This is a genomic window from Glycomyces sp. L485, assembly GCF_022548875.1.
Taxonomy (GTDB): domain Bacteria; phylum Actinomycetota; class Actinomycetes; order Mycobacteriales; family Micromonosporaceae; genus Glycomyces.
Genome location: NZ_JAKZEW010000011.1, coordinates 57,672 through 100,705, shown reverse-complemented (window position 1 = coordinate 100,705; position 43,034 = coordinate 57,672). Strand labels below are relative to the sequence as shown.

The 43,034-nt window shown below is 69.5% G+C and carries 32 protein-coding genes and 1 pseudogene; 16 read left to right on the top strand and 17 right to left on the bottom strand.

Annotated elements, in window-relative coordinates; translation table 11 throughout:
- On the bottom strand, positions 1–737 hold a 737-nt coding region (locus L0U85_RS08400), incomplete at its 3' end, for a cellulose binding domain-containing protein (RefSeq protein ID WP_241377306.1).
- 507 nt (positions 738–1,244) lie between these two features.
- Positions 1,245–1,682 carry a hypothetical protein gene (locus tag L0U85_RS08395; RefSeq protein WP_241377305.1) on the bottom strand — a complete coding sequence of 146 codons (438 nt, stop codon included), beginning with the start codon at positions 1,680–1,682 and terminating at the stop codon, positions 1,245–1,247.
- Between the two features lie 100 nt (positions 1,683–1,782).
- Here L0U85_RS08395 and L0U85_RS08390 point away from each other — a divergent pair, with 100 nt between their 5' ends.
- From L0U85_RS08390 to L0U85_RS08380, 3 genes are read left to right on the top strand one after another with little or no spacing between them, the layout of a single operon-like run.
- A complete protein-coding gene (locus tag L0U85_RS08390; RefSeq protein WP_241377304.1) occupies positions 1,783–3,441 on the top strand; it encodes an ABC transporter ATP-binding protein in 1,659 nt (552 codons plus the stop codon).
- A complete protein-coding gene (locus tag L0U85_RS08385; protein WP_241377303.1) occupies positions 3,438–5,183 on the top strand; it encodes an ABC transporter ATP-binding protein in 1,746 nt (581 codons plus the stop codon). Before L0U85_RS08390 ends, L0U85_RS08385 begins: the two co-directional genes overlap by 4 nt.
- A 16-nt stretch (positions 5,184–5,199) precedes the next feature.
- On the top strand, positions 5,200–5,838 hold the full coding sequence (locus L0U85_RS08380) for a hypothetical protein (protein WP_241377302.1): 639 nt from the start codon (positions 5,200–5,202) through the stop codon (positions 5,836–5,838).
- Between the two features lie 61 nt (positions 5,839–5,899).
- Here L0U85_RS08380 and L0U85_RS08375 read toward each other — a convergent pair whose 3' ends face one another.
- Positions 5,900–7,111 carry a serpin family protein gene (locus L0U85_RS08375; protein ID WP_241377301.1) on the bottom strand — a complete coding sequence of 404 codons (1,212 nt, stop codon included), beginning with the start codon at positions 7,109–7,111 and terminating at the stop codon, positions 5,900–5,902.
- A gap of 169 nt (positions 7,112–7,280) precedes the next feature.
- On the opposite strand from L0U85_RS08375, the gene L0U85_RS08370 reads away from it, so the two are divergent.
- The 7 genes from L0U85_RS08370 to L0U85_RS08340 all read left to right on the top strand — a co-directional run bounded on the left by L0U85_RS08370 (position 7,281) and on the right by L0U85_RS08340 (position 14,252).
- Complete coding sequence (locus tag L0U85_RS08370) at positions 7,281–9,197, top strand: GTP-binding protein (protein WP_241377300.1); 1,917 nt, start codon at positions 7,281–7,283, stop codon at positions 9,195–9,197.
- A gap of 52 nt (positions 9,198–9,249) precedes the next feature.
- Positions 9,250–9,915: a TetR/AcrR family transcriptional regulator gene (locus L0U85_RS08365; RefSeq protein ID WP_241377299.1), complete on the top strand. Its 666-nt coding sequence runs from the start codon at positions 9,250–9,252 to the stop codon at positions 9,913–9,915.
- 83 nt (positions 9,916–9,998) lie between these two features.
- Positions 9,999–11,180, top strand: a complete 1,182-nt coding sequence (locus L0U85_RS08360; RefSeq protein ID WP_347177392.1) for an FAD-dependent oxidoreductase — start codon at positions 9,999–10,001, stop codon at positions 11,178–11,180.
- Complete coding sequence (locus L0U85_RS08355) at positions 11,177–11,434, top strand: (2Fe-2S)-binding protein (protein WP_241377297.1); 258 nt, start codon at positions 11,177–11,179, stop codon at positions 11,432–11,434. Before L0U85_RS08360 ends, L0U85_RS08355 begins: the two co-directional genes overlap by 4 nt.
- Positions 11,431–12,771 (top strand): FAD/NAD(P)-binding oxidoreductase, encoded by a 1,341-nt coding sequence (locus L0U85_RS08350; RefSeq protein ID WP_241377296.1) that lies wholly within the window; start codon positions 11,431–11,433, stop codon positions 12,769–12,771. The genes L0U85_RS08355 and L0U85_RS08350 overlap by 4 nt, the downstream gene beginning before the upstream one ends.
- 72 nt (positions 12,772–12,843) lie before the next feature.
- Positions 12,844–13,293: a universal stress protein gene (locus L0U85_RS08345; protein WP_347177388.1), complete on the top strand. Its 450-nt coding sequence runs from the start codon at positions 12,844–12,846 to the stop codon at positions 13,291–13,293.
- A 200-nt stretch (positions 13,294–13,493) separates the two neighbouring features.
- Positions 13,494–14,252, top strand: a complete 759-nt coding sequence (locus tag L0U85_RS08340) for a glucose 1-dehydrogenase (RefSeq protein WP_241377294.1) — start codon at positions 13,494–13,496, stop codon at positions 14,250–14,252.
- A 21-nt stretch (positions 14,253–14,273) separates the two neighbouring features.
- On the opposite strand, the gene L0U85_RS08335 is transcribed toward L0U85_RS08340, so the two are convergent.
- Entirely contained in the window at positions 14,274–14,717 is a 444-nt protein-coding gene (locus tag L0U85_RS08335; RefSeq protein WP_241377293.1) for a universal stress protein, read from the bottom strand.
- Between the two features lie 275 nt (positions 14,718–14,992).
- Positions 14,993–15,400: a universal stress protein gene (locus L0U85_RS08330; RefSeq protein WP_241377292.1), complete on the bottom strand. Its 408-nt coding sequence runs from the start codon at positions 15,398–15,400 to the stop codon at positions 14,993–14,995.
- Positions 15,401–15,653: 253 nt separating this feature from the next.
- Here L0U85_RS08330 and L0U85_RS08325 point away from each other — a divergent pair, with 253 nt between their 5' ends.
- Together L0U85_RS08325 and L0U85_RS08320 are read left to right on the top strand one after the other, a co-directional pair.
- Entirely contained in the window at positions 15,654–16,172 is a 519-nt protein-coding gene (locus tag L0U85_RS08325) for a winged helix-turn-helix domain-containing protein (RefSeq protein ID WP_241377291.1), read from the top strand.
- 698 nt (positions 16,173–16,870) lie between these two features.
- On the top strand, positions 16,871–18,247 hold the full coding sequence (locus tag L0U85_RS08320) for a ricin-type beta-trefoil lectin domain protein (RefSeq protein ID WP_241377290.1): 1,377 nt from the start codon (positions 16,871–16,873) through the stop codon (positions 18,245–18,247).
- 256 nt (positions 18,248–18,503) lie between these two features.
- On the opposite strand, the gene L0U85_RS08315 is transcribed toward L0U85_RS08320, so the two are convergent.
- From L0U85_RS08315 to L0U85_RS08270, 10 genes are all read right to left on the bottom strand, one after another.
- Positions 18,504–19,964, bottom strand: a complete 1,461-nt coding sequence (locus L0U85_RS08315; RefSeq protein WP_241377289.1) for an RICIN domain-containing protein — start codon at positions 19,962–19,964, stop codon at positions 18,504–18,506.
- 496 nt (positions 19,965–20,460) lie between these two features.
- On the bottom strand, positions 20,461–22,086 hold the full coding sequence (locus L0U85_RS08310) for a glycerol-3-phosphate dehydrogenase/oxidase (protein ID WP_241377288.1): 1,626 nt from the start codon (positions 22,084–22,086) through the stop codon (positions 20,461–20,463).
- 13 nt (positions 22,087–22,099) lie between these two features.
- Positions 22,100–23,632 (bottom strand): glycerol kinase GlpK, encoded by a 1,533-nt coding sequence (glpK, locus tag L0U85_RS08305; RefSeq protein WP_347177391.1) that lies wholly within the window; start codon positions 23,630–23,632, stop codon positions 22,100–22,102.
- Positions 23,633–23,688: 56 nt separating this feature from the next.
- Positions 23,689–24,474, bottom strand: a complete 786-nt coding sequence (locus tag L0U85_RS08300) for an MIP/aquaporin family protein (RefSeq protein ID WP_241377286.1) — start codon at positions 24,472–24,474, stop codon at positions 23,689–23,691.
- 248 nt (positions 24,475–24,722) lie between these two features.
- The gene (locus L0U85_RS08295; RefSeq protein ID WP_241377285.1) at positions 24,723–25,487 is read right to left on the bottom strand and encodes an IclR family transcriptional regulator; all 765 of its coding nucleotides are present in this window, start codon (positions 25,485–25,487) and stop codon (positions 24,723–24,725) included.
- Between the two features lie 241 nt (positions 25,488–25,728).
- Positions 25,729–26,967, bottom strand: a complete 1,239-nt coding sequence (locus L0U85_RS08290) for a cellulose-binding domain-containing protein (RefSeq protein WP_241377284.1) — start codon at positions 26,965–26,967, stop codon at positions 25,729–25,731.
- Positions 26,968–27,106: 139 nt separating this feature from the next.
- Positions 27,107–27,841 carry a nitroreductase/quinone reductase family protein gene (locus tag L0U85_RS08285; RefSeq protein WP_241377283.1) on the bottom strand — a complete coding sequence of 245 codons (735 nt, stop codon included), beginning with the start codon at positions 27,839–27,841 and terminating at the stop codon, positions 27,107–27,109.
- A 513-nt stretch (positions 27,842–28,354) separates the two neighbouring features.
- Positions 28,355–31,519: an error-prone DNA polymerase gene (locus tag L0U85_RS08280; protein WP_241377282.1), complete on the bottom strand. Its 3,165-nt coding sequence runs from the start codon at positions 31,517–31,519 to the stop codon at positions 28,355–28,357.
- A complete protein-coding gene (locus L0U85_RS08275) occupies positions 31,512–32,849 on the bottom strand; it encodes a hypothetical protein (RefSeq protein ID WP_241377281.1) in 1,338 nt (445 codons plus the stop codon). The genes L0U85_RS08280 and L0U85_RS08275 overlap by 8 nt, the downstream gene beginning before the upstream one ends.
- Positions 32,846–33,550 carry a hypothetical protein gene (locus tag L0U85_RS08270; protein WP_241377280.1) on the bottom strand — a complete coding sequence of 235 codons (705 nt, stop codon included), beginning with the start codon at positions 33,548–33,550 and terminating at the stop codon, positions 32,846–32,848. The genes L0U85_RS08275 and L0U85_RS08270 overlap by 4 nt, the downstream gene beginning before the upstream one ends.
- 400 nt (positions 33,551–33,950) lie before the next feature.
- Between L0U85_RS08270 and L0U85_RS21230 the strand changes: the two are divergent.
- The 3 genes and pseudogenes from L0U85_RS21230 to L0U85_RS08255 all read left to right on the top strand — a co-directional run.
- Positions 33,951–34,159, top strand: a pseudogene (locus L0U85_RS21230) (hypothetical protein); the annotation flags it as partial.
- Positions 34,160–34,224: 65 nt separating this feature from the next.
- Entirely contained in the window at positions 34,225–36,201 is a 1,977-nt protein-coding gene (locus tag L0U85_RS08260; RefSeq protein WP_241377278.1) for a prolyl oligopeptidase family serine peptidase, read from the top strand.
- Positions 36,198–37,130, top strand: coding sequence for an LD-carboxypeptidase (locus L0U85_RS08255; RefSeq protein ID WP_241377277.1), 933 nt, complete (start codon positions 36,198–36,200; stop codon positions 37,128–37,130). Before L0U85_RS08260 ends, L0U85_RS08255 begins: the two co-directional genes overlap by 4 nt.
- A gap of 148 nt (positions 37,131–37,278) precedes the next feature.
- On the opposite strand, the gene L0U85_RS08250 is transcribed toward L0U85_RS08255, so the two are convergent.
- Together L0U85_RS08250 and L0U85_RS08245 are read right to left on the bottom strand one after the other, a co-directional pair.
- The gene (locus tag L0U85_RS08250) at positions 37,279–38,283 is read right to left on the bottom strand and encodes an SDR family oxidoreductase (RefSeq protein ID WP_241377276.1); all 1,005 of its coding nucleotides are present in this window, start codon (positions 38,281–38,283) and stop codon (positions 37,279–37,281) included.
- 164 nt (positions 38,284–38,447) lie between these two features.
- Entirely contained in the window at positions 38,448–40,505 is a 2,058-nt protein-coding gene (locus tag L0U85_RS08245) for a cellulase family glycosylhydrolase (RefSeq protein WP_241377275.1), read from the bottom strand.
- A 487-nt stretch (positions 40,506–40,992) separates the two neighbouring features.
- Between L0U85_RS08245 and L0U85_RS21225 the strand changes: the two genes are divergently transcribed.
- A complete protein-coding gene (locus L0U85_RS21225; RefSeq protein ID WP_241377274.1) occupies positions 40,993–42,546 on the top strand; it encodes a glycoside hydrolase 43 family protein in 1,554 nt (517 codons plus the stop codon).
- Positions 42,547–43,034: the final 488 nt, after the last annotated feature.

Below are 43,034 nucleotides of genomic sequence, written 5' to 3'. Positions count from 1 at the left end.
TCCGTGCCCATCCACGTCAGCCAGGAGCCGCCGGAGGGCCGAGCCGCGATCGCCATCGGCAGCCGGTCGGTGTCCCCTTCCTGCCCGTAGCCGATCACACCCGCTCCGAGTTCGACTTCAGTGACCTCCACTTCCGGCGAGGCCCCGACAGGTCGATCGCAGCCGCCGTCTTCGGCCTTCGGAGCGGGTGATGACTCGTCCTCGGTCGGCTCCTCCGTGGGGGATTCCGTCGTGGATTCCGCGGTCGACTCTTCGGAGGGTTCCTCGGCGGGTTCCTCGATCGGTGCGCCGCCGGGGGCGCAGGACTCGCCGTTGACCGTGACGTCGGTGATGTCCGCGGTGGGACCTTGGCCGATGAACCCGAAGAGCCGGGTGGTCTCGCCCGCGTTGACGACGCCGTTCCAGCCGCCGTTCGAGGCGGTGAAGTGCCTCCCGTCCAGCGACTGGTCGGTGACATTCCAGGCGCTGGTGCCGGAGACAGCGCTGGTGAAGTCCCATTCGATGGTCCAGCCATCGATCGGCTCCCCGGCGGTGACGCTCACGTCGGCGTGGAAGCCGGAGCCCCAGTCGCTGACGACGCGGTAGTCGACCTCGCATCCGGGGTCGGCGCTGGCGTTGTTCGCGACGACGGCCGTCACCGCTCCGACGCCGAGCACGGCGGCGGCTCCCGCGGCGATCGCGATCGTTCGCCGTTTCTTCCTCAGCGGGCTTCGAGCCGCCTCTGCGGGTTCGTGCATGCTTGCTCTGCTCCTTCTGACGGCCGGGCCCGAGGACTCCGGCATCGAGGCATGCAAAGTGGAGGGTTGTCGGTGATTCCGACGCCAGTTGGAAGATCGACGCCGATGCCGGGTATCAGCGGCGAACACTCCACATTGCAAATGTTGTCGGCTGAAGGCTACTCAGCCGCGAGACCACGGTCAAGTCCAGAACTGAATTGATCAATGTCAATTCAGTTGGCAGTAAAGCGTCAGTACCGCAGGGTGAGTGGCGCGCTCTGTGCGTTCTGTGAGGATGCCGTCCCAGCCATAGTCCTCAATAGACAATTCTCTTGCTGTTCGTCCGGCAACCGGAGTGCCGGACGTCGAAATTCGAAAAGAACAGGGGCGCGGACCGTAGGCCAATCCAAGCTCGGCGTGAAGTTACCCGTGCATACAGGGATGAGGCCCATCGGCACTTTAGTCGGCATTCGAATGCGCTGCGTTCATACCGCCACGCGCGGGGTACCACCGAGCCCGACTCTCCCGTCAGCGGGGCGAGCGGAGTGCGCGTTCGATGTTGGAGGCCATGACCGACAGGACCCGGATGGTCTCCGCGTACTGCTCGGCGCTCAATCCGTCAAGGATCGTCTCGCGGGCCTCCTCGATACGCGCCGCGACCTTCTGATAGGCATCGTAGCCGTCGTTGCTCAGCCCGATCAGGATTGCCGAGCGCCGGATCCAGCCGCGGGGACTCAGGCCGTCCTCGCCGTGGAGGATCGTTTCGAGGTCAGGGCCGTCCTCATCCCAGAACGGGGAGAGCGCCTGTCCGAGTTCCTCGGCCGAGCGGGCACCGCCGTACAGCACGTTGAGGACCTGCCAGTGGCGCCGGTTGAGGGCGAGATCTTCAAGCGATGCCTGGAACTGGAGTTCCAGCAGGTTGTCGAGGTGCTTGAGCCAATACCCGATCGGCTTGGGGGTATCCATAGGTCCTCACGTTAATCGAGGCTCGGCGCCGGTCGGCGCCGGGTGACTTGAGCATTCAATTGAGTTGTGGGAGACCGGCCGGCAGGTAAGATCGGGACCCATGCCGACCGCTCCCCCGGGGACACCGCTGCGCCTCATCACAGGCCCGATCCGAAGCCAGATTTTCCGAATCGCTTTGGGCGCGTTGTTCTTCGTAGGAGCGGCGGCCGCCTCGATAGCCCAGCCCTGGCTGATCGGCAAGCTCGTCGACGACGCCATCGTGCCCCGCCAGGCCGGCTCCTTCGCGCTGTGGATCGGCGTCATGCTGGTCCTCGCCGCCGTCCACCCAGCACTGTGGATCAGCGGGTACCGGCAGTTCTACCTCGCCGACGCCACGGCGCGCACGGGATTCGTCGTCACCATGGCCGAGCACCTGAACGACGCCGGGCCAGGCGTGCGAGGGAAGGTCTCGACCGGCGAGATGATCAACCTGACGACCGACGACGCCTTCCACGCCGGACGGACCTGCGGGTCGATCGGCCACATCACCAACCACTTGAGCATGTTCGGCATCGGCGCTGTTCTGGTGTGGACGGTCAGTCCGCTTCTCGGGGCGGTCGTCGTAGGCGGAGGGATCGTCACCGGCTTCATCGCCGGCCCCATGCTCGGCCGCCTCCAACAGCGCCAGCTCGACTACCGGGTCGGCCTAGGCGGCCTCACCATGCGGGCGGCCGACATCGTCGGCGGACTGCGGGTACTTCGCGGCATCGGCGGCGACGTCCTGTTCGCCGAACGCTACCGCGAGCAGTCCGCCGAGCTGCGTCGAATCGGATACCGGGTCGCCGGCTCCAACTCGTGGATCTACGGCTTGCGCCAAGCCCTGCCGGTCACGTTCCTCGCGGGCGTCACGTGGGTCGGCGCGCTCCAGGCGCTCGCGGGCGACATCAGCGTGGGCGGCCTCGCGACGGCCTTCGCCGTCTCCACCATGTTCGTCGTCGTCTCCGGCAACCTCATCAACTCCTCCATCATGCTCGTGCAGACGTGGGTGGCCGCCAAGCGCATCGTCGCGTTCCTGGCCACCCGCGACGACATCGACACCGGAGGCGACCGGCGAGGCGCCACCGGCGAGCTCCACGACCCGGACAGCGGCCTGGCAGTCGAGCCCGGCAGACTCACCGTGCTCGTCAGTGCCGAGTCCGCGCCCGCGCAGGCCGCATGCGAACGCCTCGCGCGCTACCGGGACTCCGACGCCCGCTGGGGCGAGTTCGAGCTGTCCGGGCTGGAACTCGACGAAGTCCGGCGCCGCGTCATGCTCCTCAGCGACGAGGACTACCTGTTCAGCGGGACGCTCGCCCGAACATTGCGCGTCGACGGCGACGAGGCGCTCGCGGCGATCGAGACCGCCTGCGCGGGCGACGTCTACTCAAGTCTCGGCTCCAGCCTGGACGGCGAAGTCGCCGAAGGCGGTCGCAATCTCTCCGGCGGCCAGCGCCAGCGGCTGCGCCTGGCCCGCGCCGTCGCGGCCCGGCCCGAGACCCTGCTCGCCGTCGAGCCGACCTCCGCCGTGGACGCCCACACCGAATCGCTCATCGCCGCCCGCGTCGCCGTGGCCCGCGAGGGTAGGACGACGCTCGTCGCCACCACCTCGCCGCTGTGGCTCGCCCATGCCGAGCGGGTGGCGTGGATGGTCGACGGCAAGGTGCACGCGTCGGGCGCTCACGCCGAGCTCGCCGCCGACGCCGACTACCGCCGCCTCACCTCCCATCAGGAGTTCGCATGACCGTCACCGAATCGCCCGCTCGCCTGCCGGTCGCCTCGCGTGCCGAAGTGCGGCGCGCGATCGTGGGCATCGTCGCCGCCGACAGGCGCCGGGCGCTGCTCGCCGCCGTCCTGTATGTCGTGGCGGCCGGGGCCGGCGCGGCGCTGCCGATCCTTCTCGGCGAGGTCATCGACGGGATCGGGACCGGTTGGTCGGCGACGCAGGTGAATCTGGTGTGCGCGGCGCTGGTCGGCTGCGTCGCCGTGCAATTCGCGTTCGTGCGCCTCGGCCGCGCCGCCGGGTACCGCTTCGGCGAGCGGGCGGCCGCGCGCCTGCGCGAGACCGTGGTCGGGAAGGTGCTGTCGCTGCCGCTCCACCGGATCGAGCAGGCCGGGACCGGCGACCTGGGAACCCGCACCGCCAGCGACGTCAACGCCGTGGCGCAGCTGCTGCGCGAGACCGGGCCCCACGTCGTCACCGCGCTGATCGAGCTGACCGTCCTGTACGCGGCCGCGTTCGTCGTCAACCCCGTGTTGGGTCTTTGCGCGCTGCTGACGGCGCCGTTGCTGGTGCTCAACGCCCGCAGGTACCTGCGGGGCGCACGCGACACCTTCTTGGAGCAGCGTTCGGCGCAGAGCGAGGCGGCCGAGGCGCTCGCGGCCTCTGCCGCCGGGGCGAGGACCGTGGCCTCCCTGCGGCTGCAGGACGAGCGGCTCGCTGCCGGGCGGGAACGGGCGGAGCACCTGTACGACCGGCTGCTGCGGGTGCTGCGCCTTCAGATGGGCTTCTTCCCGTTCCTCCAGGGCACCAACCGGCTTCAGGTGTGCGTGGTCGCGCTCGCGGCCGGCCTTTGGTACTTCGGAGGCGGCATCACCATCGGCACCGTCGTCGCGAGCATCATGATCACCTTGCGCTTCTCGAACCCGACCAACATGGTCATGACGCAGATCAACGAGTTCCAGCAGGGAGGGGCGGCGCTGGCCCGCATCGAGGGCATCATCCTCATCGATGGCGAGGAGCGCACCGCCCTGCCCGAGGGGGCCGACATCGTCTTGGACGAGGTGACCTTCGGCTACGGGGACGGGCCCGACGTGCTCCACGGGCTCAGCCTGCACCCGCGCGTCGGCGAGCGACTCGTGGTGGTCGGGCCTTCAGGGGCCGGAAAGTCGACGATCGCGCGGCTGCTGGCGGGGATCGACCGGCCGCGTTCCGGCTCGGCGCTGCTCGGCGGGGTCCCGGTGTGCGACATCCCGGTCGAGGAGCTGCGCAAGAGGATCGTCCTGGTGACCCAAGAGCACTACGTGTTCACAGCGTCGGTTCGTGACAACCTGGTCCTCGCCGCGCCCGACGCCGACGACCGGCTGCTATTGGACGCGCTGCGGCAGGTCGACGCGGACTGGGTCGCCTCGCTCCCGGAAGGGCTCGACACGATGCTCGGCGATGGGCACTTCGCGTTGAGCGTCGCCGAGATCCAGCAGCTGGCGCTCGCGCGGGTGGTGCTGGCCGACCCGGACATCGTCATCCTCGACGAGGCCACGGCCGGGATCGACCCGGGCAGTGCCGGGAACGTCGAGGCCGCTCTGGCGGCGGCGCTCACCGGCCGGACCGTCATCGCGGTCGCCCACCAGCTCCAGGCCGCGCGGGCCGCCGACCGGATCGCGGTCGTCGAGGCCGGGCGCATCGCCGAGCTCGGCGCCCATGACGAGCTGCTCGCCTCGGGCGGCGTCTATGCGGAGCTGTGGCGGACGTGGAGGGGCGCATGACCGATATCGTTCAAGCATGAACCCTGCTCCGGTCTCCGCCTCCGATGTCGAGCTTGCCGTCGACCTGTCCGTGTATCTGCTTCGGAAGACCGAGCTCGACGCCTGGGACTACCGGGCCGGGTCGCTCAAGTGGACCTGCTGGGAGACCGTGGAGCACATCGCGGACGATCTGTTCTTCTATGCCGCGCAGATGGGTCCGAGGCATCCGCCGATCAACGGCCCGGTGCCGTTCGTGTGCGAGGCTCGGCGCGGCGGCGGGCCCGCGAATTCGATCTACGCCGACCGGAGGGCGGGCCCCGAAGGGCTCCTGCAAGTGCTGGAGACGGCAGCGGCGCTGCTGAGCTCCATGGTGCGCACGGCGTCTCCCGAGGTGCGGGCGTATCACGTACACGGCATCGCCGACCCGGAGGGTTTCGCGGCGATGGGGGTCGCCGAGATCCTCGTCCACACGCACGACCTGGCCGAGGGCCTCGGGTTCGAATGGGATCCGCCGGCCGACCTGTGCACTCGGGTGCTCGCTCGGCTGTTCCCCGACGCGCCCGCGGACACCGAGCCGTGGCCGACCCTGTTGTGGGCCACCGGGAGGGCCTCGCTTCCCGGCCGGGCGCGATTGAAGCGGTGGCGGTGGCAGGCCGCGCCCGAGGACGAGCGTTGAGACCTCGACCGGCCGGGTCTGCGGCGCTATTCATGTCAAGGAAACCCACGTCGCGCCGCTGTCAGAGCGCTGGTTCGGGCTCCTCGACCCATCCGGCGACGAGGATCAGGCCCGAAGGCCGGTGGCGGGCGGCGTAGGCGAACGGCCGGTCGAAGACGATCGATGCCCGCTTGTGGAGGTGGCGCATCTTCGGGACGTAGGCCGCCGCACGCGTCATCGCCACGGCGGTGACCGCCGCGGCCTCGAAGCCGGTGGCGCTGAACGTGGCCACGCACCGCTGCCTGGCCTGGCTGATATAGGTCGGCTGGACGGCGAGCCGGTCGAACTCGGCCCGGTCCCCGTCGGAGGCCCGCTCCAGGCCGAGCGCCTCCGCGTCCTCGGTCAGGTCGAGGTCGGCCGAGAGCGAGAACCGCACCGTCTGCACCGCGATCTCCGGGGCGGTCTGCGGGTCTGCGGACTGGTATTCGGTCACCTTCACGCCGGGGGCCTCCTCCCCCACTGCCAAGTCGGCGGCCGACCGGCCCCAGCGGGCGTCGCCCGCGGCGTCGATGAGCGCCGACATGACCCGCTGCGGCGAAGCGTCCTCGGGGCCTACGGCCAGGAGGACGTCGATGTCGTCGCTGCCGGGGACCGTGAGGACCGACGCTTCGTCTCCGACGCGGAGCACGTCGTCGTAGATGGTGCCCGACAGGGTGCGGCAGCGCCCGAGTCTCGACCACGGCCCGCTGCTCAGTTCGATCGCTGCGTCGCGGAACGGGGTGAGCCAGGTGGTGCGCACCATGAGCGCGCTGGCGAGGACCAGGTCGATCGGCCGGGTGAGGTCGAGCGGCATCCGCTCGATGAGGCCATCGGTCCCTTCCGAGGCCCACAGATCCAATGTGGCCTTGTCCGCGTCGATCTCGCCGGTGAGCGCTCCGACGGCCTCCTGTGGAAGCTTCTCGGTCCAATCGGGATCGAGCGTGATCGAGGCACCGGCCCACACGCCCACCGCCAGCCGGATCGCCGGGGCGGGGCGCGCCGCCGCGAGCAGCGAGCCGGCGATCGAGTCTGCGCGTTCGGCTCCGATCCCGGCCGATTCGAGCAGTTCCGCCCTCGTCGCACCGCTCGCGCCCGACGCCAGCGCGGCGAGCAGCGGCCAGACGCCGAGTCCCGATGCGGCGGCCGGCGGTGTCGGCCGCGAGCCGAACCACCGCCGTGTCAGTTCGTTCGCCGCCGCCACCTCGGAGGGCGACAGTGCCTGTTCGATGCCGGTCCGCGGCTCTCCGGTTCCCATGCCTCGGAGCCTATCGTCGCGACGCCGATCCGGAAAACCGCTTGCGCCGATCGGTCGCGCCCGCATAGCCTCGGGCCGAAAGTCAACTCGGAATCAGAGGAGATCGCGATGCGCCAAGCTGCGGAGTTCTTCACGCCAGGCCTGCAGACCGCTCTTCCGAGGACTTTCATTGAACTATCTCAACCTGGGGATACTCGCGCATGTCGACGCGGGTAAGACCAGTCTTACCGAACGGCTCCTGTTCAACGCCGGCGTCATCGAAAGCGTCGGGAGCGTCGACAAGGGCAGCACCCAGACCGACTCCATGGATCTGGAGCGGCGCCGCGGGATCACGATCCAGTCGGCGGTGGTCGCGTTCGCCCTCGACGGCCTCACGGTCAACCTCATCGACACTCCGGGGCACACCGACTTCATCGCCGAGGTCGAGCGCGCCCTGCACGTCCTGGACGGCGCGGTCCTGGTGATCTCGGCGGTCGAGGGCGTGCAGGCGCAGACGCGGGTGCTGATGCGGACACTGAGGCGGCTCGGTGTGCCGACGATCCTGTTCGTCAACAAGATCGACCGGCTCGGTGCACGGCAGGACGAGTTGCTGCACGACATCGCCGGGAAGCTCACGCCGAGGATCCTGCCGATGGGCGCGGTGCGAGGCATCGGCACCGCCGGAGCCGAGGTCGAGGCGAACTCGTTCAAGCAGCCCGAGTTCTTCGAGCGCGCCGCCGAAGTGCTCACGGCGGTCGGCGACGAGTTCCTCGCGGCCTATGTGGACGAGTCGGATCCATTGGGCGCGCTCGACTGCGAGGCCGAGCTGGCCGCGCAGACGCGGCGAGGCGAGGCGCATCCGGTCTACTTCGGATCGGCGGTGACCGGCGCGGGCTTGGAGGCGCTGACCGAGGGGCTCCGGCGGTATCTGCCGGCTCCCGTGCCGGACTCGTCCGGGCGACCCCGGGGCACGGTGTTCAAGGTCGAGCACGGCGCGGGCGGTCAGAAGCTCGCCTACGTGCGGCTGCGCGGCGGCACGCTCAGGCCGCGCGAGCGGCTGACGGCGTTCCGCCGGGGCTCCGAGGGCGGCATCGAGGCTCGCGAGGGCAAAGTGACCGGCGTCAGCGTGTTCGGCGGTGGTGCTGGGGCAGGGCCCTCGTCCGCGCCGCCAGGCAGTATCGCGAAGGTCGCCGGGCTGACCGACATCCGCATCGGCGACGCGATCGGCTCGCCCGACGAGCTGCCGTCCGGCGGCCTGTTCACGCCGCCGACGCTGGAGACGGTCGTCCGGCCGGTCGACCCGGCCGAGCGGATCCGGCTGCACAAGGCCTTGGCGAGCCTGGCCGAGCGGGACCCCCTGGTCGACCCGCACCGCGACGAGCTGGCCCGCCACATCGCGGTGCGGCTGTACGGGGAGGTCCAGAAGGAGGTCGTGGCGTCGCTGCTGGACGAGGAGTTCGGGATCGCCGTCGAGTTCGAGCGGACCCGCGCGATCCACATCGAACGCGTCGACCGGGCCGTCGAGGCGCTGCATGAGATCGGCCGGTGGCAGCAGACTCCGCACATCGCGACGGTGGGGCTGCGGCTCGAACCGGGCGAGCCGGGGTCGGGCGTGCGCTATCGGCTGGAGGTCGAGCGCGGTTCACTGACGAGGGCGCTGCACAACGCCGTCGAGGAGACGGTCTTCGAGGTGCTGCTGCGCGGTCCCCACGGTTGGGCCGTGGCCGACTGCGGGGTGGCGCTCACCGCCACCGGGTACATCGGCAGGGTGAGCACCGCCAGGGACTTCCGGGAGGTGACGCGGTCCCTGCTCGACCGGATGATCGCCGAGGGCGGGACGACGGTGTTCGAGCCGGTACACCGGTTCGACCTGGAGTTCCCGAGCGGATCGTCGAGCGCCGTGCTGCAGCTGCTGCGGGACGCCGCGGCCGCGATCACCGGCCAGTTCTCGGCGGGCGGGACCGGCCACCTGTCCGGGACCATGGCGACCGAGGCGGTCCTCGGCTTCGAGTCCCGGTTGCCGTCCGTTACCGGGGGCCAGGCGGTGTTCGTCGCCGAGCACGACCACTACCGTCCGGTGAGGGGTCGGCCGCCGCGTCGCGGCTGACCGCCCGAGCCGCGCACACTGTGCGCTACGGTGGTGGGACCGGGAGGTCAGCATGGTGGCAGCGGATTCGTCGATCCCTTCGGTGTGGGCGCGCCAGGAGCAGCGCCGGGAGCAGCCGGCGCTGAGCCGGGAGCGCATCGTGGCCGAGGCGGTGCGGCTGCTCGACGAGCAGGGCCTGGAATCGCTGAGTATGCGGATGCTCGGTCGGCGCCTTGACGCGGGCGCCACCTCGATGTATCGGCACATCGCGAGCAAGGACGAGCTGATCGAGCTGGTCGTCGACGAGGTGTACGCCGAGGTCGAGGTCCCCGGTCCGGCCGGGCCCGGCCAATGGCGGACCGGAGTCGCCGCGGCCGCGCGCAGCCTGCGCGAGATGGCACTGCGCCACCCGTGGGTGACGGGGATGCTCGGCCAGGCCGGACCGGCCTACCTGGGGCCCAATCTGTCGCGCACCTCCGAGGGGTTGCTCGACATCCTGAAGTCGGGCGGCTTCGACCGTGCTGAATGCGATCGGGCCATGAGCGCTGTGGTGGCCTATGTGGTCGGCACAGTCATGAGCGAGGCGGCCCGGCTGTCCCTGGTGGCCAGGAGCCGCAAGGCCGAGCGGGAGACGCAGGAGCACGACGATCCGGCCGGGTACCGAGAGGAGACCTTCCAGTACGGACTCGACCGGCTCCTCGACGGGCTCGCGTCCCGGTTGGCCGACGAGATTTCATAGCGCGCATATGCGCCCATCGCGTCTTTGCAGTCCCGCATCGGGGTAACCTCGCAGCATTCACTCCTTGAACGGAGGTGGGTGGGATCGAGTCGGCCGACGTCGTGGTGATCGGTGCCGGGATCATCGGCGCCGCCTGCGCCGAGGCGCTCAGCGCCGCCGGCGTGCGGGTCCTCGTCCTCGATCGCGCCGCTCCCGCCGGGGCGACCACCGCCTCCGGCGAGGGCAACGTCCTCCTCTCCGACAAGCAGCCCGGTCCCGAACTGGAGCTCGCCAAAGCATCCCGCCGCCGCTGGCCGCAGCTGCTCGACGAGGTGCGCGAACTCATCGGACCCGACCTGGCCGAGGTCGAATGGGATCCCAAGGGCGGCCTCGTCGTCGCCACCGGCGCCGACGAGATGGGGCCGCTCGCGGCTCTCACCGCCGCCCAGCGCGCCGCCGGAGTGGAGGTCGAGGATCTCGACGCCGGTCAGGCCCGCGAGATGGAACCGCATCTGACCGATCAACTCGCCGCCGTCGCGCACTACCCCGACGACGCGCAGGTTCAGCCCGTGCTGGCCACCGCAGCCCTGCTCGCGGCCGTGCGCGCCCGCGGAGGCGAGGTCCACGGCGGAGTCCGAGCCGACGGTCTCGTCACCGGCCGGTCGGGCGAGGTCGTCGGCGTGCGCACCGGCTCGGACGCGATCCCATGCGGCGCGGTCGTGAACGCCTGCGGCCCCTGGGCGGGGCACTTCAGCGAGACGATCGGCGCGCCGATCGACGTCCTCCCGAGGCGCGGCGTGGTCCTGGTGACCGCGCCGATGCCGCCGTTCGTGCGCCGCAAGGTCTACGCGGCCGACTACGTCGACGCCGTCGCCAGCGCGGAGGCCGACCTCCAAAGCTCCGCCGTGGTCGAGTCGACCAGGTCGGGCACGGTGCTCATCGGGTCGAGCCGCCAGCGCGTCGCCTTCGACGACGATCTCGACGTCGAGGTCCTGCGCGGCCTCGCGCGCGGCGCGATCCGCCTGTTCCCGGGGCTGGCCGCGGTGCCGGTGATGCGCGCCTACGGCGGATTCCGGCCGTACACGCCCGACCGTCTGCCGGTGATCGGAGCGGACGCGCGGGTGCCGGGGCTGTGGCACGCCACCGGGCACGAGGGCGCCGGGGTCGGGCTGGCCGCGGCGACAGGGCTGCTGCTCGCCGACCTGTACACCGGGAGGGAGCCGGTCGTCGACCCCGGACCGTTCCGGGTCGACCGTCCGGAAGTGGCGTTGGAGGCGGGATCATGAGAGTGCGGGTGGACGGCGAGGAGTTCGTCGCGGAGCCGGGCGAGACCGTGGCGGCGGTCCTGCGGGGTTCTGGCCGTGACGCGTGGCGCACCACCAGGATCGAGGGCCGCCCTCGCGGCCTGTTCTGCGGGATCGGGGTCTGCTTCGACTGCCTCGTGGTGGTCAACGGCGTCCGAGACGTGCGGGCCTGCCTCCGGCTGGTCGCCGATGGCGACGACATCCGGTCGCAGGGCTGGGAGGAGGTGCCGTCATGAGGCGTGTGGTCGTGGTGGGTGCGGGTCCGGCCGGGAGGGCCGCGGCCGCGGCTACGGCCGCTCACGGCGTGGAGGTCGTGCTCGTCGACTCGGCCCCGAAGCTCGGCGGCCAGTACGACCGGCAGGACACCCGCGAGAGCGGCGACCGGTTCGCATTGCCTTCGGGGGTCGAATACCTCCCCGATTCGGTGGTGTGGGCGGTCGAGCCGGCCCCGGGCGGGCACCGCGTGCACGTGCGGACCGGACCGGCAGACAGTCCTGAAAGGGCCGGGAGGGCTCTCGAGACGCGGGCGCTGGTGCTCGCCACGGGCGCGTACGACCGGTCACTGCCGTTCCCCGGCTGGGACCTGCCGGGCGTGTACACCGCCGGTGCAGCTCAGGCGCTTGCGAAGAGCCAGGGCATTGCGGTGGGTGACCGGGTGATCGTGGCCGGGACCGGCCCGTTCCTGCTGCCGGTGGCCACAGTGCTGTGCTCGGTCGGGGCGCGGGTGGTGGCGATCCTGGAGGCGAACGACCCGGTGACCGGGTGGATGAAGCGCCCCGGAGGGGCCGTTGCCGGGTGGGGCAAGTTCGGTGAGCTGGCGCGGTACTCGGTGCTGCTCGGGCACCATCACGTGCCGATGGTCCGGCGCAGCGCCGTCATCGCCGCGAACGGCACCGACCGCCTCGAAGCGGTGATCGCCTCGCGCCTCGACCACGACTGGAACCCGGTGGCGCACACCGAGCGGCGCTTCGAGGTCGACGCTGTCGCGATCGGTTTCGGATTCACTCCGCAGCTCGAACTGGCGGTGGCGGCCCGCTGCGACATCGAAGGCGGCTTCGTGGCCGTCAACGCCGCGCAGGCGACTTCGGTGCCCGGCGTGTTCGCCGCCGGGGAGATCACCGGGATAGGCGGCGCCGAACTGGCCACGCACGAGGGAACGATCGCGGGCACCGCCGCCGCGAAGCTGCTCGGGGCGCGGGTCAGAGTGCCGTTTCGGGCGATGCGGCACGTCAGGTCCGGGCGCCGATTCGCCGCCGCTCTGCAGTCCGCTTATCCGGTCCGACCGGGATGGAAGGGCTGGCTTCGCGACGACACGCTGGTGTGCCGGTGCGAGGAGGTGCCCTACGGCGAGTTGCGCCGCGCAGTGGGCGGGCTCGACATCGGCGGGGTCCGTTCGCTCAAGCTGGCGACACGGGCCGGGCTCGGGCTGTGCCAGGGCCGTGTCTGCGGCCGCAACGTCGCCGAACTGGCGGGTCTGGCCGACGCCGCAGACGGCTTCTCCCGCCGTCCCGTGGCCGCGCCGGTGCGGCTCGGCGAGCTCGCCGAGGACACACCCGTGGAGTCGGAGCGATAGCGATGCTCAGCCGCGGTGACGATCCCAATGAGACTGTTCGGGATTCCGCGCGGCAGCCAGCGTGGAAGGGACATGGACATGCCCTACGAGAATCATGGACGGGGCCGCATCGTAGTCGGTGTCGACGGCTCCACATCGTCCGTTCGAGCACTCCGGTGGGCCTTGAGGCAGGCCGAATTGACCGGGGCGGTGGTAGAGGCGGTCTACGTCTGGGACTTGACGACCAGTTTCGGGATGTCGATGACGGTATCTCCTACGGAGAACCTCGCTCTCGCGGCTGAGGAGGTGCTCGCCCAAGCCATCGTCCGCGCGGCCGATGGCGGGCCCATCGTCCCGATGGAGCACAGAGTGGAACAGGGCAAACCTGCCGCTGTGCTGATCGAAGAGGCGAAACGGGCCGATCTGCTGGTCCTCGGGGGCCGAGGACTCGGAGGCTTCGCCGGGGCGTTGTTGGGTTCGGTCAGCCAGCACTGCGTCCAACATGCAGCCTGCCCTGTGGTGGTGGTCCGTACCGACGTCTGAGCACCTCGATCCGACCGCGAGCCACGAGCAGGAACCTGAGGGACGAAGGCGAGGCGTCGGCAGTGCATCAAGAGACTGCTTTGCTCGGCGGCCATCGCGAGAACCAAGGCCGACCTTTCACCTCGATTCGACGATTATGCGGTTGCGGAGCCGCGGCGAGTGCCAGCCTGAGAATCAAGCGCTCAACTGAAAGGCGGCACATGGACGACAACAGGCTTGAAGGCAGGGTCGCGCTGGTGACCGGCGCGGCCAGCGGCATAGGCAGAGCCGTCGGGGCGCGCCTGGCCGCGGAAGGCGCGGCGGTCGTGCTGACGGATGTACAGGACGGTCCCGGCGAAGCGGCCGCCGATGAGCTGCGGAGTCAAGGAGCCCGTGTGGCGTTCCAGCACCTCGACGTGACCGACGAAACCGCATGGCAGGCCGCGGTCGATCGCGCCACGGGCGAATTCGGGCGCCTCGACATCCTGGTGAACAACGCCGGCATTGGCGACCTCCTCACGATCGAGGACACGACCAGGGAGGATTACGAGCGCACGATCGCGGTCGACCAGACCGGCGTCTTCCTGGGGATGAAGTTCGCCGCCCCGGCCCTCAAGGGCTCGGGGCACGGGTCGGTGGTCAACATCAGCTCGATCTTCGGCGCCTCGGGCGGGTTCGGGACCTCGCCGGCGTATCACTCCGCCAAAGGCGCGGTGCGGATTCTGACAAAGAACGCGGCGCTCCACTGGGCGCAGAAGGGTGTTCGGGTCAACTCGGTGCATCCCGGTTTCATCGACACGCCGATGCTGGAGGCTGCGAAAGGAACCGAGTTCGAGTCGGGAATGGTCGCGCTCACTCCCATGGGGCGCCTCGGTCGCCCCGAAGAGGTCGCGGCCTGCGTCGCCTTTCTGTCCAGCGACGACGCGTCGTTCATGACCGGTTCGGAGTTGTACGTCGACGGCGGATTCCTGGCCCGATAGGCCCGCTCGGCAGTCCGAACGCTATTCCCCGGCCTTGACCACCACGACGGGGCAACGGGAATGGTGGACGCAGTGCTGGGCGACCGATCCGAGCAGGGCGCCCACGAAGCCTCCGTGGCCGCGACTGCCCAGCACCAGCAGGTCCGCACCCTCGGCCTGGTCGATGAGGACCTTGGCGGGGTGCCCTTCGGTGATGCTGAACGTCACCTCCGGCAGCCCTCGGCCGGCCTCGACCTCTTCGACGATCCCGGCGAGCTTCTCATGGGCCTCGTCGGCGAGCTCCCTGCCGGGGTACAGCGGCACCTTCGTCCCCCAGTTGGTCGGCGACGACCAGGCGTGGAGCGCGTGCACCTTCGCGCCTGTGAGCTCGGCCTGGTCCAGGGCCCACCGCAAGGCCCGGACCGACGACGGTGAGCCGTCGACGCCCACCAGAATGCGCTCTCGGCGGCTATCTTCGCGTGGCATACAGGCGCTCCTTCGCGGCGTGTTCGGTCTCAGTCGTATCGTGCATGGTCCGGGTGGACGAAAGGTCTCGAAACCGCGATCTCGGTCCGAGCAGGGCTTGGGAGGCGATCTTCCCGCCGGAGTCACCGACGACGCTTCGTCCCGAGCCGACGGCAGACCACGGCACGCCCTTCGGAGCCGATCTGGTGCCCCGGCTCCGCCCGCGTCCTGTCGAGTACCTCCAATCCGCACGGACTCAGGAGATCGGGATGCCTCGGAGGCAATGCGGCGACCGATCACTCACCACGGAACACCACAACAGGGCACGCGGCGTGGGTTACGCAGTGGAGGCTGACCGAGCCGAGCAAGGTGCCCACCAGACCACCGTGTCCGCGACTGCCGACCACAAGCAGATCAGCACCGTCGGAATGCTCGACCAGTACTTTCGGGGGGTAGCCCATCTCCGAGACCCGTTCCACCGTGATGTCCGTTCGATTGCCGAGTACCCGGTCGACCGATTCGTTCAGCGCACGTTCCGCCCCGGCCTCGAAGTCCTCACCTGGAAGGGCCGCGATCGACGCCCCGTACGAGGTGGGTAGCTGCCAAGCGTGGACCGCCTCGATCTTCGCCACGGTCCTACCGGCGTATCGCAACGCCCATCGCAACGCGTTCTTCGACGAGTCCGAGCCGTCGATGCCGACCACGACACGTTCTTGCTTCTCCATAGTCGGACCTCACCTTCCATTCTCGTTGGGCTGCTCCCAGTCTCCCGTGATTCGATCAGTGAAGGCGTCGAACGCGAAATCTCCGCCGGTCTCGGAAGGCCGCGCGTTGCGAAGCGGGTACTTCAGGACGAACGCCGGTCACTCCCTGCGTCGGGGCGGGGATGAAGCCCTATGATTGAGCATTTCCAATCAATTGAGTAATATCAATCACTCAAATCGCTACCATGAGGTCGTGGCAGAGAAGAGCGACGACCGGCGGCCGGCCACCGATGCTGAGGCGAAGGCGCTGGCCTCGGCCGTGAGGCTGCGGATCCTGCGACTGTGCCTCGACGAGCCGCTCACGAACAAGGAGATCGCCGAGCGGCTCGGGGCGAACCCGGCCACGGTGCTCCATCACGTGCGCAAGCTGGTGGCGACGGGATTTCTGGAGGCCCAGGAGGAGCGCCTCGGAGCGCGGGGGTCCCGAGAGATCCCCTACCTCGCCACCCGAAAGTCCTGGAAGCTGCGGATGGGCGACGAGCACAGGTCGGGGGTGGCGAGCGCGAAGCTGGAGGTCCTCCTGGACGAGGTCGGGCAGGTTCGCGACCCCGGAGCGGTGGTCAGCGCCCGGCTGGGCCTGCGCCTCAACGACGAGCAGCTGCGGGAACTCGACCGGCGATTCAAGGAGTTCCTCAACGACCTGGAACGGCAGGAGCCGGGCCCGGGAGCGAAGCCGTACTCGCTTTTCCTCGCCATCCACCCGGACAGCTGACGTGAATGAGCGAGGGTTCAACTCGCACCGGTGCCGCTGTGGATCCGGCCCTCGGAACCGAGTAGCCGGTTGCGTACCGTCCGGCGAGGTCGGGGCCGACGCTCGGTGCCGGGTGGCCGCGCGGCGTCGTCCCCGCCCGACGGAATCGGACAGTTGTGTCTCGCGGCTTCGCCTCGGAGCTCTGTGAGGGCGATCGCTGGTTGGCGCTGCCGGTGTAGGTCCATTGGGAGATGCGGGCGCTGATTCGCAGTCGAGTATCACTAGAGTTATAAATTTATATTAATGTCCATTTATAACGTTCGATTCCTCGCCGCAACCCCTTGCCTCAGGTCGCGCCCACGAATACGCTTTGAGCCAAATCAATACACTTACAACCTTCGATTCTATGGGTGGCGCTGTGACTGTGATTCATACGAAATGCGAAGGCCCTCGCACCACTGCCCGCGGAGACATGCCGGCGCGCCCCGCCGACGGGCATCGGCCCGCCCGCACCGCGCTGCGTGTCCGATCGCGAGCCCTTCGCGGCTCCATGCGGAAGCGCTCTACCTGGCTGTAGCGCCACTGTGCGACGAGATCGATCCGATTCGGCCGCACACAGCAAGTTCAATGCAAAAGTCCACACACGTCACGGCGGCGAAGATTTCGCTCCCATGGCGGACACCCACGTACCGTCCTCGGAAACAGAGAGGCATGACTCCATGAGACATCAGTCCATAGGGCGCACGGGGTCGGCGGACGCCGATCTCGGCCGGTCCGCTCCCGGCATGCGGCGCCGGCTGGCGCGATTGGGCGCAGCCGTGCTCGCACCCGTCGTCGCGGCGGTAGCGGCGATGATCGCGATCCAACCGGCCTCGGCCCAGGAGAACCCGTACGAGAAGGGTCCGGACCCGACGGTCGACAGCGTTGCGGCCCAACGGGGCACGTTCGAGACCGCGCAGGTGGTCGTGCCGTCCGGAAACGGCTTCAACGGCGGGGTGATCTACTACCCGACCGACACGAGCCAGGGCGCCTTCGCCGCCGTCGCGGCCGTGCCCGGCTACACCGCCAGCTGGGCCGACGAGGGGGCCTGGATGGGGCCCTGGCTCGCCTCGTTCGGGTTCGTGGTGATCGGCATCGACACCAACAGCCCCGACGACTGGGACGACGCCCGCGGCCGGCAGCTGCTGGCGGCCCTGGACTACCTGACGCAGCAGAGCCAGGTGCGCGACCGGGTCGACCCGGACCGCCTCGGCGTGATCGGCCACTCCATGGGCGGTGGCGGGGCCATCTGGGCCGCCGAGCACCGGCCCTCGCTCAAAGCCGCCGTGCCCTATGCGCCGGCCTCGTTCTCCCAGGACTTGTCGAACGTGACCGTCCCGACCATGATCATCGGCGCGATGAACGACGGCACCATCACCCCCTCGGACCTGGACCAGCTGTACGCCTCCAAGCCCGCCGACACCGAGGGCGCCTACCTTCAGCTCTCCGACGGCGGCCACGGTTTCCCGACTTGGGGCAACTCGCAGGTCACGCGGCGCACGATCCCCTGGCTGAAGACCTGGCTGGACAACGACACCCGGTACACGCAGTTCTTGTGCGACTCGCTCGCCGACTGGTCCGGCGTCGCGAGCTACACCGCCACCTGCCCGTTCGAGCCCGGCGGCCCGGGCGACCCGAGCGACCCGCCGACGGATCCGACCGATCCGCCGTCCGGCGACGAAGTCGCGATCGTGGGAGCGGCCTCCGGCCGGTGCCTCGACGTGCCGACGCAGGCCAACGGCACCCAGCCGCAGCTGTGGGACTGCTCGGGCGGGGCGAACCAGTCGTGGACCCACACCGACGCCAGTGAGTTGCGAATCCACGGTGACAAATGCCTCGACGCCGAGGGGTACGGCTCCACTGACGGCACCAACGTCATCATCTGGGACTGCCACGGCGGGGACAACCAGCGCTGGAACGTCAACGCCGACGGCACGATCACCAGCGCCATGTCAGGCATATGCCTCGACGCCGACTCCCGCGGCACCGCCAACGGCACTCCGATCATCCTCTGGTCCTGCAACGGCGGATCCAACCAACGCTGGAACCTCGAATAGGGCCCGTTGCTCCGACACAATCGTCAGGTCCGGCCGAGACGTCGCCTCTTCCGACGCCTCGGCCGGTCACTCGGTGGCGTTGAAGAGGGCCGTCATCAGGAAACGCCTCGCCGAAGCCGTCATCGTGGTGCCGTCAAGGGCTGGAACAGCCGGCGAGGCCGAGAAGGGATACCCGAGGGGCCGGACCTTGCGGCCCGGCCCCTCAATCGAAGTCGGCGATCCCCCGGCGGAAGTCACGCCGACGGGCGTTGTCAGATCAGGCGCCGAGCCAGGACTGCGGTCCGGCGTACTCGCCCAGGAGCGAGGGCACCTCGGATGCCGGGTGCAGCGTGTAGTCGTAGAAGTCGCTCGGGTCGAAGGCCGACCCGTTGGTCTCCTGACGCCCGGAGCACGAGACGCAGATGCTTCCGCTCTCGCGCAGCTGAGCAGCCGAGGACTCCACGTAGTAAGGGTTTCTCACGTTCTCGAAGTACGAGTTCTCCAAGACCATGCGGGTAGCGCCGCGCGAGTAGTTCCCGTAGCCGCTGACATCCTGCAGATGGTTGTTGTACAGGTGGGCGTAGGCGACGTTGTCGGTGCTCGGGTTGCGAGAGTTCGTGTCGCGGATCCAATTGTGGTGGATGGTCATCCGCGTGATGACGTTGTCGGTCCAGCCGATGCCGAAGGCCTTGTTGCCCTCCTCGATGACATTCCACGAGACGGTCAGATTCGTGGTGTCCTTGCGGGAGTCGATGAGGCCGTCGTTCATGCGCGTGATCCGGTTGTGGTCGATCCACACGTTGCTAGCGCCGTCCATTTGGATGCCGTCGTAGTCGAACTCCTTGTCGTCCGGATCGTCTTCGGTCATCTGCGTGTCGCGGATGGTCAGGTTGCGGATGATGACGTTGCCGGTTCCCTCCCGCAGAATGAACCCGCCGCCGACGATCTCGCCGCCGGTCCCCACGCCGATGACGGTCTTGTCCGAGGAGACGGTCATTTCGGTCCCCTTGGGGCTGACGTTGATCGCGCCGTCGACCCGGATCACGTACGGCTCGGAGTCGGAGAGGTACCGTTCCAGATCGGCCTGGTTGGAGACGGTGACCGTCTGGCCGCCTTGGCCTCCGGTGGTCCCGGCGGCGAAGCCCTCGAGGCCGTCGACGCCGTCCGGCAACCCGTCGCCGCCATCGACGGGTACGAGCCGCCACTGTTGGTTGACGCCGCCGTTGGGGGTGTACTGGGAGATGCGGGCGCCGTGGTCGGTGGACTTGCCCCACAGGTCGAGGGCTTTGCCGGAGAATCGGTTGACGAACGTGTAGAAGTCCCCGCTCTGTTCCACCTCCCATTGCTGGTTGGTGCCGTTGCGGTCGTCGTACTGGGCGATGATGGCCCCGTTGTCAGGATTCCACCCCCACACGTCCAGGACCTGATCGGAGTGGCGCGCCTGGATCCGGTAATAGCCGCCGCCGGCGTCGATGAACCGGAACTGCTGGTGTTCACCGCCGGTGAGGCCCCATTGGGTGAGTTCGGTGCCGCGCTCGGTCGATCCGCCGGGGATGTCCCAGACCAGGCCGGAGTAGCGTGATTCGACGAAGTACCAGGTATCGGTCTGGACCGCGGCGTTGGCGCCGGGGATGGCGAAGAGGGCGACCGTGGCGGCCAGCGCCGCGCCAATCGCGGCGGCCAGGGCCGCGAACAGCTTGCGGCGCGGGCTGCGCCGGAGGTTTGTCGGTGATGTCATATGTGCTCCACGTCGGGCTGCGCGGGACACGACGCGTCGTATGAGGACGGCCGTGCCCGCTGAATGCGGAGTCCGCGAGATGCCGGGGAAGACCGTGATGGCCTGTTCACAGACTCCTATATATGTATAGGTATCGATCAGTCGCGAATTCTACTAGACGGGGTCCTTCGAGGCCTGATCCCCCGGCGCGATGCCCTCGCGAAGGAGCACGGAGTACGCATTCCCTGCCTTCCGCCTGGCCGAGTGAACCGAAGCCGCCTGCTCAGCAATGAGAAGTAGGCCCTGGGGCACCGGAGCCCTTGTTCTGTGCGCCTAGCCGTTCCCTACCAGAACCCCTCGCCCCGGACCCAAGGCGCCGAGGGCGCCTGGCGCCTGGCGCCTGGCGCCTGGAACAGGAAAAACTCGCGCACCGCCGAAAGGGCCCCGATGAACCGTCGAGTCATGTGGACCGCCCGACAATGGCCGGGCTGCGAGCACCTGGACCTCCACGTCGTCCTCATCTGCCGTCGAGCAGTCTCTGGACCCTGGCTCGGACGTCGGGCGTGTCAAGGCCGCGGATGGTGAGCGTGGTGCGGCGGCGCAGGACGTCGTCGGCGGTCTCGGCCCACTCGTGGTCGCGAGCGTAAGCGACCTGCGCCCAGATCTCGGGGGCGTCCGGGTGGATCCGCTCGGCCAGCTCGGGGTGCTCCCCCGCCAGCCGCGCGATGTCGAACGAGAGCGAGCCGTAGTGCGTCGCCAGGTGCTTCGCGGTGTCCTCTCCGAGGTGTGGGTCGGGCCCGCCGCCGTCGCCGAGCAGCCGGTGCTCGACGGCGTGCGGGTTCGCGACGCCCGGCAGCGGCAGCCTCTTCGGCAGCTCGGACAGCGGTTCCATGCGGCGGGCCAGCGAGTGGCCGGGCACTGCTGCGAGCTTGCTCATCACGGTCCGTCCGATGTGGCGGAAGGTGGTCCATTTGCCGCCGGCCACCGACAGCATCCCGCCCTTGCCCTCGGTCACGACGGTCTCGCGTTTGGCCTTCGATGTGGCGCCGGGACCGCCGGGCAGGACCCGGAGCCCGGCGAACGAGTAGGCGATCAGCTCGCGCTTCAGCTGCTCGCCTCGCACAGACAGGCTCGCCTCGTCGAGGATCTGCGCGGTGTCGGCCTCGGTCACCGCGACGTCGCCCGGGTCGCCGGTGTACTCCTCGTCGGTGGTGCCGAGCAGCAGCATGTCCTCCCACGGCAGGGCGAAAGTGATGCGGTACTTGTCGATCGGCGTCGCCAGCGCGGCGCGCCAGTGCGCGGTGCGCTTGAGGACCAGGTGCGCGCCCTTCGAGAGGCGGATCGACGGGGTGGCGCCGGGTTCCTCCATGCGCCGCAGGTGGTCGACCCACGGACCGGTCGCGTTGAGCACCACGCGCGCGTCGACGCCGAACTCGGTGCCGTCGACGCGGTCGCGCAGGTCGGCGCCGGACACGCGGCCTTCGGTGAACCGCAGGCCGGTGACCTCGGCGTGGTTGAGGACGGTCGCCCCGGACTGGGCGGCTGCGCGGACGGTCATGAGGGCCATGCGGGCGTCGTTCATCTGGCTGTCGCCGTAGACGGCGACGGCTTTGAGTCCCTCGGTGCGCAGTTCGGGCACGTCGGCTTGAGCTTTGGTGGGGCCGAGCAGGTGCCCGACGCCGTCGCCGAAGCCTGACAGCGCCGAGTAGGCGAAGACGCCGGCGCCGAGCTTGACGGCCCCGTGCGGGCCTCCCTTGTAGACGGGAAGGTAGAAGGTGAGCGGATTGGCAAGGTGCGGTGCGACCGCACGGGTGACCGCGCGGCGCTCGAAGTGGTTCTCGGCCACGAGTTTGACCGCGCCGGTCTGGAGGTAGCGCAGGCCGCCGTGGAGGAGCTTGGAGGAGGCCGAGGAGGTGGCGCCGGCGAAGTCGCCGGCGTCGACCAGGGCCACCCGCAGCCCCGACTGTGCGGCGTGCCAGGCGGTGGAGATGCCCAGGATGCCGCCGCCGATCACGAGCAGGTCGTAGGTCGCATTCGACAACTGCTCGCGGATTTCGGCACGACTCGGGTTCAGGTAGGTGAACGCGGGTGAGCCGTCGGTCGGGTGCGTCCCGAGACCGGGGACGCGCTGCAGGGTGGTCATGGTCGTGGCTCCTCTATTCTTCGATCCAGCCCATGGTCCGCTCGACGGCCTTGAGCCAGTGGTGGTATTCGCTCTCGCGCAGCTCCGGGTCCATGGCCGGCGTCCACTCGGCGGCGCGCCTCCAGTTGGCGCGCAGGTCCTCGGTGCTGTCCCAGAAGCCGACGGCGAGGCCGGCGGCGTAGGCGGCGCCGAGGCAGGTGGTCTCGGCGACCATCGGGCGCACGACCGGGGCGTCGAGGACGTCGGCGAGGAACTGCATGAGGAGGTTGTTCGAGGTCATGCCTCCGTCGACCTTGAGCGCGGAGAGCTCGACGCCGGAGTCCTTGGTCATCGCGTCGGTGATCTCCCGGGTCTGCCAGGCGGTGGCCTCCAGGACGGCGCGGGCGATGTGCGCCTTGGTGACGTACCGAGTCAGGCCGGCGATGACGCCGCGCGCGTCGCTTCGCCAGTAGGGGGCGAACAGGCCGGAGAACGCCGGCACGAAGTAGGCGCCGCCGTTGTCCTCCACGCTGGAGGCCAGCGTCTCGATCTCGGCGGCGGTGCTGATGAGCCCCATCTGGTCGCGCATCCACTGCACGAGCGAGCCGGTGACGGCGATCGAGCCTTCGAGCGCGTAGATCGGCTCGTCCTCGCCGATGCGGTAGCCGACGGTGGTGACCAGGCCCGATTCGGAGTGGATCGGCTCGGCGCCGGTGTTCATGAGCATGAACGTGCCGGTGCCGTACGTGGACTTGGCCTCGCCGACCCCGAAGCAGGTCTGTCCGAACAGGGCGGCCTGCTGGTCGCCGAGGGCCGACGCGACCGGGACGCCGCCGAGCAGGCCGCCGAGGGCTCCGCCCTTGACCTCGCCGTAGACCTCGGAGGAGGAGCGGATCTCGGGGAGCACCTGCATCGGCACGCCGATCGCGGCGGCGATCTCCTCGTTCCACTTCAGGTCGGAAAGGTTCATCATCAGGGTGCGGGAGGCGTTGGTGACGTCGGTGACGTGGACGCCGTCCCCGACACCGCCGGTGAGGTTCCAGATGACCCAGGAGTCCATGGTGCCGAACAGGAGCTCGCCGGCCTCGGCCCGCTCGCGCAGGCCCTCGACGTTGTCGAGCAGCCAGGCGATCTTGGGCCCGGCGAAGTAGGCGGCCAGCGGCAGGCCGGTCTCGCGGCGGAACCGGTCCTGGCCGACGTCGCCGCCGAGTTCCTTGCACAGGGTGTCGGTTCGGGTGTCCTGCCAGACGATGGCGTTGTGGACCGGCTCGCCGGTGCGTTTGTCCCACAGCATGGTGGTCTCGCGCTGGTTGGTGATGCCGATGGAGAGGATGTCTTCTTTGGAGACCTTGGCCTTGACCATCGCCCCGGCCACGACCTCCTGGACGTTGGCCCAGATCTCCGCGGCGTCGTGCTCGACCCAGCCGGGCTTGGGGAAGATCTGCGCGTGCTCCTTCTGGTCGACGGCGACGATGCGTCCGTCGCGGTCGAAGATGATGCAGCGGCTAGAGGTGGTGCCCTGGTCGATGGCCGCGATGAACGGGCCTGCGGTGTGTGCGTCGGTCATGTTGCGCTCCTGAACGTCGTTGTCGAGGCGGTCGGTTTCGATCTTGGTCTCATGGCTCATCCGAAAGCAACGTTATAGAGGCCGCCGGCGATGGCGGCGCCGATGAGCGGACCGACGATGGGGACCCAGGCGTAGCCCCAGTCCGAGCCGCCCTTGCCTTTGAGCGGCAGGAGTGCGTGGACGATGCGGGGGCCGAGGTCGCGGGCGGGGTTGATGGCGTATCCGGTGGGGCCGCCGAGGGAGAGCCCGATGCCGACGACGACGAGGGCGGTGATGAGGACGCCGAGAGTGCCCAGCCCGTTGCCGTTGTCGTTGAGGCCCTGGGTGAGGATGGCGATGACCAGGACGAACGTCGCGATGATCTCGGTGGCCAGGTTCTGCAGCGACGCCCGGATCTCGGGGCCGGTGGAGAAGATGCCGAGGACCGGGCCCGCCTTCTGGGCCGCTGCCTCAGCGGTGGCCTGCGCGCCGGGACCGGAGTGGAGTTCGAGTTCGGCCATGTGCGCCTGGAACTGGCCGTAGTAGACGAGGTAGACGAGGAAGGCGCCGAGCATCGCGCCGATGAGTTCGGAGGCGAGGTAGACCGGGACATCGGACCAGGGGACACCGCCTTCGACGGCGAGGCCGACGGTCACCGCGGGGTTGAGGTGGGCGCCGGAGACGCCTGCGGCGATGTAGGCGCCGGTGAGGACGCCAAGGCCCCACCCGAAGGTGATGGCGACCCACCCGGCGTTCTGCGCCTTGGATTTCTTGAGGGTGACGGCGGCGCAGACGCCGCCGCCGAGCAAGATCAGCACGGCGGTGCCGAGGACCTCGCCGATGATGATGTCGGAAGTGGACACCCGTGACTCCTTTGTCAGTGGTCGAGGTGAGGTTCGGGGGGATACGTCCCGGGCCCTCGCCCTCTGTGGAAGGGCTTTTGTCGGCCCACAGGCCAGTCGAACGCTCTAATCCGATTAGCGTTCGGCAATGTCGACCAACGTACGAGAGTAGCTACTGCGACGTCAAGCAGAATGTGACTAACAGCACATGACAAATCGGACTGCATTGAACTCGCCTGCAACACAAGCATGTTCAGCAACAAGGGAAACTAGAAGGGGCCCGATCCCAGGTCCCTGGAGACCGACCGAGCGCAGTCCCGCACGGCCGCGACGAGCTCGGCTCGCAGCTCGCCGTCGCGGCACACCCGCTCAACCGCGCCGGTGATGCCGACCGCGCCGACGGCCAGCCGGTGTCGGTCGAAGACGGGCGCCGACACCGCGGCCACGCCTTCCCACGTCTCCTCGACGTCTGTCGCGTAGCCGCGCTCGCGGGTCCGGTCGATCGCGACCTCGACGTCGTCGAGCTCGGTCGCCGTCCTGGCGGTGAACGGCTCGCGCTTGGCCTCGACGAGCTCGCTGTGCGCCACCGGGTCGTAGGCCGCGAGGACCTTGCCCAGCGCGGTCGAGTGCAGCGGCTGCATGGCCCCGACCTCCAGGACCTGGCGGCTGTCGTCGGGCCGGAAGACATGGTGGACGATGAGGACGCCCTGCTGGTGGAGCACGCCGAGGTAGACCGCCTCGCCGCTGGAGCGGGCCAGGTCGTCGGTCCAGACCAGGGCGCGGGCCCGCAGCTCGTGGACGTCGAGGTAGGTGGTGCCCAGGCGCAGCAGTTCGGCGCCGAGCTGGTAGCGGCCCGAGGCGGCGTCCTGTTCGACGAAGCCCTCGTGCTGGAGGGTGCGCAGGATGCCGTGGGCGGTGGCCTTTGCGAGGCCGAGCGCGGAGGCGATGTCGGAGAGGCCGAGCCGTCGCTCGCCCCCGGCGAGCAGCCGCAGCATCGCGGCCGCGCGCTCCAGCGACTGGATGTGCTTCGGCATCGCAGCCCCTCCGTTTCAAGAATCATCCGCGTTCGACAATGCTAAACACTATCGGCTGTTACCGACCAGGGTTCCACGGGACTGAGTCCGTCCGGGCCGACGGCAGCGGATCGCCGCCCGGGCAGGCGGCACCGCTACAGGAGATCATCCGCCGCCACCCGGTCCCGCACGGCCCCTCCACTCTGGTGGCGAGCGACAGGGCCCCGACCGAAGTCGAGGCCCTGGAGACGGGTGCGGCGGATCAGAGTTCGTAGCGGCTCTTCAGATGGCGCCACCAGTCGCGGAGCATCCAGTAGTCGAACTCGGTGATCGTGCTCGACGAGCCGGCGTTCATGATGAAGCAGCACTGGCCGGTCGGCGTCCAGTCGTAGAAGTCATCGAGCCCGAAGGTGTGCCCCAGCTCGTGCAGGTAGATGGTGACCTGGGCGGAGTGCAGCGAGTCCACGAAGTACTCCTGGCCCATGCGCTGGCCCCAGTCACCGCCGGCGCCGCCGCCCATGCCCTCGGTCAGCCACAGGCTCTGGTCGTAGTGGTGGTCGTAGCCGCCAGGGCAGTTCGGGTAGTTCCCGTCCTGGTGGAAGAAGCGGCCGCAGTCCTCAGCGCATTGCGGAGCGTCCTCGCGGATGTCGCCGATGTATACGTCGAGCGAGTCGTCGCTCCACTGGAGGAGGTTCCGGTCGTAGGCGGCCCAGCCCACGACGTCGACCTCGATCCGGTCGAACGGCCAATCGTTCCAGCCGGCCATCTGGTCGAACCACAGGTCGTACTGCTCTTGGAGCTTGGCCTCGATATCGTCGCGCAGAGAGGCCGAGGCAGTGTTCCGCGAGTCCCACCGCACGCAGTAGTTGATCGTGCCGCCTGTGGCCATGACCTGGTCCCAGCCGAAGTTGCGGAAGTCCGACGGGTAGGTGTCCTCGACGTGGGCCCAGACCTCGTCCAGCGGCTGTTCGAGGTGCGAGGGCGGGTTCCACTCGTTCTGGCCGCCGCCCCCTTCATCGGGATCGGTGGGCTCCTCGGAGGGGACGTCGGTCGGCGGGTCGGTCGGGACGGGTTCGGTCTCGCCTGTGCATTCGGCGCCGTTGAGCGCGAACGAGCCCGGAGCGGTGTTACCGGAGGACTCGTCGAAGGTGCCGGTGAAGCCGAAGCTGGTCGCTCCGTTGCTCGCGAGCCGGCCGTTGTAGCCGGCGTCGACGGCGCTGACGCGCACCCCGGACTGCTCTGCGGTGGCGTTCCAGGCGTTCGTGACGCGCTGACCGCCCGGGAAGTCCCACTCGAGCTCCCAGCCATCGAGCGGATCGCCGAGGTTGGTGATGGCGACGTCGGCGTTGAAGCCGCCGGACCACTCGGCCGTCACCTGGTAGTCGACTTCGCATCCGGCCTCGTCGGCCGATGCGGCGGTCATGCCGACCGCGACCCCGCCGACGGCGATGGCCGCCGCCGACGCGGCCGCGATCAGGCCGCGACGCCTCGTTCGTCTCATGGGGAGTGCCGGTCCCATTGTCCGTCCTCTCGAAAGTGAGCGGCCACATTAATATTGGCCACTATCGATAATTGGGATCAGGGTAAACCGCTCGAACCTCAGACACAATACCCAGAACGTGACGGGACAGACACGCGAGTCACGGCTGCGGCGGCCCCGTCGGCGGGAATGGGATCTCGGCCAGAATCGGTATGAGCGACTCCTCCTCGTATTCGAGGTGCACGGTGAGTTCGGCGCTCAACCTGTCGAGTTCGGAGGCGAAGACGGCGGGATCGGCCGAGCCGATGTCGGCGAGGAGCACGGCCAGCTCGCCCTGGATGCGGGCCACCACGCGGTGCTCCTCGCGGAGCCGGTCGACGGTCTCGCCCAGATGCGGGTGCTGCGATTCGAGCGCGGGGAACATATGGTCCTCGCTGGTGTGGTGGAACTCCAAGAACTGGCAGAACGCCAGGCAGTGCTGCCGCAGTTGCAGGCCGAGTCCGGGCTTCGGGGCCGCGCCGATCCCGTCATGCGCGGCGGCGAGGTGGGCGTCGGCCTCCGCTCGCACGTGCCGCAGCTGCGAGCGCAGCCAGGCGTGGATCTCCATGAGCTTGTCGGCGAAGTTCTCGACCTCGGCCGGAACCTCCCCCGCTTCGGGTTCGGATCGGTCGAGGGCCACCGTGGTGCCGTCGGGGACGGCGACGGCGCTGAAGGCGTCGTCGCCGATCACGACGCTCACCATCGGGCGAGCGAGGATGTCGTGGTACCAGTCCGGTTCGGCCGCAGCGTCGATGACGGTTCGACCGCCCGCGGTGATGAAGGCGAGAGCGACGGTGCGCTCCTCACCGGTGTCGGGATCGGTGGTGGTCAGTTGCAGGATGTCGGAAGTTTGCATGTGGTGCTGTGGTTCTCCGTGACGTAAGGGAATCCGCCGGTTCGGCGGCGTTCGACAGGTGCGCGCCGGGCGCGCGAGCGGCCGTCCCGGACGAGCGAATCGTCCGTTGAGGAGGGCGGGTGTGGAGCCGTCGCCGGGCAGCGCGGAGCGGTGCCGAGAACGGGAGACGGTGCGCGAACGCGCTTACGTCAAGCGGAGAGTGTGGAGTGGAACCTCATGACACGACCCTTCGATGAATGGTGCTCGCCCGGCTGCCGACCTGTCTCGAGTCTCTTGGTCGGCGCCACGTGGCACGGTGTTCATTGAAGCATCCGAAGCCGAACGCCCGCAACCGCGGTCCCGGATCGGCCGCTCAGAATACGAGCACGAGCGGCGCTGAGATAGATCTCGGGCTGGCTCGCCGCCGCGCTCATCGCGGTATCACGATGCCCGACAGGGACGTGGCCGGCCCGAAGAACTCCGCGCCCGTGAGTTTCGAAGTCCACGACGAACGCCTCGGTGTCGGGGCCGCACTCAGCGGAAGTCGCGGGAGCCGACCGTCGGGGTCTCCAGGTCAAGGGTGGTGAGCTTGTCTGCGATGAGGTTCGGCATGGTGGCCCCTTGTGCGTCGGCGGCGTGCTCGACCGTGCCCCTGACGCGCATGGCCTTCGCACCGGCGGCGACCGACCGCCAACGGGCCCAGAGCCCTTGCGAGCAGATCACGTTGCCGATCCCGGTCTCGTCCTCCAGACTCAGGAAGGTCACCCCTCGCGCGGTCGGGGGCCGCTGGCGGTGGGTCACGACCCCGGCGATCTCGACGCGGGTGCCGTTCTCGATGCCTGGGAGCCGGTCGACGGGGACGACGCCTTCGGCGGTGAGGACCTCGCGCACCAGCTCGATCGGGTGGGTCTCGGTGGACAGGCCCAACCCCGCGTAGTCGGCGCGGGCCAGCTCGGTCCTACTCATGCCCGGCAGGACCGGCGCCTCGGCGGCCGGACCGGTGCCGGGGATCATGTCGGGGTGCTCGCGCACCATCCCGGCCCTCCACAGCGCCCTGCGGCGGTCCGGTTCGAGGCCGTCGAGGACGCCGGCCAGCGCGAGCGTCTCCAACTGGCCCTTGCCGAGCCTGGCCCGCCGGGCCAGGTCGGGCAGGTCGCGGTAGGGCCCGTCCTCGCGCGCGGCGACGATGCGTTCGACGGCGTCGCCGCCGAGGCCCTTGACGTTGTCGAAGCCAAGCCGGATCGTCGCGGTCCCGCGGACCGGGAACGGTGGCGCCGGGTCGGGCTCGATCAGGGACGCCACCGGCGCGCTGGCGTTGACTTCGGGCGCCAGGACGGTGATGCCGTGGCGTTTCGCGTCGGCGATGAGGCTGGCCGGCGAGTAGAAGCCCATCGGCTGGCTGGCCAGCAGAGCGGCGTAGAACGCGGCCGGGTAGTGGCATTTGAGCCAGGCCGAGGAGTACACCAGGTGGGCGAAGCTGGCGGCGTGGGACTCGGGGAATCCGAAATCGGCGAAGCTCTTGAGCTGCTCATAGATCTTGTCGGCGTCGTCGCCGGTGACCTCCCTCTCCGCCATGCCCTTGTAGAGGCGTTCGCGCAGCCGCTCCATGCGCTCGGCCGACCGCTTGGCGCCCATGGCACGGCGCAGCTGGTCGGCCTCGCCGCCGTCGAATCCGGCGGCGTCGATGGCGATGCGCATCAACTGCTCCTGGAACAGCGGCACGCCGTAGGTGTGCCCCAGCGCGCGGTGGAGGATCTCGGGGACCTCGTGCTTCCAGGGCTCGCCGTGGCGGCGACGCAGGTAGGGGTGGACGGCGCCGCCTTGGATCGGGCCGGGCCGGATGAGGGCGACCTCGGCGACCAGGTCCTTGAACTCCCTGGGGTGCAGCCGGGGCAGGGTCGACATCTGGGCGCGCGACTCGACTTGGAACACGCCGACGGTGTCGGCGCGGCACAGCATGTCGTAGACCTCCTTGTCGTCGGGCGGCAGTTCCGCGATGTCGACTTCGGTGCCGTGGACGTCGGCGACGAGGTCGACCATCCGGTGGAGGGCTTCGAGCATGCCGAGGCCGAGCAGGTCGAACTTCACCAGGCCGGCGTCGGCGCAGGCCTCCTTGTCCCATTGGACGACGGTGCGGTCGGCCATGCGCGCCGGTTCGACGGGGACGATCTCCGAGACCGGCTGGTCGGTGAGCACCATTCCGCCGGGGTGGATGCCCAGGTGCTGGGGCAGGTCGGCGAGTTCTCCGGCGAGGTCCTGGACCTCGGCGGGGATGTCCTCGGTCTCGTCGGGGTCGAGCCCGCGCCAGTGGTGCAGCCGCTTCGACCAGGCGGTGGCCTGGTCGTGGCCGTGTCCGAGGGCTTTCGCGGCGTCGCGCACCGCGCTGCGGGGCCGGTAGGTGACGACGTTGGCCACCAGCGCGGCCCTCTGGCGGGTGTACTTCTCGTAGACGTACTGGATGACCTCTTCGCGGCGGCCGGATTCGATGTCGATGTCGATGTCGGGCGGCCCGTCGCGCTCGGCTGAGAGGAACCGCTCGAACAGCAGGCCGAAGTCGACCGGATCCACATTGGTGATGCCGAGGGCGTAGCAGACGGCGCTGTTGGCGGCCGATCCCCTGCCTTGGCAGAGGATGTCGTGGTCTCTGCAGAAGTGGACGATGTCGGCGACGATGAGGAAGTACCCGGCGAAGCCCAGGTCGCGGATGACGCGCAGCTCCTTCTCCAGTTGCCGCCAGGCGCCGGGCACCCGCTCCGCGCCCCTGGGGCCGTAGCGGACCTGTGCGCCTTCGATGATCTGCTTCGCCAGGTACGAGAAGTCGTCGTAGCCGCGGGGGTTGGGGAAGCGGGGCAGGCGCGGGTCGAGCAGTTTGAGGTCGAAGGCGATCTCCTCGGCGATCAGGCCGGCGTTCTCGACCGCCTCGGGGTGGTCCTCGAAGCGCAGCCTCATCTCTTCGAAGCCGCGCAGGTGCGCGGATGCGGCGGCGGGCAGCCAGGAGTCGATCTGGTCGAGCGGGCGCCCCGAGCGGGTGGCGGCCAGCGCGGCGGCGACCTTGGCTCGCCGCGGGGACGCGTAGTGGACGTTGTTGGTGGCGACGATCGGGACGCGGCAGCGCCCGGCGACCGCGGCGAGGGCGTCGATCCTTTCGGTGTCGCCGGGCAGGTCGTGGCAGGTGAGTTCGACGGCGACGTTGTCGCGGCCGAACCATTCGGTCATTTCACGCAGTCTCCGTTCGGCGGCTTCGACGCCGCCGGTGTCGAGTGCGGTGTTGAGGGCGCCTTTGCGGCAGCCGGTGAGGACCATCCAATGCCCTCCGGCGTGGTCGGCGAGCTTCTTGATCTCGTAGCGGGGCAGGTCCTTCTCGTTCGTCTCGAGTTTCGCCTCGGTGATGGCCCGCGACAGCCGCCGGTATCCGACCGGGTTGCGGGCCAGCACCACCAGGTGCTCTCCGGCGGGGTCGGGTTGGCCGCGCCGGGGTTTGGCCATGCCGAGGTTCAGTTCGGCGCCGAAGACGGTCGGGAGGGCGAATTCGGCTGCGGCGGTGGCGAGTTCGGAGACGCCGTAGAGGCCGTCGTGGTCGGTGACGGCCAGGCCGGTCAGGCCGAGTCGGGCGGCTTCGGCGGCCAGGGCGGCCGGGGAGTCGGCGCCGTCGGCGAAGGAGTAGTGGGAGTGGCAGTGCAGCTCGGCGTACTCAGTCATACCAGCCGGCCACCTTCCATCGCCGGTCTTCGAGGTAGAGGAGGGCGGCGCGGCCGTCGGCGAGTTCGACCTGGAGTCTGGCGTAGCGGCGGGCGGCGTCGTCGTTCCACCAGCGTTCGGTCACGGGCCAGGGCCCGGCCCAGGCGATGACGGGGATTCGCTCGCCGCCCAGCGAGACCAGGGCCGGGGTGTGGGACATGGTGCCTCGCGCGGCGACCGAGACGGGCGTGCCGTCGACGGCGAGCACTTCGGCGTCTTCGCCGGTGCCTGTGACGGCGGGCGGCGGGTCGGGCAGGGTGCCGGGCCAGGGGCCGGTTCGGCGAGCCGCGGCCTCGCCGCCCCAGGTGTCGAGGTCGCAGCGTTCGGGCAGGTCGCGTCCGTCGGTCTCGACGGCGATGCGGACGTTGTCGGGTCCGAGCAGGCCTCCGGCGTGGCGGAGCGCGGCTTCGGCGCGGACGGTGGCGGCGTCCTTGAAGTCCCACAGGCCGCGGCCGGCTTCGAGGAGGCCGAGGAGGCCGCCGGGGGTGAGTTCGATGGCGGCGATGGCGTCGGTGCCGCCCCCTGTGAGCCAGCCTTCGAGCTGCCAGCGGACGCGGCGGGCGAGTTCGGTTGAGGGGGCGGCGGGGTCGAGCTGCCAGGTGCGCTCGCGGGCGAGGCCGCGGACGGTGTGGGCGGTGACGGTGACGCGGGTGCAGGTGAGGTTGCGTCCGCCGAGGGTCTCCAGGAGCCGTTCGGCGAGGGGGCGGGCGGCGAAGGCGGCCTGCTCGACGGTCTCGTAGGGGTCGTCGGCGTCGACGCGGACGGTCAGTTCGGGTTCGGCCTGTCGGATGGCGAGCGGGCGGGTGAGTTCCCCGGAGGCGAGCGCCTGAGCTTGGCGTGCCCGGGCTCCGAAGCGTTCGGCCACGGCCGCGCCGGGGAGGTCGCAGAAGGCACCGAGGGTGCCGATGCCCAGGTGGCGCAGGGTCTCACAGGTTTCGGTGTCGACCAGGCCGGTCGTCTGGAGGCCGGCGATGTCGAAGGGGGCGAGGAAGGCGGCGTCGCCGCCGGGCGGGACGATGCGGCCCGTGCGGGCGGCGAGGAGGGCGGCGAAGAGTCCGTCGGCGACACCGGTGAGGCAGTCGTGGTCGACCAGGCCGGCGACGGTGTCGATGAGCCGTTCGCAGAAGTCGGCCTCGTCGCCGATGCGCCTTCGCAGCGGCATGGCGACGCAGCCGGGTTCGAGGACCTCGATGTGGGGCGTGACGAGGTCGAGGGCGTCCAGGACGGGCTCGAAGGCGGCGGCGTCCTCGGCCTCCCAGTCCGGCAGCCATGCCACGGCGGTGCGCGTCATGGCCGGCCTCCGCGCAGGTCGATGACGTTGTCGGGCGTCTGGCCGCCGTAGGGCCAGATGCGGGCGCGGTGGTCGCCGCCGGTGCGCCAGCGGGCGGCCACGTCGAGTTCGCAGGCGTCGAGGCGGCCTGCGCCGTAGCGGCGTCCGGCGTTCTCCCGCAGGCCCTTCCAGCGGGCGCGGGCGACTTCGAGGCGGGCGTCGGCTCCTGGGACGGGCCGGGTCTCCCACCAGACGAGCGAGGTGCCGCCTTTGCGGGCGCGGGCGGTCAGGCGCCGGGTCTGCTGCATACCGAATGCCTCGCTGGGGACGACGAGGACGGCGACGCCGCCGACGAGGGCGCCCGCGGCGTCGGCGATGCGCGGCCCGTCGGCCTCGATGAGGGCGAGTCGTTCGAGGTCGACGCCGGCGGCGCGGGCGGCCAGGGGGTAGCGGTGGGGCAGTCCGACGACGGCGCACCAGACCCCGGCCTGGGTGGGTCCGGCGAGGAGGCGCCACAGCAGCGAGGTGGCCCCCACCCGCGAAGCCATGAGCGTGGTCACGGTGGCGAGGCCGCCGTAGGGCAGGAGCGCGGAAATGTCGGGGGTGACGGGAAGGATGTGGCGCGAGGCCTTCAAGGGCACGCGGACAGCGGGCTTGAGCTCGCCGGCGAGCCGCAGTCCGAGCTCTGCGGCCAGCTCGGCCGGGACACCGTTCACCACCACTACCCCCGTAATATGTCGAACGCGTGTATGGGTTCAACATACCGAACTGGGGCGACAGTACAAGATCAAACAAGTGTTTGATATATCTCGCAGAGTCTCCCCCGCGATTCACAGGCGGTGATGTTCGCGCTCAATCCGGGATGCACCGGCACTGACGCCGATGAAAGCGACTATGAGGTTGAATGTGACGATAATCCGGCGCACGAATGCCCGCGCCAAATCACGTCCCGCAGGCATAAGATTGAAAACTTTCACTGCAATATTGACAATTCGAGAAGATTTCCGTCATCCTGTTTCCTACATCGTGCGGCCCGAGTCCTCTCCCGCCGAAGAACGACAGCCGGAGGCCGATCCTTGCTCGGCACCGAATGCGAGTCAGCCGGTGCCGAACCCGAGCTTCATCGTCGCCGATGAGCCGGTGGCCGGTCTGGACGCGTCGGTACGCGGGGAGATCCTCGCGCTGCGGCTGCGGGACGAAATGAATCCGGAGGCGTCGGTCATCGATATGGCTCTGCGTGGACCATCGCCGACCGGATCGCGATCATCTACCTCGGCCGAATCGTCGCGCGGGGCCCGGTCGAGCAGGTCCTGACCGATCCCCGACACCCGAGCGGGTTCCGGCGGAGGCCCCGCGCATCGGGGGTGCGGGTGCTCGACGACTTCTTGAGGAGGACATGACCGTGCAGCGTTCACCTTACGGCGCTTGGGAATCACCGATCACCGTCGAGCACGTCGCGGGCGGTGACGGGCGAGTCGCCGATCTCGGGGCGGTCGGCGGGGAACTGTGGTGGACCGAGCCGCGCCCGGCCGAGGGCGGGCGACGCGCGCTGATGCGCCAGGGCGCTTCGGCGCTGCCCGCACCGTGGAACGTCCGCAACCGGGTCCACGAGTACGGCGGACGGCCGTGGGCCGGCGTCGACACCGGCAACGGTCCGCTGATCGTCTTCTCCGAATTCGCCGACCAGCGCCTCTACGCGTTCGAGCCGGACAGGGGTCTCGACCCGTGGCCGCTGACGCCGGTCCCGGCGATCAAGGCGGGGCTGCGGTGGTGCGACATGGTCGTGGACACCTCCCGCGGCGAGGTCTGGGCGGTCCTGGAGGAGTTCACGGGACCCCGGACCACCGAGGTGCGGCGGGTGATCGCCGCGGTGCCGCTCGACGGCTCGGCCGCCGAGGACCGCTCGGCGGTCAGGGAGCTCACCGACGACTCGTACCGTTTCACGACCGGACCGCGAATGAGTCCGCAAGGGACGATGGCGGCCTGGATCGCGTGGAACCACCCGAACATGCCCTGGGACGAGACTGAACTGCGCGTCGCGGCCGTCACCGCCGAGGGCGACTTCGCGGACGCGCGGACCGTCGCCGGGGGCGGCGGGGAATCGATTGCACAGGTCGAATGGGACGCCGACGGCACGCTCGTGGCCGTCGGGGACCGCACCGGCTGGTGGAACCTGCACCGCATCGACCCGGCCTCCGGGGCTTCGGCCAACCTTCATCCGGCCCAGCAGGAGTTCGGCGGGCCGCTCTGGGCCATCGGACAGCGGTGGTTCCAGATCCTCGACAACGGGCGCATCGCCGCCGTCCACGGCGAGGGCGAGGCCCGACTCGGCATTCTCGACCCCGAACTCGACACCTTGAGAGAGGTGGACGGACCGTGGACTGAATGGGCGCCTTCGCTCCTCGCCGACGGCGACCGGGTCGTCGGCCTCGCTGCCGGGCCCGACCGCTCCTTCGAGATCGTCGAACACGACACTGCCACCGGAGTGACCCGCACCGTCGCCGCGCCGCACGTCGACAAGGTCGATCCGGCCTACTACCCCGTGCCCGGGCACCGGACCTTCACAGCGCCCGGCGGCCGGGAGGTCCACGCGCGCCTCTACCCGCCTCGCAATCCCGAATACGAAGCGCCCGAAGGGGAACTGCCGCCGTACGTGGTGTGGGTCCACGGCGGACCGACGAGCAATGTCCGGGCCGTCCTCGATCTCGAACTCGCGTACTTCACGTCGAGGGGCATCGGCGTCGTCCAGGTCGACTACGGCGGCTCGACCGGCTACGGACGCGAATACCGCGAACGACTGCGCGGGCAATGGGGCGTCGTGGACGTCGAGGACTGCGCGGCCGCGGCCAAGGCCCTCGCCGACGAGGGCGTCGCAGACCCGTCACGCCTGGCGATCCGGGGCGGCAGCGCCGGCGGCTGGACTTCGGCCGCGTCGCTCACTTCGCCCGCGGCCGAAGGGCTGTACGCCTGCGCGACGATCAAATACCCGATCCTCGACCTGTCGATCTGGCTCGGCGACGAGACGCACGACTTCGAATCGCAGTATCTGCACACCCTGATCGGCCCAGTCGACGAGGTCTCCGAGCGGTACCGCGAGCGCTCCCCGATCAACCACGCCGACCGCATCTCGGTCCCGTTCCTGCTCCTGCAGGGCCTGGAGGACGCCATCTGCCTTCCGGCTCAGAGCGAGAAACTGCTGCGGGCCATCGCGGGCAAAGGCGTCCCGCACGCTTACCGCACGTACGAAGGAGAACAGCACGGATTCAGGAAGGCTTCGACGATCGCCGACGCCGTCTCGGCCGAGCACGCGCTGTACGCGCAGACCTTCGGCTTCGCAGCGCCCGAGGGCGCGGACCTGGAGCTGCGGTCGTGAGCGCTCGGGCCCTGCGCAGGCCGCGGCGCCTGAAGGCGGGCGACCGGGTCGCTCTCATCGCCCCGAGCGGTCCCCTTCCTGGCGACCGGCTCGAAGCGGGGCTGGCCTTCCTGCGCGAATGGGGCCTGAAGCCGGTGGTCATGCCGCACGCGCTGGAGACCGACGCGGCGCTGCCCTATCTGGCGGGGAGCGACGCGGACCGCGCCGCCGACTTCGCGGCGGCGTGGAGCGACCCCTCCATCGCCGGGATCATCTCGGCGCGCGGCGGCTACGGCGTCCAGCGGATGCTCGACCTGGTGGACTGGCCCGCGCTCGCTGCGACCGAGCCGAAGGTGTACGTGGGCTTCAGCGACGCCACGGCCCTGCACGAGGCGATCGCGCTCCGGCTGGAGGTGGCGACGCTGCACGGGCCGATGCCCGCCTGGTCGACGTTCGTCGGCGATACCGCGAGCCGAGAGCACCTGCGCAGGACGCTGTTCGAACCCGAGCTGGTCCAGAAACTCGCGCCGCCGACGGCCGGGCCGCTCGTGCCCGGGCAGGCCGCGGGGGTCACGTTCGGCGGGTGCGCCAGCCTGCTCGCCGCCGGCATCGGCACCGCCGAAGACCACCGGCGTGCCGAGGGCGGCATCCTGCTGCTCGAAGAGATCGAGGAAGCCGGCTACCGGCTCGACCGGTACCTGACGCAGATGCGGCGCGCGGGCAGGTTCGACGGCGTCGCCGGGATCGCGCTGGGATCGTGGACCGACTGCGGCCCGGTCGACGAGGTCCGGGCCGTCCTCGTCGACCGCTTGGGCGACTTGGGAGTCCCGGTGGTCGAGGACTTCGGCTTCGGGCACTGCTCACCGTCGTGGACGGTTCCGCTGGGCGTCCCGGCGGTCTTGGACGCCGATGCCGGGACGCTCGCCTTCGACGTCCCGGCACTGCGTTAGGCCGTGTGTGATGACTCCGGGCGAGGTCGAATCCGAGGCCGTTTGTTCGCTCGCAGTCCGGCTACCGGGGTTGTGACCGGGCTGCCTGACAACGCAGCGAGCGGGCGAATGGTCCGGATACGGCCAGGTCGGGGTCATCAGACACGGCCTAGAGCGCCCTCGGTGCGTAGGCCGCGGCCAGGCGGTCCATGAGAGCGTCGACCTCCGGGACCACGACCTTATGCTCGGGGTGGGCGTCGTACCAGGCGACGACCTCGCGAGCGCCTTCCTTGAACGGCGTGGTCGACCGGCCGAACTCGGGGACGAGCGTCTTGATCTTGGTGTTGTCGAAGATCATCGTGTGCGCCTTGTCGCCGAGGAGACCGGCGCCCCAGTCGGGGTCCGCGGCGGCGATCGCGTCGGAGGCGACGTGGACGAGCTCGGGATCGGGGACGCCGGCGGCTTCGGCCAGCCGGCGGTAGATCTGGTTCCACGTCGGGGCCTCATCGCCGGTGATGTGGAAGGGCTCTCCGATCGCGGCCTCCTTGCCGAGCAGTCCGGTGAAGCCGACGGCGAAGTCGCGGCTGTGCGTGATGGTCCACAGTGTGGTGCCGTCGCCGGGGACGACGACAGGCCTGCCCGCGCGCATGCGCTCGATGACGGTCCAGCCGCCGTCGAACGGAAGCATCGTCTCGTCGTAGGTGTGCGAGGGGCGCACGATCGTCATTGGGAAGTCGTCGTTGCGGTACGCCTCGACCAGCAGTTCCTCGCAGGCGATCTTGTCGCGTGAGTACTGCCAGTAGGGGTTCTTCAGCGGCGTCGACTCGACGACCGGCATGCGGGCCGGCGGGGTCTGGTAGGCGGAGGCGGAGCTGATGAAGACGTACTGGCCGCAGCGTCCGGTGAACACTTCGATATCCCGCTGCACCTGCTCGGGCACGAAGTTGACCCAGTTGACGACGGCGTCGTAGTGCTCGTCGCCGATCGCGGCGAGGACCGACTCCGGGTCGTTCGAGTCGCCGGTGAGGCGGGTGACGCCTTCGGGGAGCACACGGGTCTTGTCGGCCCCGCGGTTCAGCACGGTCACCTCGATGCCCTGGCGCACCGCCTCGCGGACGCAGGACGTGCTGATTCTGCCGCTGCCGCCGATGAACAGGGCCTTCAGGTTCGACATGACCGCTCCTTCTGTTTAGCTCGGCGGCCAGCTTACCCGTCGGCTCGGCGCCGGACGGTGACCTCCAGGCGACGGGCGGTGCCGAGGTCGATCGCGGAACGGGGCTCGGACCGAACGAGTGAGGGCCGGCAGGCGAACCTGCCGGCCCCCGCGTCGATCACCGCTTAACCGGCGGAGCCGGTCACGGAGCTTCCGGACTTGGTGACGGTGTAGGCGACGGTCTCACCGCTCCAGAAGTGGAAGGTGAGCGTCACCTCCTGGCCGTCGTCGACCGCGTCGAAGAAGTCGGAGGTCAGCTCGATCTCGCCGACGTCGTAGTCCGGCTGGAACGCCCTGGCGAACTCCTTGTAGGAGGTCCAGTCGTGCGGTCCGGCGTTGCCGCCGCTGACGTACGTCGCCTCCATCGTTGCCAGCTGGTCGCCACGGAACTGCGTCGGGATCGCGAACGAGTCCGTCGAGCCCGAGACGCTCTGGAGGATCGGCGTGTCGTAGGAGACGATGCTGATCCGCCACGGGGCACCCTGTGAGAACTCCACGTACAGGTCGGCGTTGTTGCCGTACTCCTGGGAGCCGACGAGACCGGTCAGCGCCGAAGCCGTGATCGTCAGCTGATCGCCCGACACGGTGTAGTCGCTGCCCTGTTCCAACTCGGTGCCGCCCTGGAGCAGGCGCTGGAAGGTGCCGCCGTTCAGGTTCAGCGTGACCGTCTCATCGGTGATCAAGGCGGCCTTCTCGACGAACACCTGGTCGGTCGAGGCGGTGCCCGAACGCGACGTCCAGCTCGCCTCCATCATGGCGAACAGCTCCGGGTCGCTCCACTGGAACGAGGTCCGGTCGAAGTGCTGCCCGTTGTCCCACACTTGGAGGGTGAGGTCCTTCTGCTGGGCGTAGTAGCCGACGAACTCGAAGAACTTGAGCTTCTCGCCCTGCTCGATCGTGCCGGTGTGGGCGTCGAATCCGAGCAGGCCCCATTCGCCGATGATGACCGGGACACCGTTGGCGGTGAACTCGTTGTGGACCCGGTCGAAGTTGTCGACGATGTCCTGGCGAGACTCCTCGTCGAAGGTGGTGTAGCCGGCGACGTTGACGCTGAACGGCCAGAACCCGTAGTAGTGGACGGTCGCGGCGATGTTCGGGTCGTTCAGCGCGTCGATCGTCTCGGTCAGCGCGTCGAGTCGCTCCTGCTCTGCGTTGGTGTGCAGCGTCGGCAGGACCAGCACGCGGTCGGCGTTGTTGCCGCCGGAGTCGCGCACGATCTGGTGGAACACGATGTTGAGCTCGTCGAGCAGGTCGTAGGCGGTCGCGTCGTCCACGTTGTTGAACTGCGGCTCGTTGATGCTCTCGAACAGCAGCTTCGACGAGGAGTCGCGGAAACGGTCGGCCATCGCGGTCCAGATCGTCTCGTAACGGTCGAGGACCTCCGTGCGGTTGCTCTGCATGTCCGCGGCCCAGATCCACGAGTCGTGGTGAATGTTGATGAGCACGTAAAGGTCTGCGTCGAGCGCCCAGTTGACCACCTCCTCGACACGGTCGAGGTATGCCGGGTCGATGGTGTAGTCCGGTGCGCCGCCCTGGTGGTCGTCCCACGTGACCGGGATACGGATGCTGTTGTAGCCCTGATCCTTGACGTTCTGGATGAGCTGCTGGGTGATGCGCGGGTTGCCCCACGCGGTCTCGTCGTCGCCGACGGCGTCGAGCGAGTTGCCGAGGTTCCAGCCGGGCTCCATCGCGGCGACCGTCTCGACCGCGTCCACGTCGCCGGTCGGCGGCGGGGTCGTGGTGGGCGGGGCGGTCGTGGGCTGGCCGATGTCGCCGGTGCATTCGACGCCGTTGAGCGTGAACGCGGTCGGATCGGTGTTGGTGCCGGACCAGGAGCCGTTGAAGCCGAACGAGGTCGAGCCGTTCGAGGCGATCTGGGCGTTGTATCCGACGTTCGTGGCGGTGGTCTGGGAACCCGAGGTGTCGACGTCGGCGCTCCAGGCCTGGGTGACCTGCTGGTCGGACGGGAAAATCCAGGCCAGTTCCCATCCGTCGATCGGGTCGCCGAGGTTGGTGATGTTGACGTTTGCGGAGAAGCCTCCCGGCCACTCATTCTGGACCTGGTAGTCCACTTCGCAGCCCTCGGCGGCCTGGGCGGCCATGGGGGCAATGATCCCGAGGCCTGCCAGGACGGCGACCGCGGGCGCCAGAATGAGCAGTAGTCGTCTTCGGGATCGTCGCATCGCTCTGAGCATGGAGCTCCTCCACTTGTTGTGCGTTGCTTCAGGGGGGGGGGTGGCACCCAGGGAGGGCACCATTGAACAATGTCGATACAAGACTAAGTTGGCAAGCCAAACTTTGTCAATCGGGTCCCGGTCGAGCCGCGGACTGGGAGGCGCGAGACAGCCCTGCGGCCGCCGATCATGCGAGTCAGCCGGGTGACAGTGGCTCTGCGCCGATGGCGTCCCACAACCTCCGGCATATTTGTTTCATGGATTGACATGGCTTCGGCCACGGCCGTAACCTAGGCCGCGATCATCGACTCACGTCGATGCCCACACGAGCGCTCCGCGGTGACGTCAACCCGAAACGGCGCGCCTGCCGTGCGAAGAGACCGGCGGCGTCGAGCCGGCCCCGATCATGCGGTTCTTCATCGCCCGACAGAAGTACCTGGTCAAGAGCATCGCCGCCACTGGTTTCGAATAGGCGCAAGGGAAGTCGAGGAGCGCAGTGAACCGACCGCACCACGCCGACGACGGCACCTACCGCAACCCGGTCCTGCACGCGGACTGGTCCGACCCCGATGCCGTCCGCGTCGGCGACGACTTCTACCTCGTCGCCTCCAGCTTCCACCGGGTGCCAGGACTCCCGGTTCTCCACAGCCGGAACCTGGTCAACTGGTCGATCATCGGCCACGCGCTGCCACGCCTGGAACCGGAGGACGAGTTCCGGACCCCGCAGCGCGGCTGCGGGGTGTGGGCGCCGGCCGTCCGCCACCACGCGGGCCGGTTCCGGATCTTCTACCCCGACCCGGACCGCGGCCTCTTCGTCGTCACCGCCGAGGACCCCGCCGGGCCGTGGTCACGCCCGCAACTGCTCAAGGCCGGACGCGGTCTCATCGACCCGTGTCCGCTGTGGGACGACGACGGGACGGCGTATCTCGTGCACGCCTGGGCCAAGAGCCGCGCCGGGTTCAACAACAAGCTCACCGTCCACCGGATGAGCCCCGACGCGTCCGCGCTGCTGGACGAGGGACGCCATGCCGTCGACGGCGACGCCCTGCCCGGGTACCGGACGCTCGAAGGGCCCAAGTTCTACCGGCGGGGCGGCTGGTACTGGATCTTCGCCCCGGCCGGCGGGGTGAGCGACGGCTGGCAGTCGGCGTTCCGGTCCCGGCACCCGTTCGGGCCGTATGAGGGCCGCATCGTCCTGGAGCAGGGCGACACCGACGTCAACGGGCCGCACCAGGGAGCCTGGGTGGCCACTTCGGATGGAGAAGACTGGTTCCTGCACTTCCAGGACAAGGGGCCGTTCGGGCGCGTCGTGCACCTCCAGCACATGCGCTGGAACGCCGACGACTGGCCCGAGATCGGCGCTCCCGCCGGCCGGCCGGTCGCCTCGCACCCCAAGCCGGGCATCGCGACCTCCGAGAAGCCGGCCGCCCCCGCGGTGAGCGACGACTTCACCGGTCCCGACCTCGGTCCGCAGTGGACGTGGCAGGCCAACCCGAACCCGGACTGGCACGAACTCGACCCGGAGCGGGGACTGCGGCTGCGCTGCACGCCGACCGCCTCCGGAGACCTGCGACAGATCCCGAACCTGCTGGGCCAGCGGCTCCCCTCCGACCGCTTCCGCGCCGTCACGACGGTGCGCCTGATCGGAGCCGAAGCCCGCGCGCGGGCGGGACTGGCAGTCGTCGGCGACAGCTACGCCTGGATCGGCCTGGAGAACCTGGCGGACGGCGCCGTCCTGGTGTGCCGGACGGCAGAGGTCGACGAGCCCGAACGAGACACCGCACCCACGACATGGGTCCCGTTGCGCGCGAATGGCACGACCATGCCGGTCACCATCGGCGTGGACGTCGACCCGAGCGGCCGGTGCCGGTTCCTCGCCGCGCTCGCCGGCGAGGAACTGCGCCCCGTCGGCAAGCCGTTCGGGGCCACCGCCGGCAGATGGGTCGGCGCGACTCTCGGTCTGTTCGCCGCAATCGCCGCGCCGGGCAGCGGCACGGCCGAGTTCGACTCCATGCGCGTCACCGACGGACGCGAATCTGATCATCGATGACTTGGTCGCAGCCCCGGAGGCTCCACTTGCGCCTGGACGGCCGCCCGGTCGCCGAGGCGGCATGAACGCCACCGGCGGACCCGGACGACCCGCCCGGCAAGAACGCCTGCGCGAGCTGAACGTCGAGCCGGCCTTTCGGCACGTCCTCGCTGCCGGCGAGCCGATCTCCCGCACCGAGCTCGCCTCGGCGACCGGTCTGACGCGCCCGGAACTTCGAGGAGCTCATCGCCGGCCGGCTCGTCGCCGAGACCGGTGCGGCCCGCGACGGCCGGGCCGGGCGCCCCCCGCGTGGGCCTGACGTCTTCCAAGCGCGGGCGCCCGCTGGGCTGGGCCTGGACATCAGGACCGACGGCCTGGCCTGGGCGCCCTTCATCGACACCGCCGCCGCCCGGCCGCCCGGCTCGCTTCCCCAGCAGCGGAGCTGAGGACTTCCGAAGCCGACGTGTCCGACGCCGCGGGGCGGGTACGCCTCTGGAGTACGAAGGCGT

Bases quoted from the DNA above. Each gene is read 5' to 3' on its own strand.
- L0U85_RS08395 (WP_241377305.1), bottom strand. From the start codon at position 1,682: ATGGATACCCCCAAGCCGATCGGGTATTGGCTCAAGCACCTCGACAAC.
- L0U85_RS08390 (WP_241377304.1), top strand. From the start codon at position 1,783: ATGCCGACCGCTCCCCCGGGGACACCGCTGCGCCTCATCACAGGCCCG.
- L0U85_RS08385 (WP_241377303.1), top strand. From the start codon at position 3,438: ATGACCGTCACCGAATCGCCCGCTCGCCTGCCGGTCGCCTCGCGTGCC.
- L0U85_RS08380 (WP_241377302.1), top strand. From the start codon at position 5,200: ATGAACCCTGCTCCGGTCTCCGCCTCCGATGTCGAGCTTGCCGTCGAC.
- L0U85_RS08375 (WP_241377301.1), bottom strand. From the start codon at position 7,111: ATGGGAACCGGAGAGCCGCGGACCGGCATCGAACAGGCACTGTCGCCC.
- L0U85_RS08365 (WP_241377299.1), top strand. From the start codon at position 9,250: ATGGTGGCAGCGGATTCGTCGATCCCTTCGGTGTGGGCGCGCCAGGAG.
- L0U85_RS08355 (WP_241377297.1), top strand. From the start codon at position 11,177: ATGAGAGTGCGGGTGGACGGCGAGGAGTTCGTCGCGGAGCCGGGCGAG.
- L0U85_RS08350 (WP_241377296.1), top strand. From the start codon at position 11,431: ATGAGGCGTGTGGTCGTGGTGGGTGCGGGTCCGGCCGGGAGGGCCGCG.
- L0U85_RS08345 (WP_347177388.1), top strand. From the start codon at position 12,844: ATGGACATGCCCTACGAGAATCATGGACGGGGCCGCATCGTAGTCGGT.
- L0U85_RS08340 (WP_241377294.1), top strand. From the start codon at position 13,494: ATGGACGACAACAGGCTTGAAGGCAGGGTCGCGCTGGTGACCGGCGCG.
- L0U85_RS08335 (WP_241377293.1), bottom strand. From the start codon at position 14,717: ATGCCACGCGAAGATAGCCGCCGAGAGCGCATTCTGGTGGGCGTCGAC.
- L0U85_RS08320 (WP_241377290.1), top strand. From the start codon at position 16,871: ATGAGACATCAGTCCATAGGGCGCACGGGGTCGGCGGACGCCGATCTC.
- L0U85_RS08315 (WP_241377289.1), bottom strand. From the start codon at position 19,964: ATGACATCACCGACAAACCTCCGGCGCAGCCCGCGCCGCAAGCTGTTC.
- L0U85_RS08310 (WP_241377288.1), bottom strand. From the start codon at position 22,086: ATGACCACCCTGCAGCGCGTCCCCGGTCTCGGGACGCACCCGACCGAC.
- glpK (WP_347177391.1), bottom strand. From the start codon at position 23,632: ATGACCGACGCACACACCGCAGGCCCGTTCATCGCGGCCATCGACCAG.
- L0U85_RS08295 (WP_241377285.1), bottom strand. From the start codon at position 25,487: ATGCCGAAGCACATCCAGTCGCTGGAGCGCGCGGCCGCGATGCTGCGG.
- L0U85_RS08290 (WP_241377284.1), bottom strand. From the start codon at position 26,967: ATGAGACGAACGAGGCGTCGCGGCCTGATCGCGGCCGCGTCGGCGGCG.
- L0U85_RS08285 (WP_241377283.1), bottom strand. From the start codon at position 27,841: ATGCAAACTTCCGACATCCTGCAACTGACCACCACCGATCCCGACACC.
- L0U85_RS08280 (WP_241377282.1), bottom strand. From the start codon at position 31,519: ATGACTGAGTACGCCGAGCTGCACTGCCACTCCCACTACTCCTTCGCC.
- L0U85_RS08275 (WP_241377281.1), bottom strand. From the start codon at position 32,849: ATGACGCGCACCGCCGTGGCATGGCTGCCGGACTGGGAGGCCGAGGAC.
- L0U85_RS08260 (WP_241377278.1), top strand. From the start codon at position 34,225: ATGACCGTGCAGCGTTCACCTTACGGCGCTTGGGAATCACCGATCACC.
- L0U85_RS08250 (WP_241377276.1), bottom strand. From the start codon at position 38,283: ATGTCGAACCTGAAGGCCCTGTTCATCGGCGGCAGCGGCAGAATCAGC.
- L0U85_RS08245 (WP_241377275.1), bottom strand. From the start codon at position 40,505: ATGCGACGATCCCGAAGACGACTACTGCTCATTCTGGCGCCCGCGGTC.